Annotated in this window: 46 protein-coding genes; 21 read left to right on the top strand and 25 right to left on the bottom strand. The window is 34.0% G+C overall.

Features of this window, described 5'->3' with window-relative positions; genetic code table 11:
- Nucleotides 1-109 (top strand): T9SS type B sorting domain-containing protein (locus tag ACJJVI_RS03270; protein ID WP_405350296.1); only part of this gene is annotated, 109 nt, incomplete at its 5' end.
- Nucleotides 110-205: 96 nt separating this feature from the next.
- On the opposite strand, the gene ACJJVI_RS03265 is transcribed toward ACJJVI_RS03270, so the two are convergent.
- From ACJJVI_RS03265 to ACJJVI_RS03230, 8 genes are all read right to left on the bottom strand, one after another.
- Nucleotides 206-592, bottom strand: coding sequence for a DUF2809 domain-containing protein (locus tag ACJJVI_RS03265; protein ID WP_042249399.1), 387 nt, complete (start codon nucleotides 590-592; stop codon nucleotides 206-208).
- On the bottom strand, nucleotides 576-1,253 hold the full coding sequence (locus ACJJVI_RS03260; RefSeq protein ID WP_053233977.1) for a DUF1361 domain-containing protein: 678 nt from the start codon (nucleotides 1,251-1,253) through the stop codon (nucleotides 576-578). The genes ACJJVI_RS03265 and ACJJVI_RS03260 overlap by 17 nt, the downstream gene beginning before the upstream one ends.
- Complete coding sequence (locus ACJJVI_RS03255; RefSeq protein WP_042269763.1) at nucleotides 1,250-1,558, bottom strand: hypothetical protein; 309 nt, start codon at nucleotides 1,556-1,558, stop codon at nucleotides 1,250-1,252. Before ACJJVI_RS03255 ends, ACJJVI_RS03260 begins: the two co-directional genes overlap by 4 nt.
- Before the next feature lie 312 nt (nucleotides 1,559-1,870).
- Entirely contained in the window at nucleotides 1,871-3,286 is a 1,416-nt protein-coding gene (locus ACJJVI_RS03250) for a DUF4153 domain-containing protein (RefSeq protein WP_042269767.1), read from the bottom strand.
- Complete coding sequence (locus ACJJVI_RS03245; RefSeq protein WP_397300904.1) at nucleotides 3,283-3,795, bottom strand: hypothetical protein; 513 nt, start codon at nucleotides 3,793-3,795, stop codon at nucleotides 3,283-3,285. Before ACJJVI_RS03245 ends, ACJJVI_RS03250 begins: the two co-directional genes overlap by 4 nt.
- Nucleotides 3,796-3,894: 99 nt before the next feature.
- Nucleotides 3,895-4,185, bottom strand: a complete 291-nt coding sequence (locus ACJJVI_RS03240) for a transcriptional regulator (protein WP_036579481.1) — start codon at nucleotides 4,183-4,185, stop codon at nucleotides 3,895-3,897.
- A gap of 22 nt (nucleotides 4,186-4,207) precedes the next feature.
- Nucleotides 4,208-4,960 carry a hypothetical protein gene (locus ACJJVI_RS03235; RefSeq protein ID WP_042269770.1) on the bottom strand — a complete coding sequence of 251 codons (753 nt, stop codon included), beginning with the start codon at nucleotides 4,958-4,960 and terminating at the stop codon, nucleotides 4,208-4,210.
- Between the two features lie 99 nt (nucleotides 4,961-5,059).
- Nucleotides 5,060-5,695, bottom strand: a complete 636-nt coding sequence (locus tag ACJJVI_RS03230; protein WP_042249415.1) for a hypothetical protein — start codon at nucleotides 5,693-5,695, stop codon at nucleotides 5,060-5,062.
- A 135-nt stretch (nucleotides 5,696-5,830) separates the two neighbouring features.
- Between ACJJVI_RS03230 and ACJJVI_RS03225 the strand changes: the two genes are divergently transcribed.
- Together ACJJVI_RS03225 and ACJJVI_RS03220 are read left to right on the top strand one after the other, a co-directional pair.
- The gene (locus tag ACJJVI_RS03225; RefSeq protein WP_006795726.1) at nucleotides 5,831-6,199 is read left to right on the top strand and encodes a DUF1801 domain-containing protein; all 369 of its coding nucleotides are present in this window, start codon (nucleotides 5,831-5,833) and stop codon (nucleotides 6,197-6,199) included.
- Nucleotides 6,196-6,957: a glycoside hydrolase family 25 protein gene (locus ACJJVI_RS03220; protein ID WP_405350282.1), complete on the top strand. Its 762-nt coding sequence runs from the start codon at nucleotides 6,196-6,198 to the stop codon at nucleotides 6,955-6,957. Before ACJJVI_RS03225 ends, ACJJVI_RS03220 begins: the two co-directional genes overlap by 4 nt.
- A gap of 3 nt (nucleotides 6,958-6,960) precedes the next feature.
- Here the strand turns inward: ACJJVI_RS03220 and ACJJVI_RS03215 are convergent, their stop codons facing one another.
- The 10 genes from ACJJVI_RS03215 to ACJJVI_RS03170 form a co-directional block, all read right to left on the bottom strand.
- Nucleotides 6,961-8,130 (bottom strand): cytochrome-c peroxidase, encoded by a 1,170-nt coding sequence (locus ACJJVI_RS03215; protein WP_405350280.1) that lies wholly within the window; start codon nucleotides 8,128-8,130, stop codon nucleotides 6,961-6,963.
- A gap of 115 nt (nucleotides 8,131-8,245) precedes the next feature.
- Nucleotides 8,246-8,737, bottom strand: coding sequence for a GIN domain-containing protein (locus tag ACJJVI_RS03210; RefSeq protein WP_405350277.1), 492 nt, complete (start codon nucleotides 8,735-8,737; stop codon nucleotides 8,246-8,248).
- A gap of 169 nt (nucleotides 8,738-8,906) precedes the next feature.
- On the bottom strand, nucleotides 8,907-9,725 hold the full coding sequence (kdsA, locus tag ACJJVI_RS03205) for a 3-deoxy-8-phosphooctulonate synthase (protein WP_042296498.1): 819 nt from the start codon (nucleotides 9,723-9,725) through the stop codon (nucleotides 8,907-8,909).
- A 3-nt stretch (nucleotides 9,726-9,728) separates the two neighbouring features.
- Nucleotides 9,729-10,136 carry a rhodanese-like domain-containing protein gene (locus tag ACJJVI_RS03200; protein ID WP_405350274.1) on the bottom strand — a complete coding sequence of 136 codons (408 nt, stop codon included), beginning with the start codon at nucleotides 10,134-10,136 and terminating at the stop codon, nucleotides 9,729-9,731.
- Nucleotides 10,137-10,148: 12 nt separating this feature from the next.
- Nucleotides 10,149-10,457: a rhodanese-like domain-containing protein gene (locus ACJJVI_RS03195; RefSeq protein WP_042269777.1), complete on the bottom strand. Its 309-nt coding sequence runs from the start codon at nucleotides 10,455-10,457 to the stop codon at nucleotides 10,149-10,151.
- Between the two features lies 1 nt (nucleotide 10,458).
- Entirely contained in the window at nucleotides 10,459-11,871 is a 1,413-nt protein-coding gene (locus ACJJVI_RS03190) for an MBL fold metallo-hydrolase (protein WP_348022477.1), read from the bottom strand.
- Nucleotides 11,872-11,974: 103 nt separating this feature from the next.
- Entirely contained in the window at nucleotides 11,975-12,667 is a 693-nt protein-coding gene (locus ACJJVI_RS03185; RefSeq protein WP_317289941.1) for a thioredoxin family protein, read from the bottom strand.
- An 8-nt stretch (nucleotides 12,668-12,675) separates the two neighbouring features.
- Entirely contained in the window at nucleotides 12,676-13,158 is a 483-nt protein-coding gene (locus ACJJVI_RS03180; protein WP_348022476.1) for a TlpA disulfide reductase family protein, read from the bottom strand.
- A 106-nt stretch (nucleotides 13,159-13,264) separates the two neighbouring features.
- Entirely contained in the window at nucleotides 13,265-13,762 is a 498-nt protein-coding gene (locus tag ACJJVI_RS03175) for a YkgJ family cysteine cluster protein (RefSeq protein ID WP_042249429.1), read from the bottom strand.
- A complete protein-coding gene (locus ACJJVI_RS03170; RefSeq protein ID WP_036579510.1) occupies nucleotides 13,762-14,325 on the bottom strand; it encodes a DUF2059 domain-containing protein in 564 nt (187 codons plus the stop codon). The genes ACJJVI_RS03175 and ACJJVI_RS03170 overlap by 1 nt, the downstream gene beginning before the upstream one ends.
- Before the next feature lie 33 nt (nucleotides 14,326-14,358).
- On the opposite strand from ACJJVI_RS03170, the gene ACJJVI_RS03165 reads away from it, so the two are divergent.
- Entirely contained in the window at nucleotides 14,359-15,138 is a 780-nt protein-coding gene (locus ACJJVI_RS03165) for a membrane metalloprotease (RefSeq protein WP_348022475.1), read from the top strand.
- Between the two features lie 74 nt (nucleotides 15,139-15,212).
- Here ACJJVI_RS03165 and ACJJVI_RS03160 read toward each other — a convergent pair whose 3' ends face one another.
- Nucleotides 15,213-16,100: a bifunctional 5,10-methylenetetrahydrofolate dehydrogenase/5,10-methenyltetrahydrofolate cyclohydrolase gene (locus ACJJVI_RS03160; RefSeq protein ID WP_036579514.1), complete on the bottom strand. Its 888-nt coding sequence runs from the start codon at nucleotides 16,098-16,100 to the stop codon at nucleotides 15,213-15,215.
- A gap of 179 nt (nucleotides 16,101-16,279) precedes the next feature.
- Entirely contained in the window at nucleotides 16,280-17,608 is a 1,329-nt protein-coding gene (gene ffh, locus ACJJVI_RS03155; protein WP_036579517.1) for a signal recognition particle protein, read from the bottom strand.
- 191 nt (nucleotides 17,609-17,799) lie between these two features.
- Here ffh and ACJJVI_RS03150 point away from each other — a divergent pair, with 191 nt between their 5' ends.
- Nucleotides 17,800-19,164 (top strand): peptide-N-glycosidase F-related protein, encoded by a 1,365-nt coding sequence (locus ACJJVI_RS03150; protein ID WP_405350266.1) that lies wholly within the window; start codon nucleotides 17,800-17,802, stop codon nucleotides 19,162-19,164.
- Between the two features lie 76 nt (nucleotides 19,165-19,240).
- On the opposite strand, the gene ACJJVI_RS03145 is transcribed toward ACJJVI_RS03150, so the two are convergent.
- Nucleotides 19,241-19,672: a peptidylprolyl isomerase gene (locus ACJJVI_RS03145; RefSeq protein WP_036579519.1), complete on the bottom strand. Its 432-nt coding sequence runs from the start codon at nucleotides 19,670-19,672 to the stop codon at nucleotides 19,241-19,243.
- Nucleotides 19,673-19,974: 302 nt separating this feature from the next.
- Between ACJJVI_RS03145 and typA the strand changes: the two genes are divergently transcribed.
- Nucleotides 19,975-21,780, top strand: a complete 1,806-nt coding sequence (gene typA / locus ACJJVI_RS03140; RefSeq protein ID WP_036579522.1) for a translational GTPase TypA — start codon at nucleotides 19,975-19,977, stop codon at nucleotides 21,778-21,780.
- A 526-nt stretch (nucleotides 21,781-22,306) separates the two neighbouring features.
- On the opposite strand, the gene ACJJVI_RS03135 is transcribed toward typA, so the two are convergent.
- From ACJJVI_RS03135 to ACJJVI_RS03125, 3 genes are all read right to left on the bottom strand, one after another.
- The gene (locus ACJJVI_RS03135) at nucleotides 22,307-25,282 is read right to left on the bottom strand and encodes a T9SS type A sorting domain-containing protein (protein ID WP_405350263.1); all 2,976 of its coding nucleotides are present in this window, start codon (nucleotides 25,280-25,282) and stop codon (nucleotides 22,307-22,309) included.
- Nucleotides 25,283-25,498: 216 nt separating this feature from the next.
- The gene (locus ACJJVI_RS03130; protein WP_405350261.1) at nucleotides 25,499-28,153 is read right to left on the bottom strand and encodes a CHAT domain-containing protein; all 2,655 of its coding nucleotides are present in this window, start codon (nucleotides 28,151-28,153) and stop codon (nucleotides 25,499-25,501) included.
- Nucleotides 28,154-28,240: 87 nt separating this feature from the next.
- Nucleotides 28,241-28,618, bottom strand: coding sequence for a hypothetical protein (locus tag ACJJVI_RS03125; protein WP_405350258.1), 378 nt, complete (start codon nucleotides 28,616-28,618; stop codon nucleotides 28,241-28,243).
- Between the two features lie 106 nt (nucleotides 28,619-28,724).
- On the opposite strand from ACJJVI_RS03125, the gene ACJJVI_RS03120 reads away from it, so the two are divergent.
- The 5 genes from ACJJVI_RS03120 (at nucleotide 28,725) to ACJJVI_RS03100 (ending at nucleotide 33,853) form a co-directional block, all read left to right on the top strand.
- The gene (locus ACJJVI_RS03120) at nucleotides 28,725-29,288 is read left to right on the top strand and encodes an RNA polymerase sigma factor (protein ID WP_042249446.1); all 564 of its coding nucleotides are present in this window, start codon (nucleotides 28,725-28,727) and stop codon (nucleotides 29,286-29,288) included.
- Nucleotides 29,289-29,386: 98 nt separating this feature from the next.
- Nucleotides 29,387-30,085: a M48 family metallopeptidase gene (locus tag ACJJVI_RS03115; RefSeq protein WP_146128695.1), complete on the top strand. Its 699-nt coding sequence runs from the start codon at nucleotides 29,387-29,389 to the stop codon at nucleotides 30,083-30,085.
- 81 nt (nucleotides 30,086-30,166) lie between these two features.
- Entirely contained in the window at nucleotides 30,167-31,105 is a 939-nt protein-coding gene (locus ACJJVI_RS03110) for a hypothetical protein (RefSeq protein ID WP_042269786.1), read from the top strand.
- 358 nt (nucleotides 31,106-31,463) lie between these two features.
- Nucleotides 31,464-32,555: a DegT/DnrJ/EryC1/StrS family aminotransferase gene (locus ACJJVI_RS03105; RefSeq protein WP_405350253.1), complete on the top strand. Its 1,092-nt coding sequence runs from the start codon at nucleotides 31,464-31,466 to the stop codon at nucleotides 32,553-32,555.
- Nucleotides 32,555-33,853, top strand: coding sequence for an O-antigen translocase (locus ACJJVI_RS03100; protein WP_405350250.1), 1,299 nt, complete (start codon nucleotides 32,555-32,557; stop codon nucleotides 33,851-33,853). The genes ACJJVI_RS03105 and ACJJVI_RS03100 overlap by 1 nt, the downstream gene beginning before the upstream one ends.
- Here the strand turns inward: ACJJVI_RS03100 and ACJJVI_RS03095 are convergent.
- The gene (locus ACJJVI_RS03095) at nucleotides 33,837-34,220 is read right to left on the bottom strand and encodes a hypothetical protein (RefSeq protein ID WP_036579542.1); all 384 of its coding nucleotides are present in this window, start codon (nucleotides 34,218-34,220) and stop codon (nucleotides 33,837-33,839) included. The two genes, ACJJVI_RS03100 and ACJJVI_RS03095, sit on opposite strands and share 17 nt — an antisense overlap.
- A gap of 191 nt (nucleotides 34,221-34,411) precedes the next feature.
- Here ACJJVI_RS03095 and ACJJVI_RS03090 point away from each other — a divergent pair, with 191 nt between their 5' ends.
- The 10 genes from ACJJVI_RS03090 to ACJJVI_RS03045 all read left to right on the top strand — a co-directional run bounded on the left by ACJJVI_RS03090 (nucleotide 34,412) and on the right by ACJJVI_RS03045 (nucleotide 54,007).
- The gene (locus tag ACJJVI_RS03090; protein WP_042249463.1) at nucleotides 34,412-35,179 is read left to right on the top strand and encodes a 3'-5' exonuclease; all 768 of its coding nucleotides are present in this window, start codon (nucleotides 34,412-34,414) and stop codon (nucleotides 35,177-35,179) included.
- Nucleotides 35,180-35,308: 129 nt separating this feature from the next.
- Nucleotides 35,309-38,092 (top strand): helix-turn-helix transcriptional regulator, encoded by a 2,784-nt coding sequence (locus tag ACJJVI_RS03085; RefSeq protein WP_405350246.1) that lies wholly within the window; start codon nucleotides 35,309-35,311, stop codon nucleotides 38,090-38,092.
- Nucleotides 38,093-38,382: 290 nt separating this feature from the next.
- Entirely contained in the window at nucleotides 38,383-41,508 is a 3,126-nt protein-coding gene (locus ACJJVI_RS03080; protein ID WP_405350243.1) for a glycoside hydrolase family 2 TIM barrel-domain containing protein, read from the top strand.
- Nucleotides 41,509-41,521: 13 nt separating this feature from the next.
- On the top strand, nucleotides 41,522-43,441 hold the full coding sequence (locus tag ACJJVI_RS03075) for a glycosyl hydrolase family 16 (RefSeq protein ID WP_405350240.1): 1,920 nt from the start codon (nucleotides 41,522-41,524) through the stop codon (nucleotides 43,439-43,441).
- A 19-nt stretch (nucleotides 43,442-43,460) separates the two neighbouring features.
- Nucleotides 43,461-44,306 carry a family 16 glycosylhydrolase gene (locus ACJJVI_RS03070; protein ID WP_405350237.1) on the top strand — a complete coding sequence of 282 codons (846 nt, stop codon included), beginning with the start codon at nucleotides 43,461-43,463 and terminating at the stop codon, nucleotides 44,304-44,306.
- Nucleotides 44,307-44,425: 119 nt separating this feature from the next.
- Nucleotides 44,426-47,887: a hypothetical protein gene (locus ACJJVI_RS03065; RefSeq protein ID WP_405350234.1), complete on the top strand. Its 3,462-nt coding sequence runs from the start codon at nucleotides 44,426-44,428 to the stop codon at nucleotides 47,885-47,887.
- A gap of 72 nt (nucleotides 47,888-47,959) precedes the next feature.
- Nucleotides 47,960-49,243, top strand: coding sequence for a glycosyl hydrolase family 17 protein (locus ACJJVI_RS03060; protein WP_317289919.1), 1,284 nt, complete (start codon nucleotides 47,960-47,962; stop codon nucleotides 49,241-49,243).
- Nucleotides 49,236-50,744: a glycoside hydrolase family 30 protein gene (locus ACJJVI_RS03055; RefSeq protein ID WP_405350231.1), complete on the top strand. Its 1,509-nt coding sequence runs from the start codon at nucleotides 49,236-49,238 to the stop codon at nucleotides 50,742-50,744. Before ACJJVI_RS03060 ends, ACJJVI_RS03055 begins: the two co-directional genes overlap by 8 nt.
- Nucleotides 50,745-50,749: 5 nt before the next feature.
- Nucleotides 50,750-53,089 carry an MFS transporter gene (locus tag ACJJVI_RS03050; protein WP_405350228.1) on the top strand — a complete coding sequence of 780 codons (2,340 nt, stop codon included), beginning with the start codon at nucleotides 50,750-50,752 and terminating at the stop codon, nucleotides 53,087-53,089.
- 3 nt (nucleotides 53,090-53,092) lie between these two features.
- Nucleotides 53,093-54,007, top strand: a complete 915-nt coding sequence (locus ACJJVI_RS03045) for a glycosyl hydrolase family 17 protein (RefSeq protein ID WP_405350225.1) — start codon at nucleotides 53,093-53,095, stop codon at nucleotides 54,005-54,007.
- Nucleotides 54,008-54,236 lie beyond the last annotated feature (229 nt).

Raw genomic sequence — 54,236 nt, 5'->3', positions numbered from 1 at the left:
TTGGGATGGAACATATAATGGTAACCCAATGCCATCTAGTGACTACTGGTATTTAGTAGAACTAAGCGATGGACGTAGCTTTAAAGGACACTTTGCCCTGAAGAGATAACCCAATAATCTATATATATATATATATATATATATAAGCGAGCTTAGGCTCGCTTTTTTTATGAGTCTAATTTCTAATAACGCTTTCGCGAAAGCGTTATTGACTAATTTTCATAATTCTTTTATTCTTCTCAATTAGTAAAATGATTATAAACCCTATAGTATAACACACCATATCCCACCATGAGAAACTAGTACCTATGATAATTCTAGCCCATTTGTTGTCACTTAATCCTAGTAGGTCAACTACTTGTGCATATTGTGCTAACTCTACCATATAGCTAAAAATTAATGTGCCGATAGCTACTATTACCACTCGATATGATGTAATGGCCATTACTGCGCAATAAATCAATCCAACAACTAGCACATCTCCTAGAAATGGTCGTATGAAAGAATCATTAATATAAAGCGCTATAAAGACTTCTATTAAAAAGATAACTATCGCTAGAATAGCATAATGTCTTTTAGTACTTCGTCTCATGTTGAAGAAATAGTTTATAGAGGACCATTAAAAATAGACTCATAGGTATGATTTGTAACCAAGCTGTCTGGTGTGTTAACGGATGCATAAAAATAGATAAAGTGTCTGTAAAAAGCTTAGCTGGTTGCTGGATGATATCCCAACTATTCCACCTTAAATCACGACCTAAATATATGCCAATGGCGCTTAGAAATAGGATAAGATATGGCAGTACAGTTTTGTGTGCCTCTCTTTTAATAATATGCATAGAGCTTAAGCTGTTTATCATTTGATGTAAACTCATAAAGCCAGCCCAGCAACCGGTAATAGCAAAACTAGCGATAAGAATACTATCATATATAAGAAAAGCACCGCTTGCGTTTCTAATGTGTATTAAATCAGTAATGATGTAAGGAGCATTAGGTAAAATGAGCAGCCATATGGTAAAAATAGGTATGGTCAACCATTTATGAGTTCTTTTACAGTACGTACTAGCTATGCTTGTTTCTAACCATAAACTAATAACATAGGGTAGTATTGCTAGAAAAAGATTCCAGACTAGAAATAGCATATAAAAGTCGTGTGTGATTTTTATGCGCATGGCAAGAAGTACGACACTAGTTAAACTAAGCATTAATAAAATGCTTAGTTCTTTAAAGCGATTAATGATTAGTGTTTTCATATTGCAAATTCAACTATTATTATAAAGTAGAGAAAGGCTATAGGTATATTAGCTAGCATTACGCCTATCGTATAAGCAGTTTCTTTAAATGATGTTTTCTGGCTTAAAGCTGCTATCATAATCATTACGAGAACAATGATGTTGCACACCACAGCTATGACGATGTAACCTAGGCCTATCTCTATTAAATCACTTTGTTTAAATATTAAATACGATAGGAATGATAGAGTGCCTAAACAAAAACTGACGATAGCTGTCCAATGTGCAAATCGATTGACAGGAGTTAATTCTTTTAAAAAGTTCATGAATAAAAATTTTGGTTTAAAAAGTCGTTGAGAAATATGAGAAGAAACGCCATCGGTATATTAAGTAGTAGAATGTAAATGGTAAATAGAGTTTCAATCGTCCGATTCACATTTCTTAATAGTTGAATTAAAACAGCTATCATCATGATTCCATTGATGATTATACCAATAAATATTCCCAATAAAATAAAAGCGATAAAAAAGTCCAAATGGGTTAAGATATAACCAGTACCTATTACCATCATGTAAATAAAGGTTAGTAAGGCAGTCTTAATTCCATAAGAGTTTATTCTTTCACATAAGGCTAGCCTATTATGGATTGCTTTGAGCATCTTGATTATTTTCTTTCTTAATTTGATAAGCGATATAATTAAAATCTTGCCATTGACGATTTGTAAAATGTTCTTCCCAGTATCGTGCAGAACTATACCCTAAACTATTATTGAGCTGTTGTGCATCGTCATATAATCCATGCTTTTTAAGGATCAAAGCATTTTGTGGTAATAATCTTTCTAACTGTTTATGATCTACAAAATCATTATTGAGATTGTAATCTGTAACAATAGCAGACCAATTGAATAATGAAAATATGGAGATAATCACAAAGCTTACCGCTAGATTACGGCGCCATAAATACACAAAGTTTAGTTGGTGTTGTACCTTTAAAAAAGTAGTAAATAGTCCTATTAAACATAAGGTAAGATACACCACAACACCTATGCGCTTCATGGATAACCCATATTGATCTATGTATAAATAGGTCTTTGTAAATATGCTGGCGATTAATAGGGAATTAAGCCCTATCCATATAAAAGTGAGTGTTTTAAGAGTTCCGTTTTCTCTTATAAAGTTGATGCTTCCGCGAAAAAATATAGCAATAATCACCACGGCTAGAATGATGCTTACAATGCTGGCATAAACACCAGAGTGAACCGCATCGCTTAATTCTGATGCTGCAAAATCCTTGATATTTAAAATAAACATCAGCTCTGTAATCAATACAATGACCAGTAGGATATTAAGAGCACTAATGGAGAACGTACCTAGTTGTAATTCATTTTTAGCTTTTTCAATTTCTGGATTTTCTAGTTCTTTAGATTTTAAAAAGTTGTCAGTTTTGATATCATTTTCAGTTAAAGGATCAATCGCATTAGGCTGTGCAATATTCCCCATGATAAAACCGCCTAGTATAGCTGTGAAAAACCATAATCCATCTATAAAGCTGAGATCTATAAATGCAAGCCACTCTGCAAAAACTGGATTAGCAAGACTATATAGGTAAGAAAATAAAATAATCAATAGAATAGGAATGACGGTGATTTTAATAATCTGACTTACTGCATAAGTAGATGTAGGCTCTTCTTTAATTTTTTGGATATTGAAAATAAAGTCATGGAACATTCCAAAAAACAGATTGTATAATCCATTAAACCAGCTCGTGTAAATACTCGCTTGAGAGCTAGCAACCATTCCTATAAATAAAAACACAGATAAGAAGTAACACATTACAGCCATGCCAGATCCATGCATTATAATAGCAATGGAAGAGGCAATCATTCCAGCCGCACTGGCAATAATGGTAGGCTTAAGAAGTGATCTAGTATTCATTATAGCAAGTGCTATGATAAGAAATAGAGCATAAACTGCTGTGTTTAACCCTAGAAAGTGGTTGTAAAATAGAGTGGCAAATGTGATGCCGCCTAAGATAATGACGATGGTCTTTTTCATGATGAGATAGTATTATTATTAGTTTTAAAATTTGATATAGGTGATGACAGATGTTGGCTGAAATCAATATGATGTATAGCTTTAGAATATTGACCTTTTAAATATGCTCTAGTAAAGCTGTCATAACAGTCCAGATAAAGTAGTAGACCAATAAGCATGGCAAGAGCTACAAATGGACTACGCTTACCGTTGCCCCATAACCAAAACTGCATTGCGATTTCCTGTGCAGTGTCTACTTTATAACCCGTTAGAACATGAAAAACGTCATGATCCTCACAACGTGGTTGAGGTTCAAATTTGTGTTTTAATAAAAAGCAACCTAGATGAAATCCTAAACTATGCTTAGGGTAGGACAGTAGTTGAGTTGTCTGAAGATGCCATGATGTTCCCTTTTTAAAAAAGACATACATTTTGCTAGATATGGTAAATCCTAAACTCACTAAAAGTTCTCTTAGGTATTTTAAAGTACTTTGAATTTCAAAGTAAAAAGATAAAAAAATAGATTTCATAATATATAGGCTTAGAGCGAGCAATAAATTGACAGTGTGATTTTCATTTTTTTTATTCTTAGTTGTGTTACAGCATTGTTAGGATTTCAGGCTAGTATGTTATCCACCTAATAATTTTTCTAGGGCAGCGATATGTTTTTTAAACTCTAGTTTGCCTACATCAGTAGCGATATATTTAGTATTAGGCTTACGACCTATGAAACTTTTTTCTACTCTTATATATTCCTCTTTTTCAAGAGCTTTGGCATGACTAGCAAGGTTACCATCTGTAACATCTAACAACTCTTTAAGTTCTTTAAAATCGGCATGATCGTTCACCACTAGAACAGACATAATGCCTAGTCTAATGCGATGATCAAATGCTTTATTTAATTTATTAATAAGACTCATTGAGAGAGTTATCGGTTTTTAGTTATTGGTTCTGTTTGAATGCTGGTTCAGTGTCATAACGTATCGCTTGTTTGTCCTCTTTAATCAGGTCCACTACGTAATTAAGGTATTCATCATCATTTTCATACTTTCCATCTCCATTCAAATCTTTTACAGTTTGAAAATAAAGTTTATCGTTTGCGACGAGAAAGGAATAGGATAAATATTCTTCAAAGTCAACACTTAGTTTCTTGAATTTACTTCCATCTAAATTACTAATGAACAAAGCTGAAACGTCACGGTGATTTAATCTTTCATCTTTGTTTGTATCCAGATCGTGACCTTCGTAGAGTACAAATTCTACTCTAGGATTGTATTCTAGCTTGTTGTATATCTTGACGTTAGAAAAGTTAATTTCTTGATCAGTAATTTTAATAATTTCACCTGTTTTTATATTTTCAACTGCAAAACCAGCATACTGACCATTGAATCTATAATGAGAGTATTTACTATTACTATTCCCTGATTCGTAAGAGTTTTTACTTATTGAAAATCTTCGGCTATCATTTTTGGTTCGATTGCTTAATAACTTTGTAGGGTGATAAATGTATTGAGTACTATCGATATAAACGGGAAGACTTAAAACTTTAACCATCGTGGTATCTTCTTGTATCACAAAATCCTCTGCAACGGTATTCTCATCGATAACAACTTGTGGTTTGCTCTCGGTATTACATGAAGTTGCTATTTGAGTTAATGTAACTATTAGTAATGTAATTTTAAAAACTTTTTTCATAATTCTAAATGGAATTATATTTTAATGACTTTATTGTTTTGTAACCTGTTCTCGATTGTGCAGGATTAGACTGCGTTTTTTGCCTACTGCCCACTCAACCTATCGATCATATTTATAATACATCACAGCGCCATAAATGATGTGACACAATCCAAATCCAGCAGCCCAAAAGTACAATCCATAACCTATAAACTGTGTATTAATTAGACCCAGAATAGCACAACTTAATCCTAGATATTTAACAGTTCCTAAAGTATATTTTGCTGCATTCATACAGGCTATTCCATAAAAGACTAGCATGGCAGGTGCTACTAAAAATAACAATCCATATTGTAATAACGCCAGAGTAAATAAACCACCTATTGTTAGTGGTGCTAGAAAGTTAACTACCAGTCTTATAGATTGTTTATTCCATATTTTTTGTTTGTATTTGGCTGCTTTAATCTTAGTTAAGAAAAAGGCCGTTACAACAGCCATAAATAAAACAATACCGGCAATAACTAGTATTTGAAGTGATGGGTTACGTTCCCATGGTGTACTTAATAAACTGTCTAACGTATCTGTATAACCACGTTCACGTGCATCTTCTATCACAAAATAACCGACAATACTACCTATCAGCGCATAAATACCAGCCATGACACCACTCATACCAGAAAGCGATATAAAACGTGTCGACTTGTCCATGATGGATCTGATTTCTTTTAAGTCGTCTAGAACTTTATCTTTAGTCATAATAAAAGTACTTTGAAATACAAAGTAAATGTATTTTACTGAATTAATCATATTTTTTATTGATTATTTTATTAGAGTAGAGAAGTGGTGTTGATTACGCTTTCGCGAAAGCGTAAAAAGAAATAGCTTTATAGCATGAATCCAGCACACGATTATATTAACCGTTCTCCAGAGCCTTATCGCTCGATAATGCTGCATCTACAATTACTGGTAGAGTCGACTATTCCTGAGGCACAACTGAAATATAAATGGCATTTACCATTTTATTATCTTGACGATAAAACGATGTTTTGTTTCTTTAATTTCAGGAAAATATTTGTTGATCTAGGAATGTCCTATGGTAATGAATTGACTAATCAACATGGTAAGTTAATTGCCGGTGAAGGAAGAAAAATGTTGCGATCATTGCGATTTGAAACCTTAGAAGAAATCGATGATCAGATGGTTATTGAAACATTATTAGAACTCAAAGAGATACGTATTAACCATAAAAAGAAGAAATGAATTATAAAAAATGGTGGTTCATATTCTTAATGATTGGCATCATATCTATTCTATTATTCCAATATAAAAGGCCTATATATCGCTGGTATTATAATTTGAATAAGTACGATGCCTCAATGGTTTATAAGAGTGATCACATCAAAAAATATGCAATACATGGTATAGATGTTTCTCATCATCAAGGTGCTATTAAATGGAATAATGTTAAACATCCAGATAGTACAAAGCAAATTGATTTTGTTTTTATAAGAGCTGTTGTAGGAACCGAAAAGGATAAAAGGTTTAAAGAAAACTGGACTGGTGCGACAAAATCCCAAATTAAAAAAGGAGCTTATCATTATTACTGGAGTGATGTAAATAGTGCTAAGCAAGCTGCTGTTTTTAAAAATCAAGTGGTGTTAAATAAAGGTGATTTACCACCTGTATTAGATATCGAGGATATGTCTAATGTGCAGAATAAAGCTTCTTTAAGAAAAGGTCTTAAGAACTGGATTGCAATTATCGAGGATCATTATGGTGTGAAACCCATTATATATAGTGGTGAGGCTTTCTACAGAGATATCCTTAAACCAGATTCTTATTTTGAAGAATATCCTAGAGTGTGGATTGCAAATTACAATCGAGTTAATGCACCACGTATCTCGTGGGATTTCTGGCAGTACAGCGATCGTTTTCCAGTAGATGGCATTAAAACCTTAGTGGATGGAAATGTATTTCAAGGTTCACAACATGATTTTGAAGCCTTACTTGTTCCTTAAAATTTAATTTACAAAAGGATCACTCCATTTAGGATTAGTATAAATATCATTTCCAGTCAGCGTTTTAAGAAAATTAATGAGTGCTGTTTTATCGCTTTCTGATAGTTGTAATTGTTGACCTATTGGGCCATTAGGTCCAACGCTATCAAATAAAAGAGGATCTAACAATTGCTGATTAGTCATATCTATTGAGTTGTAATGCTCCACCATTTCTAGTAAGGTATTAAAGGATCCATTATGCATAAGTGGTCCATTGATAAAGCCTTCTGGGTTTTCAAGATCTCTTAAACTGGGCGACCTGGTATTATCGTGATCAAAAACGTTAGGATCTGCAATAGTCGCAATGACACCATTATTGTGAATGTTATTTTTTATTGCAAATTCTGGCGGCACATGGCAACTTACACAACCAGCGCCACCATTAACTGGTGTCGTCGTGAATAGAAATTTACCGCGATTTTCTGACATGTTATAATTAGGGAAAGCTGGTCCTGGATTTCCCGTTGCTAGTAATCCATCATCATATCTAGAATCAAATGATTGTATGCTCAAAACAAACTGGGATAAACACTCCTGTAATCGTTCTTCTGTTATTAACGGATCTCCATAAATATGATTGAATAATACTTGATAGTAATCTGTATCTGATAATTTAAGTAATAAATCGTTAAATGTAGGTGCGCCGTTCTCACCACTAAAACCCATTTCAGCATGGTCTTTTATGGGTTCTGTAACTTGGCTTTCTAGAGAGTTAACTCTTTCATTCCAGAAGAAGTTAGTTCCAGGTTGGAATCCGACATTAACTAATCTCATACTGTGGCGCGATGTCATCCCATTTACACCAGTGCTAGCTACATTAGTATCGCTAAACGCGTGTTCTTGCTGGTGACAGCTGGCACAAGAGATACTATTATTAGTAGATAGTTTTGTATCATAGAAAAGAATTCTACCTAATGTTGCCTTATCATTCTCTATGGCATTTCCTCGATTAGAAAATCTTATATAAGATGGAATGTTATTATTTTGATAGCTTTCCAGGTTATTTAAATCAATTTTACTTCCAAATACGTTAGACAATATTACCTGGTCTGTAGGAATATAATCATCTTTTTCGTTTTGACAAGAAACCATGATTACAAAAACAGAGAGTAGTAAGTAAAATTTGATCTTCATGATTTTTTCTTTATGACTACTAATGTATTACAAAGTTTAAAATAAATCGATTGAAAATAAAAAGCCCTTTCTTTTAAAGAAAGGGCTTTTAGTTAATAATTAGAGCAAATAAATGTTATCCATTTACTACAAGTAAGGATCCGTTAACGCTTTCTTTAACTTCTACTGCATTTTCATAAATGGCTTTACTGTTAGCATCTCTTGAAATTATAAAGTTTTTAATCTTAGCATCGCCAGTATCAACCGTATAAGAACCTTTCATGGATAAGTATAAATTATTCATAGAAGCAAACTTTGTTAAGGTTACATTACCGTTTCCATTTACAGCCATACCTTTAAGTTGGTTGGTGTAAATACGTATTTTTAATCCTGCTATAGAAGCTCCATTTTGTTTAATGGTTAAGGAACCATTATCTGATGAGATTGTAAAGTCTTTAAGTAGATCTTCATCCACATTAAACATCACTTGATCTTTTGGTGAGTAAACAATTTCAATTTGTGCGTCAGCTTCAATTTTAATTTTTGAAAAGGATTCTACTTCCATACTGGTCTGTGCAAATCCTATAAATGCCATAAAGAACGTTGCAATAAAAATGTAATTTTTCATAATGTAAAGTTTTAGTTGTTAGATGTATATAAAATAGGACTCCACATTTTTTGCATTGTTACAGAATGGGAAATGTTTAACATTATTGCTTCACAAATGATAATTAAGTAAACAAAAAAGCCTGCAAATAATTAATTTGCAGGCTTTTTTTATTATTTAAAATTTTGTTTTAAAAAGAATTAACGGTTTTTCTGATAGCTACCAGTCTAGTTAATAGACCTTCTAAATATTGAAGATCTAACATGTTGGCTCCATCACTTTTAGCATTTGCAGGATCAAAATGAGTTTCAATGAATAAACCATCTACATGGTTTACTATTCCTGCGCGTGCAATAGTTTCTATCATATCTGGTCGTCCACCAGTAACACCACTCGTTTGATTGGGCTGTTGTAAACTATGTGTCACATCTAATACCGTTGGAGCAAACTCGCGCATGGTCGGTATACCTCTAAAGTCTACAATCATATCTTGATAACCAAACATAGTTCCGCGATCTGTAATCCAAGCTTTATCGCTACCAGAATCTTTCACCTTTTGAACGGCATGTTTCATAGCTTCTGGTGACATAAATTGTCCCTTCTTAAGATTCACGACTTTACCAGTTTGTGCAGCAGCAACTACTAGATCTGTTTGCCTTACTAAAAAAGCCGGGATTTGTAGAATGTCTACATATTCTGCAGCCATAGCAGCATCAGAAACCTCATGGATATCTGTAACAGTAGGTACTTTAAAGGTTTCAGAAACCTTGCGCAATATCTTAAGCGCTTTCTCATCACCTATACCAGTAAAGCTATCTATACGGCTGCGATTAGCCTTCTTAAAACTTCCTTTAAATACATAAGGGATATTGAGCTTATCAGTGATTTTGACCACTTTTTCTGCGATGCGCAGTGCCATGTCTTCTCCTTCAATGGCACATGGGCCAGCAAGTAAAAAGAAATTGTCAGCATCTACATGCTTGATTTGTGGAATGTCAGATAATTGCATTTGTTATTCGTTAGTTTTTAAAACGATCTCTCTACCGCTAGTGGTCCATTTACTTAAACCACCATCGAGATCAAATATTTTAATAAATCCTTTATCTTCTAAAATCTTAGCACATTGAGCACTTTGTCGTCCACCGTTACAATAAACCAGAACAGGTTCTTTGTCATTAAGTCCGGCGATGATTTCATTTAGATTTTCACTGTCTACAGGAATGTTAATAGCGCCAGCGATATGACCAGCATCATACTCAACCTTACTACGTACATCAACTAATTGTGCTGATTGCGATTTTATGATATCTGCAGCCTCTTCAGAGCTTACTAGTTCAACCGTTCCAGCTTTAGCTTCAAAGCAGCTTTGAGTTAAAGCAATTGTACAGATTAAGCTTAATAAAAGAATTATTTTTTTCATTTCATATATAGGTTAAGCAACATCGCCATCCCACTCACTAAAACCGCCTAAAAGATTATAAGTTGTTTCAAAGCCCATTTGATTCATAATTTGACAAGCCTGACCACTGCGTCCACCGCTACGGCAGTAGATATAGTAATTTTTAGACTTATCCATTTCTTCAAGTGCTGCCATGAGTTCTTGTGGTTGGAAAATATCGTGGTGTAATGCATTAGGAATCATACCTTCTGCAACTTCATCTGCAGTTCGTACATCTATAATTACCGCATTATCATCTGATGCAGTAAGTTTCTTCCATTCTTGTTTTGTAATGTCTTTCATATTAAAGTGAACAACTTGTTGGTTCAGTAATTTTTTGAGTTCCTAAATTAGTCTTTTTTATGGCTCCAAAGCCACCTTCCACGTTTACCACATTTTTTATGCCATTTGCGGCCGCAATGCTAGCAAAAATCACAGAGCGATATCCACCACCACAATATACATGATATGTTTTGTTGGTATCTAGCAAATTAACGTCTGAATGAATATTGTCTAAGGTATATAGTGGGACACCTTCTACATGAGCAGTATTATATTCTCCTTGCTTACGAGCATCTATAGGATTTGAGATGTTATTAGATAAGCCATCAATAAATTGCTGGGCTGTAATATTTTCGATTTGCTGCGTCTCAAATCCAGCTTCCTTCCATGCATCTAAACCACCATCTAAATAACCTAGGGCATTATCATAACCAACGCGCGCAAGTCTGGTAACAGTTTCTTCTTCTCGTCCTTTAGGTGCAATAAAAATAATTTTCTGATCTATGTCTTCAATTAAAGCACCAATCCATGGGGCAAACTGTCCATCCAAACCTATAAACCAAGATCCTGGAATGCTAGATGCAGTATACTCTTGTGGCGATCTTACATCTAGAACTAAGTATTCATTATCATCGACAAGTGCCTTAAACGACACGGCATTCATAGGTGTATTTCCTCTAGCAATAATCTCATCGATACTAGAATTGACTCCTTTATTCATCCATACATTCTTTGGGAAATATGCTGGTGGTGGAGCAATACCAGTCGTTAATTCTTTAATAAAATCGTCTTTACTTAAATCTTTAGCAAGGGCATAATTTGTTTTCTTTTGATTACCTAGCGTATCAAAAGTTTCTTTACTCATACTTTTACCACAAGCACTTCCTGCACCATGCGCCGGATAAACAATAATATCATCAGGTAGCGGCATGATTTCAGTACGTAAAGAATCATAAAGATGACCAGCTAGATCTTCTGTGCTCAAATCTGATTTTGCAGCAAGATCTGGTCGCCCTACATCACCTATAAATAAGGTGTCACCAGTAAAAATAGCTTTAGCCGTTCCTTCTTCATCCTTTAATAAGTAACAAGAAGATTCCATGGTATGTCCAGGAGTGTGTAGAAGAGTAAAAGTAACATCACCTACTTTAAAGACTTCTCCGTGTTCCGCTTTCGCGAAAGCGTAACTAGTCTCGGCATTGGGTCCTAAAACAATCGTTGCACCAGTTTTATCTGCTAAATCTACATGACCAGAAACAAAGTCTGCATGAAAGTGCGTAAGAAACACGTATTTTATGGTCACGTTATCTTTTGCCGCACGATCGATGTATTGTTGTACTTCTCTTAATGGATCTATAATTACAGCCTCGCCAGCTGATGCAATGTAGTAAGCACCTTGAGCTAGACATTTAGTATAATGTTGTTCTAAAATCATGTTGGGTAATCTATTCTTTTTGCAAAAATACAATTTTGACAGTTTACCAAATAAGAAAACCCATGTATAAACACGGGTTCTGTATCAATAAAATTTATGGTGACTAACTTTTAATAGAACAGCCTATAGCCACGGTCTTAGTCATTTTGATTTCTTGACCATTGATTAAATCAGTGACGGCATTGCGCAAATAGTCATTTTTAATAGCCTTTGCATCTTTGTGATTATCGTCGATTGCGCCTATGTATTTTACAATGTTATCGGCACCTTCCTTTTGTAGTAAAAAGACATGAGGTGTTTTAGTTGCCCCATATTGAGGATATATTTTTTGACCAGCATCAAAAAGATACGGGAATGTGAAACCTTTTTCTCTAGCTCTTATTTTCATGTTGTCAAAACTGTCCTCTGGGTATGATTCTGGGTTATTAGGGTTAATAGCGATGACAGGATATCCTTGTCCTTTAAACTCTTTATCAAGTGCTATAATTCTATCTTCATAAGCTACTGAGTATGGGCAGTGATTGCAAGTGAAAATCACGATAAAACCTTCTGCATCATTGAAGTCTTTAAGTGAGACTATTTTTTCATCAATATTTTGCAGGTTAAAATCAGTCGCCTTATCACCGATGTCATAACCTTTTCTAACTGGTGCCTGATCTATCACATTAGATTTGTTAACAGCACTTTCTATTTCATTATCTTCCATGGATGTGGATCCAAAGTTAAGTACGCCACTAACCAAAATGCCCACTAGTGCCACGATGGCTACAACAGTTAATACTTTAAGTGTTTTCATTTTATTTATTATTTTTCTAATAGAGCAGCGACTTCAAAATCTAATTCTTTGAATTCAAAACTTTGGTTATAAAATTTGTGCTCTTTCTTATATTTTATTAATGTTACAGGTATAGCTCCATCCCAGTGTGGATCTACCATAGGTATATATTCTGCCGCATATGGGTAATCTAGTAATCTTACTTGAGATTGTATATTATGCTTTTCTAGGAATGGATTTACTTTAGATTCTAAATTTTCAACATCATCTAGTGATATTAAGATAACTTCTATTTGATCACCATAGGTAGCTTTTAATTTTTCAAAAGCTGGTAATTCATCAACACATGGCTTGCACCAGGTTGCCCAAAAATTAATGACTTGTATCTTATCAGGATAATTACTTGTTAAAGATGCAATATCTTCAATGCCAATAACTGCGGCTTTCTGCGGTTCGGGCTTGCTGCATGCAGTTATAATAAGCAATAATATAAATGGGACATATTTTTTCATCACTTCAAATATATATAAGGTGTATGAATTCTCGATTTATTTTAACTATGATTAGCATTTGCCTGTTAAAATCTGCCAACGTAATGTTACATAGAAAATAATAGCCTCAATTCATGGGAATTGAGGCTTTCATTTTTTCTACTATTTTATATGTTGCGGGACATATAGCAGTATTTTTTACTGTCAGATTACCTATTTGGTATATTTTACGTCGGTCTGTATGTGGATACTCACGACATGCTTTAGGCCGTACATCATAGATAGAACAGTAGTTATCTGCTCCTAGAAAATGGCAAGGCACCTGTTGCAATACGTAATCTTTATCTTCATCAATACGCAAAAATTGGTCGATAAAATCGCTAGGCTTCATTCTAAAATGCTTTGCTATTCTATCAATGTCTTTGTGTGTGAATAATGGACCAGTTGTTTTACAGCAGTTTGCGCATGATAGACAATCGACTTCTTCAAAAGTTTCATCATGCAGTTCTTGCATGCGATTATCTAAATTTTTGGGAGCCTTTTTTTTAAGCTTTTTGAAATAAGCTTGATTCTCCTTTTTCTTTTGAGCAGCAAGTTGTGGGAGCGATTTTAAAAAATCTTCCATTAATTACAACTTCCCATAGGCATTGAACTAGAATATCCCATTTCCTTTAATTCGCCTGTTACCTGACAAAAAAGCTCACGAGACCAGTAAACACTTGCTGTTTCTTTAGCTTTATTAATGCGGTCCATGCGACCGAATAGTTTAGTACCTGTATTTGATACCCTAAAAGCCTCATATGCAAGTTTGTCCTCTTCACTCATAGCGTTAGGATTAGACTTTAATTGCTTACCAGCTTTAGAAGTATAAAAGTTAATCAAATTGACTAAATCTTGTTTGTCATCAAAAATACTGCGATACTCACTAGCTAGAATTCCTTTAAGCTTTGCTACAGAAGCTGTTTTGTTTGCATCATACTTTTGCCAAACAGATGCAGGCACATCTTGAGTTTGATAAGCATCTTTAAACATTTGCATCATACCATCATAGGCTGCATTGTACTCAGTATCTATACCGCTTACTTCAAAATACTTCATCATTAAGGATTGGTAGGATTCTCCAGATTGCGCTTTCGCGAAAGCGGAAAAAACAAGAAGTGTTAGGAGCAATTTAATAGAATGTTTCATTATTTAATTTTAATTTGGGTGAAAATATACAATATGAAAAAGATATTTCAATTATTATGCCTTTTAATCATCCTTGCCGGTTTAAATGCGTGTAGTTCAGACAAAGATCAGGATAATAATGGAGATAGTAGTCAATTTTCTTACACGCTTAATACAGGTGCAAGTGCAAATGAACTATTAAGTGATACTCGATTTACAAAGATCGTTATTGAAGCAGTGTATGTTGATGGTTTTAGACCAGAACAAGCGTCGCTCAATAATTTATTGTCTTTTTTAAATAATCGATTACATAAACCTGGTGGAATCTCTATTGTAGAAAGAGAGATTCCTGCACAAAGTTTGGGGACTTATTCGATTGCAGAAGTACGTCAATTAGAAGATGATATAAGAACACAGTTTAGTTTAGATGACACTCTTACTATTTTTGTCTTATTTGCTGATCAATCAAGTGAAAATGACTCAGGTAATAGTGTGATTTTAGGTACAGCATACAGAAATACATCCTTAGTGATGTTTCAAAAAACTATTGAAGAGTTGAGCGGTGGCTTTAATGAGCCTAGTAGAGTCAATGTAGAAACAGCAGTATATGAACATGAGTTTGCCCACATCATGGGGTTAGTGAACATAGGTACTCCATTACAATCTGATCATGAAGACCAATCAAATAGCGCACATTGTGATGTCGATGGTTGTTTAATGAGTGCACAATTAGAAACTTTTAATCCATTAGATATGATGAATATCATGGGATCGGGAATAGCGCAATTAGATGCTCAATGTATCGCAGACTTGCAAGCAAATGGCGGGAAATAAATACTATTATTAATTATTAAAAATAAAGTCCTACATATTTACATATGTAGGACTTTTTAATTGGAGCTGGAAGCTTACCTGTTAGCAGCTCTGTGTCTTTCTCTTGCCAGTAATGTGTTTTTAAGTAGCATAGCAATAGTCATGGGTCCCACACCACCAGGTACAGGTGTTATGTGACTTGCTTTTTTAGAGACATTTTCATAGTCCACATCTCCAGTTATGTAGTAACCTCGTTCACGAGATTCATCGGGAACACGTGTGATACCTACATCAATAATGACTGCATCATCTTTTACCATTTCTGCTTTTAAAAATCCAGGTACGCCCAATGCGGTAATGATGATATCAGCTTGTGATGTGATTTGAGTAATATTTTTTGTGTGGCTGTGTGTTAATGTTACAGTTGAGTTACCAGGAAAACCTTTTCTTCCCATTAGTATACTCATAGGTCTACCTACGATATGAGAACGACCTATCACAACAGTGTGTTTTCCCTGTGTATCTACATTGTAACGGTCTAGTAATTCAAGAATTCCAAATGGTGTTGCTGGGATAAAGGTGCTCATGTCCAATGCCATTCTACCAAAGTTTGTAGGGTGGAAGCCATCTACATCCTTATCAGGATCTACAGCCATTAATACTTTTTGAGTATCAATTTGTTTTGGAAGAGGTAACTGAACTATAAAGCCATCAATATCTGGGTTGCTATTAAGTTTTTCTATTTCTTTAAGCAGTTCGGTTTCGCTAGTTGTATTAGGCATACGTACCATTGTGCTTTCAAATCCTACTCGTTCACATGCACGTACTTTAGAACCTACGTAGGTAAGACTGGCTCCATCATTTCCTACGATTACTGCAGCTAGATGAGGTACTTTCTCGCCATTATTCTTCATTTCTTGAACGATTTCTGTAATCTCGTTCTTGATATCATTACTTGTTTTTTTTCCGTCGAGAATAATCATAGTTATGTGTGCTGGTTTATGATGTTGTAAAATTCAATCATAAGAATCGAATTTTAAAATTTTAATCGATACACTTATTATCTACTTGTTAACGATAAGGATTGCGTAGGAATATTTGTGTCACAAAAAAAGTCCTAAGTGTGAACCTAGGACTTTCAAATATCTAAAATATAAAATGGTTATCTCATTTTTCCTAGAGCATTCATCATGGCTTTACCTTTACCGCCTTGCATCATTTTCATCATTTTGCTCATCTGGTCAAACTGCTTAAGCAGTTGGTTGACTTCAGTAACGGTAGTACCACTACCTTTTGCGATTCTTTTTTTACGAGATCCGTTAATCACTTGTGGACGTGTTCTTTCTTCTATAGTCATAGAATGAATTATAGCTTCTATACCTTTAAAAGCATCATCATCTATATCAACATCTTTAAGCATTTTTCCAGCACCTGGAATCATACCCATTAAATCTTTCATATTACCCATCTTCTTGATTTGCTGTATCTGTGATAAGAAATCATCAAAGCCAAATTGATTTTTAGCAATTTTTTTACTCAATTTACGAGCTTGCTCTTCATCAAACTGTTCTTGAGCGCGCTCTACAAGAGAAACAACATCACCCATTCCCAGAATACGATCAGCCATACGAGATGGGTAGAAAACATCAATAGCTTCCATCTTCTCACCAGTACCTATGAATTTAATAGGTTTATCAACAACAGATTTAATAGATAATGCAGCACCACCACGTGTGTCACCATCTAGTTTAGTAAGTATAACACCATCAAAGTTTAATCGTTCATTAAATGCTTTGGCAGTATTAACAGCATCCTGACCTGTCATAGAGTCAACTACAAAAAGTGTTTCTTGAGGTTTAACTGCAGCATGCACATTTGCAATCTCAGTCATCATTTGTTCATCAACCGCAAGACGACCTGCTGTATCAATGATAACCACATTAAAGCCATTCTGTTTGGCATGAGAAATAGCGGCTTCAGAAATCTTTACAGGATCTTTTTCCTCTCGATTAGAGTATACTTCAACACCGACACTTTCACCGACAACGTGTAATTGATCGATTGCCGCAGGACGATAAATATCACAAGCCACTAAAAGAGGTCTTTTACTCTTTTTAGTTTTTAAGAAGTTAGCAAGTTTACCTGAAAAAGTTGTTTTACCAGAACCTTGTAAACCTGACATTAAAATAACAGTAGGGTTACCGGTTAAGTTAAGTCCAGTAACATCACCACCCATTAACTCTGTAAGTTCATCTTTTACAATTTTAGTAAGAAGTTGACCTGGTTTAAGAGTTGTAAGTACGCCTTGACCTAATGCTTTTTCTTTAGCGCGAGAGGTAAATTCTTTGGCGATTTTATAGTTTACATCGGCATCCACAAGGGCGCGACGTATTTCTTTGAGAGTATCTGCAACGTTTACTTCGGTAATGCTTCCATGTCCTTTAAGGACGTGCATGGCTTTATCGAGTTTGTCAGTTAAATTATCAAACATATTATTGACTCATTTTTTGAAGTTTGCAAAGATACCATTTAGGCTCATTAAGTTCAAGTTATTGTAAAGCTTTTGTTCTCAATGTTCTACCTTATTAAATATGATTTGTTCATTTTTAATTAAATAAGAAAACTTACTTTGAGTACTCCTAAAAATTTATTTTAAATTGCACTAAACATAAACTTTACGACATGAATAAACTTTTAAAATTTATTAAATACCTCACTGTTTTTTTATTTGCTTTAATTTTTATTCAATGTAGTTCTGAAGAAAATGATGATACAGGTTCAAGTGGTTCTGGAAATACGCCATCATTAACAGCCTCATTGAGTAGTCTGTCTTTTGAAGATACTCAAGTAGGTCAAAATTCACAATTGAAGTCTTTTACTTTAAGCCATACAAATTTAAGTAGTGACATCAATCTTACAACGACTAGTCCATTTGAATTGTCGGTGGACGGTTCTACATTTTCTACTCAATTAAGCTTGCCTGTCCTTACTACTTCAAGTTTGATTTTTGTTAGATTCATTCCAGATGCCATAAATACGTTTCAAGAAAATATCGTTATTCAAACTACCGACATAGCAGACGATATCGTAATAATACTTAATGGGTCAGGTACAGCAGTGATACATAACTATCTAACCTTTAATAGAACTAGAGTCGCCTTTGGTGGTGGATTTAATCAAACATCTGTTCAGACATTTAATCTCCATAATGACCTAAGTAATATAGAGGCAATAAAAATGTATGTAAAACTTACCTGTCCATCAGGAGGATGTGATGAGTGGGATGTTTTTGCAAATGTAAAAGTAACGGATCCTTTGTCTGGAGAGCGTTATGAAATGGCTAGATTTATAACACCATACTGGAATGATAACAGTCAGTTGCCTAGAGGATTTGAATTTGATGTCACTGATTTTAAATCAATGTTAACCGGTAACGTTGAATTGAGAATAAGAACTGAGTGCTGGAATGCAAAAGGCTATGAGGTTAGTGTGGACTTTGATTATATAGAGGGAACACCAGATTATCAATATTATGGGATCACTAGAGTTCTTAATTATGATAATGGCTCACAAGCAGGTGTGCCATATGGTGTCGCACATGCCTTTGATCTTACACGTTCGATTAACATTCCTTCAAATGCCCAGAGTACACATTTGCGTACTATCATATCTGGATGGGGACAAGCAGCATCTGGTGATCCAGATGGTCGTACTTGTGCTGAATGGTGCTATAGAACGCATAGTGTGAGTATTAACGGCGCAAATATGTTTCAGCATAATCTGGGTCCTCTGGGATGTGCTTCTAATCCAGTTAGCAATCAAGCACCTGGAAACTGGACTCCAGATCGAGCTGGATGGTGTCCGGGAATGGAAGTACCTACGAGAATAGACTCATTTACATCCAGTATGGCAGGTACAACTTTTACCTTTGAATATGGTTTTGAAAACTGGACTAATACGACTACAGATAATTCTTTTTATCCGGTGTCATCATTTGTTGTCGTGAAAAGTGATACTCCTATATCCCGCGCAGTTGTGGTAGATTAAGTATTTCTTTAAATATAATGATAAAAAAAGCCTGTCGATATTTATCGACAGGCTTTTTTAAATGTTGTAGAGAACCTTAGTTGATTCCTACTAATTCTAATTCAAAAACAAGGTCCTGACCAGCTAGTGGATGGTTAGCATCAACTACTATGTGATCTTCCTGTACCTCTGCAACGCGCAATTGTCTTTCTGTCCCATCAGGGTTTTGAGAAATCAATCCCATTCCTACTTCAGGTTGTACTTCTTGTGGTAATTGTGTTCTATCTACTTTATGAAAAAGTTCTTCCATTACCTCACCATAAGCTTCTTCCTTAGGGATTTCAATAGTTTTCTTTTCATTTACCTTCATGTCTATAAGGCCGTTTTCAAAACCTGGGATCAACATTCCTTGACCTAGTTGAGCTTCTAATGGCTCTCTGTCTGCAGATGTATCAAAGACCTGTCCTGTTGCTTTTAATTTACCTGTGTAATGCACCTTTACAGTGTCATTTGCTTTAACTTGACTCATAAAAATTGATATTTTTCTATCAGCGGCAAAGGTATGATTTACAAATACCTAACAAAATGAAACGTCACTTTATTACTAATGATTAAGAAAGACTTAACGATTAGGAGTAAAATATATTTATAGGATGGATGAATTAATAAACGGTTATGGTTTTATGATTCGCTTTCGCGAAAGCAAAATATCAATTAGATTTAAGGCTATTGAAAATCAAGTATTTGAAAGAAGCTGTGCAAATATTTCAATAAACCGCTAAAAACCAATAAATAAGCCTATTTTTGCAGCCGCTAACAAGCGTTATTTTTATGAAAGACATTAGAAACATTGCGATTATTGCTCACGTAGACCACGGTAAGACTACGTTAGTAGACAAGATTTTACACCATTGTGAAATTTTCCGTGAGAACGAGACAACAGGAGAGTTAATCCTTGATAACAATGACATTGAACGTGAACGTGGGATTACAATCCTTGCAAAGAACGTTTCTGTTATGTATAAAGGGACTAAGATTAATATCATTGATACACCTGGTCACGCCGATTTTGGTGGTGAAGTAGAACGTGTATTGAATATGGCAGATGGTGTTCTACTTTTAGTAGATGCATTTGAAGGACCAATGCCACAAACTCGTTTTGTATTACAAAAAGCAATAGACCTAGGTCTTAAGCCTTGTGTAGTTGTAAATAAAGTTGATAAAGAGAATTGTACACCAGATGAAGTACATGAATCTGTATTTGATTTAATGTTTGAACTAGGTGCAGAAGAATGGCAGTTAGATTTCCCTACCGTTTATGGTAGTGCAAAAAATAACTGGATGTCTGAGGACTGGCAAAATGAAACAACTAATATTGAACCATTATTAGATATGGTTATCGAGCATGTTCCTGCTCCAAAGGTTGAAGAAGGAACGACTCAACTATTAATTACTTCATTAGATTTCTCTAATTATACAGGTCGTATTGCAATAGGTCGTATTAAAAGAGGTTCTATTAAAGAAGGTCAAAACGTGACGCTATGTAAGCGTGACGGTTCTATGACTAAGACTAAGGTTAAAGAGGTTTATGTCTTTGATGGTATGGGTAAAGCCAAAGCTCAAGAAGTAATGGCTGGTGATATTTGTGCAATTGTAGGTTTAGAAGGTTTTGAAATAGGTGATAGTGTTGCTGATTTTGAAAACCCAGAAGCAATGGAAACGATTGCAATTGATGAACCGACAATGAGTATGTTATTTACTATCAACGATTCTCCTTTCTTTGGTAAAGACGGTAAGTTTGTAACGTCTCGCCACATAAATGATCGTTTAACTAAGGAACTAGAAAAGAATCTTGCTTTACAAGTACATGATACGGGTAGTGCAGATAAGTTTATGGTTTTCGGTCGTGGTGTATTACACCTTTCTGTATTAATTGAAACGATGCGTCGTGAAGGTTATGAATTACAAATAGGTCAACCACAAGTTATCATCAAAGAAATAGACGGTGTTAAATGTGAGCCTATTGAAGAGTTAACTATTGATTTACCAGAAGCGGTAAGTGGTAAAGCTGTTGAGATGGTTACCTTAAGAAAAGGTGAAATGACTAGTATGGCACCAAAAGGTGAGCGTATGGTTTGTGAATTTAAAATCCCTTCTCGTGGTATTATTGGTTTACGTAATCAATTGATTACTGCTACTGCTGGTGAGGCTATTATGAATCACCGTTTTGTAGGTTTTGAACCTTATAAAGGTGAGATAGCAGGTCGTATTAACGGATCTATGATTTCTATGGAGACTGGTACATCTATTCCTTATTCAATGGATAAGTTACAAGATCGTGGTAAATTCTTTATTCATCCAGGTGAAGAGATTTATGGAGGTCAGGTAGTAGGTGAGAACTCTAGACCAGATGATCTAGCTATTAACCTTACTAAAACTAAGAAGCTTTCTAACGTGCGTAGTGCTGGTAACGATGATAAGGTAAAGATTGCGCCGCCAATTAAATTTACTCTTGAAGAAGCGCTTGAATATATCCAAAAGGACGAGTATGTTGAAGTAACTCCTAATCATTTGAGAATACGTAAGATATATCTTGATGAAAATGAGCGTAAACGTAAAGCAAAAGAACTTTCATAATCAATATTGATTAAGAGTAATATTAAAAAAGCAGATTCTTAAGAATCTGCTTTTTTTGTGCCTTGTTATGAAATTTATAAATTTACCGCATTAAAAAAGGCAGGAAAATATTCCTGCCTTCTTTTAAAAAATGGTCTCCCCAATTAATAGTAGAACCTAATAATCACCATCTTCTAATTTTTACTTTTGATTAATCTATCATAAGATTAGTAATCAATTATAATATCTAGGTTTGAATAACCAGTCCTGCTTATAGGGATAGACAGTGTCTTTATTAAAAATTAAATTTTATAAAGAAATTGACTGGTTTATTATTCTTACTCTTTTTATTAATGTTTTAAAACAACAGTTTAACTGTCTTTTCATAGTAGTGTTCCTCATTAGTAGATTTTGTTACCCAACAATTTTAATTTTTTTTCAATTTTTTATTTAATTCATTATTAACGTCTATTTTTTTAAAAAAAAAGCAGAGAATTGATCTCTGCTTTCTGCTGTTGAGTTCATATTACATAGAGTAAAATTCTTTTTACTTAATGATTAATTTCTCGACTTTTTTGCCTTTTGAAGTCTGAAAACTCACAAAGTATACTCCTTTTTTTAAGATGTCTTTACCATCCCAGGTTTTTTTATAAATCGATTCTTTATAATCAGGGATATCAATTATCTCTACTTCAATACCGTTTAGGTTGTAAATAATAATCTTATGAAGTTTGATATCACTAGATTCAAATGTGAATGTGGTTACACCATTACTAGGATTTGGTGAGATTTTGGTATTTCCTATATTTTCATTTTTAGGTACTATACCTATACCTCTACAAGTTTGACATACTTTGGCAGTCCAGATTGGTTCTCTGAAATCTGGACATATAGTTCCTACACGATAACTTAAGCAATATGCAGTTGCCGGTATTAATATTTGTAAACTAGTTCCAGTAACGTTAACTCTAGTAGTTGTTGGACGTTGATTGCTAGGACAACATTCTGGATCATTATAAGTGTATTCTACCACATAATCATTGAACAATGGTGATCCTGTCCATGATATAACACCTCTATCACAATTAAAATCAGTACTAGTTGGAGCGGCACACAACGGTATAATAATAGAATTACAAGATACACATTCTTTAGCTGTCCATTTAGGTAATCTAGAATCTGCACATAAAGTGCCGATTGAATAGCTGAAACATCCAGATCTATTGATAGGAATTGACAATGTTGTAGTTCCAGGTCCTACTTCAAAGCGTTGACTAGTAGGTAGAGTAGTGGATCTAGGGCAGCAGTCAGGATCATTATAATTAACTTCTATAACATAACCTAATGCACCAGGTACAGTAGCCCATTCTAGCATGTTTGTCTTACAATTATATTCATGCTTCTCTGTAGCAGTACAGTTGACTGTGGTATCATTAAAAAAATCACAATCTATTTCACCTGCAATACTCGAGCTGCCTCGACTTGCACAATTTCTACAAATGTCTTGAACAAAACATACTTGACCGCAATCTGTTTCTACTTTATGAAGAACAAAGTAATAAACACCATCAGATATAGAGCTATAACTATAGTTAAGACCAGTTTGAGAATCGACTAATGTATATGGACCACCCGTTGAATTAGGGCTTGAATATAGTTCCCAACTATGAGTGATCCCAGGATGATTGTTATATGGGTTAAGAACATTTGTAGTTATCGTACCATTGAAATCGACAGCTACCTGAAAATCACCAGTTAGATTACTGGTCTGACCTGGACCGTTTGCCCAAAATTGTAAAGCAAGACAACAATCTTGATTTGATCGATAATCTAGCTCTTCACCACGTCTACTTCCATTGTTATAATATAATACTTTGCTTTCGCAAACATTTGCACATTCATTGGATTTCATAACGTGAATAACCGTATAATACAATCCTGGCTGCGCGTTAGAGATTAAATTGATATTTGCTGGTCCATTATCTTGCACACTATAAATTGGTGTGTATGGTCCACCAGAACTATTAGGACTGGATAGCACATACCATTCATGGGTTGGATTAAAAGCGCTATAATCTGTGAAACTTGAAATAGCTAATAAACCACTTGTATCTATAAATGCATCAAAGGATGCATCAGTAGGGCAACAATTTGGATTGTTAAAAATATAATCATTATTCTGACCTGGATTAGTTTGCGAATCAGTTGCCGGTTGTGTTCCTGAACCTATATTGAAAAGAATATTGGCTTGGAAATCATAACCGCCAGATTGACCTGTCATATCAGAGCTATTTACAGTAAAACAAAAGTTTCCTGCTCCAATTATGGAAGTTGATAAGGTATTAATCACATTTCCATTTTGTAGAATATCTAACTCAATAGAATTGACTGATCCATTGCTGCCATTAAGATTAGGTAATGTATATGTTCCACAAACTTGTAATGGTGTGTCCTGACATGGATCCATAGGTGTTAATTGAATAGCTCCTTGACCATTACCGTTACAGCTTACTGAACAGATATCATCTATATAAGCATATCCAAAGTGAGCTGTTTGACCACAATCTGAGACAATAAACTCTAGAGTAATAACATCACCAACTTTACCATTCACAGTTAAAGAACCACAAGTCCAGTCTTGCCATACTACTTGATTAGTTGCACAACCTGGATAGTCTGCAAAACTATTTATAAATGGATTAACTGTAGGATCTGGATTAGAAACGATACAAAAACGGTCTAAAGTGTTACTACTGGCATCTAGTGCTTTAGCCATAAAAAATGGATTTTCATTAGGATGATTAGGATAATCTGCCACTAATGCATAACTAAAATTTATTTCTTGAATACCATCATCTTGTAAAGTAATGGACTTGATTAATTTATTAATACCACCATTAGGGTTTCCAGTACTAGTGTTACAAATCAATGGAGCATTAATGCGCACAGCATGGTTTCCATTATTAACCATCTGTAAAGAACCGCCACCATAAGCAACAATAGGGTCTAGACCTATATTAGTAATGTCAAAATGATTTGCGTTACCAAAGGCCTCTGGATTGAATATAATATTTGAAGCTCCTACTAAGGGTATGGCATCACATTCTCCTAAATTATATATACCGGTTTCACCAGCAAGTGAGGTGTCAAAAGTTCCAGATTCAAAATCGCCGTTTGTGCAAATAGGAGCGGCAATAGCTTTAAAAATAATAGTAGCTTCTGGATTATTTGTAAAATAAAGACTGCGCAAATAATCTTTTTTATAAATCGTCAGTAACTCTTCAAAAGGAATAGCTGTTAGCTCTTGAATGGTATGCTCATCTGCGGTTCTAAGCTTTTCTATGTAATTATACAGATGCTTTTCTGGTACGACATTATCGATGTTTTCTTGAATGAATGAAGCTATTTTTTTTTCAACTTTTAGCTGTTCTTGATAGCGGTCTTTCTCATTTATTTTTTGTGCATTTAGAAACATACAGCTACTCATAATTAATATGAGCACTATTGAATATAGTTTTTTCATGATAATTGATTTGGTTAGTTCCTACTCTGTTAAATGGGTTTTCAGAAAGTCTCCCAGAATGCATTCAATAGGTTGTTCTTTTAAAGAATCCTTTGTTACCCAGAACAGAGATTCTGAATAAATTTATTAGACAAGTGGTCGTGAAATTGTGAAATGAAGTTGTTATTACGCTTTCGCGAAAGCGTAATGTGTAGGAAATAACGTGAATAATATTAATTATCCTTTACGGGACTTTAAAAAGAAGAAAATCAGAAGAATAAGAATAAAAATTGCTGCAATCCAAAAATATACATTATAGTTATCTAAAGAAATAGGTTGATTATCTCCCATGGCTTTTAATGAAGCCCAATAATATGGAGAAGCGTCTGACAGACTATGCTCTCTGAGGTATTTAAGTTTTGCATTGTGTAGGGCAGTAGAGACTCCTTGATTTTCTTCAATATTTTTGTAAAAATCCTCCACAATATAGGAAGTTGACTTATCACTGGTCTTCCATAAAGAGGCTACTACAGCTTGAGATCCTGTATAGAAAAAACCTCTTGCCAGTGTCAAAGTGCCTTCACCTTGGATAATTTCTCCGATTGAAGTATCGCAAGCGCTTAAGAAAACAAGTTGAGCATTATTCTGTAAAGAATAAAGTTCTTTCATACCCATTTTACTATCATAAAAAGCTATAAATGGGTTCTCCCCAGAGCTAGCGTGTGTTGCTAAATGGATAATTTTGTATCCATTTATGCGGTTCTTAAATGTGCTCTTAGTTGCTTTATTATTGATATAATTATCTCCTTTTATAAACTGATTTATCGAATTTATTTCTTCATTTGTATTGTAAAGTTTGGGGAGTCCTATGGCATCAAATGTAGTAGGTGAGAAGCTTATTAGATTTTTTTTGGCCATTCTATTAATAGCGGCATTACTTTTAGAAAAAGATAAGGAGTAAGCATAGTTAATTTGACTTTCATTAATTAGATACGTATGCTTTTTAATATCTGTGATTAATGCGTCGAAGGGTATATTCTGTAATTGGCCATCTGCAATAATTGTCGTTTTCTTAGATTTTATTTGGTCTTGAATTTCTTTTGGGAATAGTCTGTTATATATTGAATTAGCTTTCAGAGCATAATTTTCTATATCACTTTCGGTACTGAATGGCTGAGAGAGGAGTCTTAAGTATTGGGCTATTTCTATGCTTAATTTCCCTGCATTTTCAAGTTCAAATATCTGAGCATCTGAAGATGTTATTAATAAGCACATGAGGTGATCTTTAAATAGCACTTCCTTATTCCAGACATAAGAAATGACGATTTCGTTACTACTCAAGCTTTTCTGTACGTCTGATAGATTGGTTAATTGGTTAAGATAAGTTTTGCCTACACCTTCAGAATAATTTTTATTTATAGAATCGTCATATTTTTTTATTTCAAGACGTTGATTAAGGATTGCTTTATTATAAAATTTTATCGAGTTAGAGTCCTTTTTTTCCTCAAGTTTTTTTTCATATTCTAATAGCTTGTCGTTCAAAAATCTTTTTCTGTTTTTTACAGATGAAGGTATGTCAATAGAGTTTTGTATTATATTTTCTGTAAGTAGAACGGCTTTATTTTTCTCGCTGTATACAAATGCTAATGTTGGATTGTCAAGAATAAAGGAACAATAAACTGCATGATGATATACTTTTGAGGCTTCTTTGCGCCAGTACATTTTTGAGCTTTCTTCACTATTTGAATCTTGGATGTAATCTATAAGAGAGTCGGCGGTTTGTAAATTTTTAAAGGCTTCAACTACATAAGTATTCTTTTTAGAGTCTTCATATTGCTGTAATAGTATCTCTGCTTTTCTTGAAAGAGAATTGATAACACCGATTGGGTCTATAGCATCTTTGAAATCAACTAGTGAAGGCTCATTAATTTTTATTTTATCATTAATAAAATTTACCTGTATGGCTTTATCTATAAAAATTAATGCATTTTTTCTATTTCCATTTTTCAATTCTAGATCTGCGATGTTTTTAAACACTCGGTCCTTAGATTCTATTGATAAAGTATAATCTAGACTTTTATTGAGATAATATTTTGCACTATCGATACCTTGCTTAATGTAAAGGTTACCTAAATTACCATATCCTATACCTATAGATGTTGAATCTATGTTTTTTATGGAGTGATTTAATAATTTTTGATAATATTTTTTAGCTTGATTAAAGTCATATGACTTTTCGTTATTGTAATAATTTGCTAGATTATTGTAGAGGATAGATAACCTTCGGTCGTTCAGTTGATTCTTCCTGTTTATCTCTAGAACTTTATTTAAAATTTTAAGTTCTTTTTCTTGAGACTCATCAGTATTTAAAGTGTGATATACTTTTGCTAGATTGAGATATTGGGATGCTAAAAAACCTGAAGCATTATAGTTTTCTAAATCAGAGATAGCTTTTAGAAAGTAAACTTCTGCTTGATAATAGTCTCCTAGTTTGTAATAGCAATCTCCTAGTTTACCATAAGATTGAATAGTTCTATAGGAATTAGGTTCTACCGAAATTATTTTACTATAACACTGTATCGCTATTTCAAGTTGAGCGGTTTGCTCATAGAAATAACCTAGTTGGTAAAGGGCTTTAGTATATTTTTCATTTATAATTTGAGCCTCTTCAAAAGATTTTACCTCTATAAGCGCATATTTAATTGCTGCTTCATAGTCTCTAAGTCTAAAGTATTTTACAGAAAAATCATGAGACATTTCTGAAAATACTGTCTGGTCTGTAGTAATGCTTAATATGCTATCTAGTTGAGGTTGTAACGCTTCAACACCTTTGTTTTTTTCAAATGAATCAAATAGATCGTAAAAAGTTTGGCTACTTGCAGTATTGCCCAAGCAAAGTACAAGTAGCCAAAATATGATGCAGTTAAAACTAGATTTCAAAATCTTTATATTGTGAAACCTAATTTACACATTTATAATTTAAAAGGGTTCAAAGCTTGCAATGTCTATTACAGTTTCATCTTCTATCCATAAAACAGGATCAGTTGTTTCTGATTCAGATTGTTGCAATGATAGTTCCCATATCTCACCACTGTGAATGTTTTCATCAATAGTGAAGGAGTGTAGTATAAGGTAAGGATTAGAGTATTTTAACTCTTCTCTTAAATGAGTTTGTTGATCTTTTGTTGCGTTTGGTTCCCAGGTTACGTATAGTTTTAACTTAGCTGTATTACTTTTTAATTGTAGACTAGAATTCTGTAAAGTTAAATCATCTTCTTCAAGAGAATTAACACTACAAGAAGTGATAGTTAACGAGATAATTGAGCACAAAAGTAATTTTAAAAATAAATTTTTCATAAAAGTAGGGTTTTATAATTTAGGATGTTACCCTACTGTTACAAAGAGTTGTTTTTTGTTACCCTTAAAATTAAACTCTTTATGATTTACTTATATATTTGTTCAAATGGCAGATGATTTAAAATACTTAAGAGCCTTATTAACGAGTGACTCTGCTGTGATTTCAGAACTCTATAAGGATACCTTGCCTAAGGTGAAAAAATTTGTGGTTCAAAATAAAGGTTCCGTTGAAGATGCCGAGGATATTTTCCAAAAGGCATTAGTTCAAATAGCCGTTAGATATAAAAAGAATCCGTTTTCAATTAAATCTAGTTTCAAGGCTTTTTTATTTACTGCATGTAAGAATTTGTGGAGAAGAGAGCTAAATAAATCTTCACATTGGGTAACAAAAGATATAGAGGAGGAACAGTTCTATATAAAAAATGAAGATGCACATGTTTTATTAGAACAAGAACGATTAGAATTATTTCAAGCAGCCTTGGATCTGAGTTCAGATAACTGCAAGTCTATTCTTGAAATGTTTTTTAATGATGTATCCTATGCTGATATGGTAAAAGATTTGGCATATAGTTCTGAAACAGTCGCAAGACAACGTGTCTTTAAATGTAAAAAGAAACTGATAGAGCTTATCAAAGACAGCCCTAGATTTAATGCCCTAAGAGAATTATGATCACGCCAGACAACCTTTTACTTGAAAAGTACTTTAAAAATTCCTTAACTCATGAGGAACATGCTCAATTTGAAATAAGGAAGAAAGATTCAAAATTTGTGGAACAATTAATAATTGAACAACAATTGCATGATACATTCCATAAGGCAGGTTGGAGCTTTGCTAATAATGTAGATAAAACTGTTATATCTGAATATCAAGAATTATTTAATGATGAAGACATTGTTAACCTTAAAGCTACATTAAAGAATATCGATCATTCTAGTGAACCTATAAAGTCGAGGTATGATTTCAGGTGGAAACATCTTATATATGCTGCTGCTGCATCGGTCGTTATCATTATAAGTGTATCTCAATTCAATGGGACTAATTCGACTCCAGATCATGTTTATGCTACCTATTTAGATAAAAACCAGCTTACATATTCAATAGTGAGAGATGGTGATAGTCAGAGTGCGCTTGATGAGGCTACTGCATTATTCATAGATGAAAAATATAAAGAGGCTATGCCTATTATTGAAAATTCAATTATTACATCACAAGAAAACTTACCAGCCTTCTATCTTTTAAAGGGAATATCTTTGATGGAAATGGGGTCTTATGACGATGCCATCATCGCATATGATCAATTGATATCTAGTGATTTCCTTGATGCAGAGAAGGGATATTGGTATAAAGGGCTCCTATATCTTAAAAAAGGCGACGAAAAGAAAGCTCTCATGATATTTAATAAAATAAGAAAGGAACATTTATACAATGCTGGTAAAGCGACTGAAATTATCGAGTTGCTTAATTAACTTTTTTAATGTGATACTACCTTTCATATTACTTAAAATGGAATGATTATTCTGCTATCTTAGCACACTGAATATTTTCCATTGAATATTACCATTCAAAAATACTATCCAAAAAACGCCATTACATGGAATGCTTTCATAAAGCAGTCTTGTAATGGCACTTTTTTATTAGATAGAAATTTCATGAATTATCATCAGGATCGTTTTGAAGATGCAAGCCTGATGGTATACTATAATGATAAACTGGTGGCTTGTGTACCAGGGAATAGTGTTGGAGACCAATTTTATAGCCATCAAGGTTTAACTTATGGAGGTGTTTTTATGAAGTTAGAAACCTCTAATGAGTTAATGATTGCTATTTTAACTGAGATTATTTTTTATCTCAAAACTCATTACTTATCCGTTGAAATAAGATGGCAACCAGCTATCTATAACAGGCATCATTTGCATACTATAAAACAGTTTGAATTTCTAGATTTTAATACATACCAGGCTTTGCATAACTTGCATCTAAACTTGAGGAATGAATTTAATATTTCTTCAAAAAAAACAAGTGGATATCGTAATGGAAAATTTGATGAGTTGAGATTAGTAATTAATAATGATTTCAAAATATTCTGGGATGATATTCTGGAGCCTCAATTAAAAGCTAGACATCAAACTAGTCCAGTTCATAGCCTAGCTGAGATAGAATTATTAGCTTCCAGATTTCCTGATCAGATTAAACAGTTTTTGGTCTATGAAAGTGATAATTTATTAGCAGGTGTAACTTTTTTTATAAAAGGAACTATCGTAAAATCACAATATGCAGCCGCTACTTTAGACGGCATGAAAAAAAGTGCATTGGACTTTTTATATATTGAAGCTAGTAAAAAATTCAAAGACCTAAACTATAACTACATAGATTATGGACATGTGAATGAAAGTGATGGATCTGTAAATAGAGGTTTACAACGATTTAAAGAGGAACTAGGAGCCATTAATCAACCTGTGTTTAGGTCAAGATGGAGTAAAATTTAAGTATGAAATACAGTAAACGTTCCTTGCATTTTGCATGGATTTCAATTGTTCTATTAACTATTTTTTTAATCTTATCTCAATTAGATCGTAACGCCAGTACACAGTTTGATATGGTGATTGCTTACTTAATAACCTTTCAATATATCAGTATTCTAATAGGTTTTACATGTGCCATTTTGAGTTTAAGAGAGGAGAAAACAAAAATGCAAAAGTTGTCTTTTTGGATTAATGTGTTTCTGTTTATTGGCTTGGCGTTTTTTTTTATATTCAACTATTTTACTAATTCGCAGTAAGGATTTCATTATCAAATACTTTATTATTTTTAAAAACGTTTAAAAAAACACCAGTCATAGAAAATTTGAAAATATCTTACTTGCCATTACGAGAGCTTAATGCCCGTTTTCATCATAAAGATCAGCAATCATTTGCGTCTGTTTATGAATCAGGTAGATATATAGGTGGTCCTTACGTAGAACAATTTGAAAGGCAATTTGCGGTTTATTGCGGTGTGGATAAGGTTGTAAGCACAGGAAACGGTCTAGATGCACTAACCTTAATATTATTGGCCGAAAAAGAATTAGGGAACCTTTCAGAAAATGCTAAAATTCTTCTTCCAGCTCATACTTACATTGCAACTTTTTTAAGTATCATCCATGCTGGAATGCAGCCTGTTCCTGTAGATGTTTCTGATATATTATTAACTGTCGATGATTTAAAATCACAAATTGATAAAGTGGATGCGATTATTACCGTTGACTTATATGGTAAGTTGGTTAGCGATGAAGTTTATGCTTTTGCGGCAGCGCAACAAAAGCCAGTCTATTGTGACAGCGCACAATCGCATGGTGCCATTAATAGCGATGGTAAGCGATCAGGAAGTCTAGCTAGGGCAAGTGCCTTCTCCTTCTATCCCACAAAAAATTTAGGTGCATTAGGTGATGGTGGTGCTATCACTACAGATGATCATGTACTAGCAGCTATGGCTCGTAAACTAGCTAACTATGGTCGTGATAACCGATTTCAGAATTCTGTAAAGGGAATTAATAGTAGGTTAGATCCATTGCAAGCGGCCTTTTTAAGTAATAGATTAGCATTGCTTGATGAAGATAATTTGCAACGATCAAAAGTCGCTCAATATTATTTTGATCATTTCAAAAATGATCACGTAGTGACTGCTAACGTTAACTTTTTAAAGCATAACTCTTGGCATGTTTTTCCTGTTTTTGTGACAGATCGAGATCACTTTCAAGATTATATGATGGAAAACGGTATTGAAACTAATGTGCATTATCCTTTACCACCACATCAACAAGAGGCCTTTAAAGAGTTGAATGATTTAAGTTTTCCGCAAACAGAAAATTTACACCTGACAGAGGTAAGCCTACCTTGTCATCCATTACTATCTCCATCAGAAATTAAAAAAGTAGTTCAAGTTGTAAATAGCTATTAATGAGATCTCTCTTAAGTTTTTTTACTAAAAATGTACTGCTTAAAGTTGCAAGTTTTAATGGTGTATTCATTCTTATTAGAATAGGTATAGGAGCAATAATGTCTCGTATCATTGCAGACTATGCTGGTGCTGCTGGAATGGCGATTATGGGTAATCTTCGCAATTTTACTCAAGGTATACAGACTTTTGCCGTTTTGGGGTTTGAACATGGATTAGTATCATATGCAGCGGCTTATCGTAAAGACTTCACTGAATTAAAAAAACATTACAAAACTGCATGGTCTTTATCTATCATATCTAGTTTAATACTAGCGATATTAATTTTTATAGCGGCACCATGGTTAGATGATTATCTAATCGCTACCGATATATCCTTTACAACCGTTTTTAGATTATTTGCTGTTTCCTTGCCGTTTTATGTCGTTTTTATTTTTATTACTTCACTATTACAAGGATTTGAATTTTTTAAAAGGTATATCACTTTACAGATAGTTATAAGTTTAGTGATTTTTATAATATCAGCTTATTTGATTTATACTTTTAATCTGACTGGTGCTTTGTATAGTATTGTGATAGTCCCTTTTATACAATGTGTAGTTGCCTTTTTTTTTCTTAAAAGTACTATTCAACATCAAGTTCCTTTATTTGAATTGATAGGTTTTCAATGGAGTCAAGAAATTGCTAAAAAGCTCTTTTCATACAGTGCCATGGCTTTAGTTAGTGCCTTTTTATTGCCTTTGGTTGCCATACTAGTACGTAATGAAGTGCGCACGCAAGTAGGTGATGCAGCGGCTGGATGGTGGGAAGGAATGATTAGAGTATCTAATTACTACATACTTTTTGCGACTAGTTTAATAAGTATGTATGTACTACCTAAACTAAGTAAAAATAAAAGTTCATCCCATTTTAGAACAACGATATCACATTTTTATAAAACTATTTTGCCTTTCCTGCTATTAGGTTTAATAGCAGTATATATTTCTAGGGACTATATCATCCTCTATTTATTTAATGCTGATTTTGAAGGAATGGAGCCACTGTTTAAATGGCAATTAATAGGCGATTTTATTAAAATAGTCACTACTGTACTAGCTTTTCAATTTATTGCGCGCAACGATATAAAAAGATATCTAGTGGCAGAAATAGTAAGCGTTTTAAGCTTTTATATTTTCAGCATGATTTTATTACCACTATATAGTATAGAAGGAATAGTCATGGCACATGTTGCAAATTATATCGTTTACTTTATAGTAATCGTGATACTATTAAAAAAAGAATTATTTAATTCTGCTTCTTAGGATCAATGCGCATTACATCCTTAACAATAGTATCTGTTTTGCGCAATTCAATATTATTTTCCTTTTTTGTCACTACAGCAATATAAGTATGTGTGGTATCCTTACCCTTTAAAGGAATCAATGTTATAAGTGCTTTTTTAGTTTTTGCAGGAATTGTCTCGATCATAGGTCGATCTGCACTACGACGGAAACCTGTGCTATTGACTTTAAAAAATAAATCAAGATCATTGTCGGTTACATTTTCAGCATAATAGGTAATCTTTTTATGACCTTTTTCTATGGTGATGTTTATACCTTCTGGTTGCTGCTGTAAAGGGATCGCTATTATCAATAGAAATAACGCAGTAAGTAATTTAAGTCCGTTCATGTTCTTGTTTTATTGCAACTTGATATTTGCTACAAATTGTTTTTATTAAATTCTTTTACAAATTCCATGCCTTGACATAGGTAGCTGCTATCTTTGTAAAAATAATAAAGTTTAAACATATCAATAAATGTTTGGATTCCGCTTTCGCGAAAGCGTGTAACTCACAACATTGATCTTCTAAAATATATCACATGCAACTCAATTTACGTAGACCTATTTGTTTTTTTGATTTAGAAACCACAGGAGTTAATATTTCAAAAGATCGAATTGTTGAGATTGCTATACATAAAGTATTGCCTGATGGTACTGAGAAAACATATTCTTATAGAGTGAACCCGACGGTTCCTATTCCTGCAGCGACCACAGCTGTACACGGAATTACTGACGAGATGGTAAAAGATGAACGTACTTTTAAGGAGTTAGCTCATGAAATTCACAATATTATTAAAGATTCTGACTTAGCTGGTTTTAATTCAAACCGATTTGATATTCCCTTACTGGCAGAAGAGATGCTGCGTGCTGATGTAGATTTTGACATGGGTAATCGTAATGCTATTGATGTACAAAATATTTTTCATAAAATGGAGCAACGTACACTTGTCGCTGCGTATAAATTTTATTGTGATAAGGATCTTACAAATGCGCATAGTGCAGAGGCTGATACTATCGCTACATATGAAGTGCTCAAAGGTCAATTAGATCGTTATCCAGACCTTGAAAACGACATGAATTCTCTTGCTGATTTTTCTACGCGTCGTAAGCCGGTCGATTTTGCAGGAATGCTTGCTTTTAATGATAAAGGAGAAGAGTGTTTCAATTTTGGGAAACACAAAGGGAAGAGAATTGTCGATGTGTTAGAGAAAGAACCAGGTTATTACAGCTGGATTCAGAACGCAGACTTTCCTTTATACACAAAAAAAGTTCTTACCGCTATAAAGTTGAGAGGATTTAATAAGTAGTATTGTATAGGTTGTTTTTTTATTTTTAAATCTTTACTTATTGGTTTAAAGTGCCTTACGTTTTATAGTGTCTAGCACTGTAGCTTGTGTGTTGAGTTATTTTAGTTACATTTGAGAAAACTGTAACTGTTGAAAGCAATATACTTCTTACTATTATTATCCCTGTTTTATATAAATGGTGCGGCTCAAGAGTTGCCTCCTTTAAATAATTATGAGCCTTCACAATATGGCGCAGGTAACCAAAATTGGATGTTGTCGGAGTCAGAAAATAATTATATTTATATTGCTAACAACAAAGGATTATTAGAATATAATGGTGCTCAATGGCGTCTCTACAAAACGCCTAATGAGAGTATTATGAGATCTGTAAAGGTAGCAGGCGATCGCATTTATACTGGATGCTACATGGATTTTGGCTACTGGCAAAAAGATGATCGTGGTGTTTTAAAGTACACATCTATTATTGAATCTTCCGTCATCGATGTTGAAGAAGATGAGCAGTTCTGGAATATTATCGTAAATGAAGATTATGTTTTATTTCAATCCTTATCTCATATCTATTCGTACGATATAAGTAGTGGTAAAGTCTCTCTTTTAGTATCTAATGATAATATCAATAAATTTTTTAAAGTAAATGGGACTTATTATTACCATTCTTTGGGAGAAGGATTATTCACTATTTCTAATCAGAGACCTTTACCTATAAGTCAAAGTGATTTTTTTAAAGAAGAGACCGTTATTCTATTATTTGAACATGAATCTAAAGTTCATTTTTTAACTGAAAATGCAGACTTATATAGATTAGAAAATAAAGAACCAGTGTTGGTTGCTCAATCTGATTTAAATTTTGACCTTACTGTGTATAACGCGCTTTTTTTAAGTGACGGTAGTCTGATGTTAGGCACTATTTCTAATGGAGTTGTTTCCATGAATCTTGATGGTAGCACCAATTATGTTATCAATCAAAGTGATGGTTTAATTAATAATACATGTCTTACCATTTTTGAAGATTCTAAAAAAAATGTTTGGTTAGGTCTAGATAATGGAATTAGTTCTGTAAACGTAGATTCAGCTTATAGTATTTATCATGATAGAGATGGAGAATTAGGTACGGTTTATACTTCTTACAAATCGGGTAATATTCTTTATGTAGGTACTAATCAAGGTTTGTTTTATAAAAATGATGATTCTTTAGATTTTACCTTTATTGATGGCACGCAAGGGCAGGTGTGGTCTATTACTAGTATTAATGGGCAATTATATTGTAACCATCATTCGGGAATATTTATTGTTGAAAATGATAGGGCAGAGCGCATACCAGGTACTATTGGTACATGGCAGACCCATAGAATCAGTGATGACTCTAACTTGCTTCTTGCAGGAACTTATAATGGCTTATACTTTTTAACCAAAAAAGGTGATAATTGGGAAGTAAGAAATAAGATAAAAGGATTTAATATCAGTTCAAAGGATGTGGTAGTTGATAAGGTCAAGAATATTTATGTAAATCATGAATATAAAGGTGTTTTTAAATTGTCCCTAAATGATTCCTTAACTTCCGTTCAAAGAATTGATACAGTAGAGGTTTTGGGTAAAGGTATTGGTTCTGATATGATAATGTTTAAGGATAATATCATCTATGCCAGACGAGACTCGGTTTATACAAAACCTTATAATGAAAAGACTTTCACCCTAAATGAGGAGTTAAGTCAACTGGTAAGAAAAGATGTTTATACCTCAGGTACTTTAGTCATAAGCAATGGGTATCTATGGCTGTTCAATAAAGATCACCTTTCAAAAATTAGTATTGAGGATATTGATGGTACCTATTCTGTAGAAAAAGTATTTTTAAGTAAAGAATTGAGAAACGAGAAAGTAGGGTATGAAAACTTAACGGTCTTAGGGTCTAATGAATATTTGATTGGGTCATCTTATGGATATACCACCTTAAATCAGAATAAAAAAACAGTTACAACAAATGAATTATACATTAATGAGGTTAAATCTTTTAAGGATGGAGAGTTTATATTGTTTGGGTTAACAGACATACCTACTATACCGTATAAGGATAACTTTCTGCAAATTCATTATAGCTCGCCTTCATACAACTCGTTAAATACTGTATTATATCAATATAGAGTATTAGAACTTAATGAATCATGGAGTGAATGGGTTGAAAATACTTCAATCGAATTAAAAAACCTTTCATATGGGGATTATAATTTTGAGGTGAGATCTAGAATTAACGAAACTTTATCCACTAATACAGAAACCTATAGCTTTACTATTGCTAGACCTTATTATTTGACTAATACCGCAATTGCGATTTATATTCTTCTTTTGATTGCTTTAATAATATTATTAAACGGATTTTATATTTGGTATTTTAAAAGACAAAAAGAGAGAGCTCTTTTGAAACAGCAAAAAGAATTAGAGCTTAGGAACCTTACTAATGAGAAGAATTTAATTGAACTACGTAATGCCAAATTAAGAGGAGATATTGAGCATCGAAATAAAGAACTTGCCATTTCTACTATGGCAATGATAAAGAAAAATGAAACTCTGAATGAATTAAAAGAAGAGCTAAATAATCTTCCTAAAACTGTAGAGTCAAAGTCCTTAAAAAAGATGCTAGATAAAAACCTGAATAGTAAACAAGACTGGTTAACTTTTGAGGAAGCTTTTAATAATGCCGACAAAGATTTTTTCAAAAAAATTAAAGAATTGCATCCATCACTTACATCTGGTGATCTTAGATTATGTGTTTATCTTAGGTTAAATCTCTCATCGAAAGAAATTGCTCCATTATTAAATATTTCTCCTAGGAGTGTTGAGATAAAACGATATCGTTTGCGTAAAAAATTAGATCTGTCTCGAGAGGATAGTCTTACGAGTTACATTGTTGAGATATAAGATTTAAAGATTCAAATACTTAATAACTCAACATTAGTACAACATATTTGAAATTATAAATATTTATACTGACTAAATATTGTGTAAGTCAATCTTTTTCAGTCTTTTAAGGGTGTTTCTGTTAAATGTTATGTAATGATATGTTTTTTTATAAAATGTATGCTTTTTGTTGTAGTTAAAATTTTTTTTATCTGAAATAACAAAGATACTTTTAGCATGTATAAATTTTAAGTTTTCACGTTTTTGTTGAATTACGAAATCGATTTCTGAAAGCCTCCAAATTATTTAATATGAAAAATATCTATTTAAGCATCGCATGGTTGCTTTTTGGATTTTTGGCGTTCGCACAAAATCCTGAAATTTCATTAAAATCTAATGAAAATGGTCATGTACTTTTAGTAGAGAATGAACCCTTTATTATCAATGGGATGAATTGGGATTATTTTCCTATTGGCACCAATTTTAATTACAGCTTATGGAAGCAATCGGATGATGTTATTAAAGCAGCTTTGGACGCAGAAATGGGACTGCTTCAAAATATGGGAGTTAACACTATTAGACAATATACAGGAGTTCCATCTAAATGGATTACTTATATATATGACAATTACGGAATTTACACTATGCTTAATCATTCTTTCGGTAGATATGGTTTAAATGTAAATGGATCTTGGGTTGCAAATACAGAGTATAGTGATGAAGCAACAAGAAAGCTATTGCTTTTAGAAGCTACAGATATGGTTCGCTCTTATAAGGATACTAGAGGTATTTTGATGTTCCTATTAGGTAATGAAAATAATTATGGTCTTTTTTGGGATGGTGCAGAAACAGAAGATATTCCGTTAGAGGATAGAAAATCTACTCAACGTGCAAGGTCGTTGTATAAAATATTCAATGAAGCTGTAGTTCAAATGAAAGCTATTGACAGTAATCATCCTATGGCAATTTGTAATGGTGATTTGTTATTTATAGATATTATTGCTGAAGAGTGCAAGGACATTGATATATTAGGTACTAACATGTACCGTGGTAAGACTTTTACAGATGCGTTTCAGACGGTGAAAGAGAAACTTAATAAGCCTTTAATGTTTACTGAGTTTGGAGCTGACGCTTTTAATGCGATAGAAAATCAAGAAGATCAAAAATCTCAGGCCTATTACATGCTTAATAATTGGAAGGATATTTATAAGAATGTCGCTGGTATGGGTATGTCAGGTAATTCAATAGGTGGTTTTACATTTCAATTTAGTGATGGCTGGTGGAAGTTTGGCCAGACTAAAAACCTAGACGTGCACGACAATAATGCATCGTGGTCAAACGGAGGATATGATCTTGATTTAGTACCTGGAGAGAATAATATGAATGAGGAATGGTTTGGTATTTGCGCTAAGGGACCTACAAATCCTCGTGGGCTTTACACATTATATCCTCGAGCAGCTTACTATACGCTTAAAGAGGTGCATAAGTTAAATCCATATGGCTCCAATATTGATTTGAATTTTGTAGATAACTATTTTAAGAATATTAATCTAATGGATGCCGTACTACGAGCGCGCGGTGATAAAGCGGCAATGAGTGGTGGTGGAAACAGTGAAAAAATACGTATCAGTAATCTAAGCGCAAAATTTACAACGTTTAGCACAGGTGGTTCTTTGATTACAACTCCAGAAGTTGCCGACCCGAATTCTGATGCTGTTCCTGATGAACAAGGTTTTGATCACATGCAGTCCTATTTTATAGGAGTTGAAGGAAATCCTGCTGCAAATATGAGAGCAGAGGTTAATGTCAATATATTAGGTAATGTTGCTGAGAATCCGATTAATGAAATCTTTTATGAAAATAGAGGTAGACAAATAACCGTTGATTCACAGGATGGAGCAATTGACCTTATTGATCAAAATAGAGTACAAATTTATAATGCAAGCTATGAATGGAATGCAAAAGATTTTGACGCAAGAGGTTTTTATAGAACAGGACATTATCATTGGGGTTATGAAGGAGATTTTTTTGGACTTTATCCAGAGGCAAATTATGGACCTAATTTAGATATTTACAATGGAGAGACTCTTGGAATGGAAGTGGATGGAAAAAGAGCACTTAAAGGTTTCAAAGCAGCTTTTGGTCCTCAACTTTGGTGGGGTGCAAATCCTGCAATTCTTTTAAAATATAGTCGTCAAGTTGGTAAATATAATCTAACAGGAATCTACCACGAGGATCTTGATAATTTAGGTGGAGCAGTAAGTTCTATCGCTATTCCGCAGCCTAAGACGAGAAGAGTTACCTTTCATGCCGCTCGTAAATTTGGAGATATTGGTCTAGAAGTAGGAGGTATTTGGGGTGGATCACCGCTTAATGGACGAGAGTTTCAAGTGGCTGAAGGGACATCTGGAAATTATACGGTATTAACTGACAAGATTCAAGCTTCTGATAATTTTGGTGGTAAGATTAAAATGACTTACCAAAGTGGTAGAGTTAATGCATATGCACAAGCTGGAGCATTTGGCTTAGTTGCTAGTAATGGAGGTGATTATACACAAACGTTTACTGGATGGAGATTAAAAGAGTCTGGAGGAGGAAATCAGACTAACGTTTTAGCTGGTTTCACTTACTCTGTTGGTGACTTTCAAATAGCACCTAACTTTTTATGGCAAAAACCAATAGTAGGTCCTATGCCTAACGATGTGGGAGCTCCTGGAAGACTTAGAAATATAATTCAAGATCCTTTTTCAGTAAGAAGCAACAGAGAAACTACTGCAGGTGAAATTTTATTAAGTTATGACCCAACACCAGCAACATGGATGTATGAATGGGACAACGATAGGTCTGAAGACGCAAAATTTGCAATGAACATTGGTTTTGTCTATCGCAAGCACCCAACAGCGCAAGATGCAGCAATTGGGTTCTCAGATACACGAGATTTTTTAATCTTTCCTAACTCTGCACCTGCAGAAGATTTATGGGAAGCACATTCAAGAGTTGTCTCTAAGCTAACACCAGAATTAGGATTAATTGCAAATATGTATTACGGTACCGCGCAAGCAAATGGTAGTGATGAAAGATTAATTAAACGAGGTGGTGGTGATGTAAGGTTCATTTATAAAAAAGTGAAAGTTACAGGAGCAGTAAAAGTTAATGATTGGGGTCCTTTTGATTATCATAGAGATTTCAATCTTACCTATCCACTGCAAATGTCTTTAGATATCTCTACATCTCTCGGTAAACCAGATTGGTTCATCTTACCAGATACCAGAATTGGTATCATGGGTACTTGGAGATCTTTAAATGAATTTTCACCTAGATATAGTCCTAATCAAGCAGAACCTTTTGCTGACCAACCAATAATAAGTCCAATTGGATTCCCTAATGGATCTGAATGGGAAATAAGAACTTATGTTCATATTAACATAGGTAAATAAAAAGATAATAGAAATGAAAAATTCAAAAATTAATTTTTTAAAAGTTTCTTTATTACTAGCGGTAATCTCATTAACCATTAGTTGTGAAAGAGATTTATCAGACGATGTAGCTGCTGCTACTTTTTCTAAGACAGGAGAAATTTTTACTGATACACCTATCGGATTGGGTAGTGATTTTTATTTCCCATACTCGGATTCAAAATTTACTGCCTTTTCTGTTGATAACAATGAAGGTTATCAAAGTGCAGCGTCTATAAGAATTGATGTGCCTAACGATAATGATCCAGAAGGAGCTTATGCGGGTGGAATTTTTAGAATTGATGGAGCGGGAAGAGATTTGACGGAATACGATGCTCTAACTTTCTGGGCCAAAGCATCGCAAGGTGTAACGATTGGCGAATTAGGTTTTGGAGAGGATTTTTTAGAGAACCGATTTGTTGCAACTAGAACCGATATTAGTATCGGTACTAATTGGAGTAAATATATTGTACCTATTCCAGATCCTTCAAAATTAACTCAAGAACGTGGTATGTTAAGATATGCTGCAGGAACTCAAGGAACTGGTGGGGCTGGATATACTTTATGGATTGATGAACTGAAATTTGAAAAGTTAGGTACTATAGCTCAACCTAGGCCTTCCATCGTAAACGGACAAGACGTTACCGCAAGCTCATTTACAGGTGTAACAACTCCAGTAACTGATTTAATGCAAACCTTTAATATAGCTTCTGCTGGTGATGTGTCAGTAGTGACAGCACCTGCTTATTTTGAGTTCAACTCGTCAGATACTAATGTTGCAACGGTTGATGCTTCTGGTATTATAAGTGTAATAACATCCGGTACTAGTGAGATTACGGCTACTCTAGGTGAAAATGATGCGTCTGGTTCCATAACAATTAATTCTTTAGGTAATTTTATTCTAGCACCTACACCTACAAGAAGTCCTGCTAATGTGATTTCAATTTTTAGCGATACTTATACTAATGTGCCTGTAGATTTTTATAATGGCTTTTGGGAACCATTTCAAACTACCTTATCGGCTGATTTTGTAGTTAATGGTGATAATATTTTAAACTACACAAACTTCAATTTTGTGGGGAATCAATTTGCAAACCCAACAGTTGATGCTACTGAAAAGTCCAACTTACATTTAAATATGTACATACCTGGTAGTGTTCCAGCAGGTCTCGATTTCTTAATATCTATAGTTGATTTTGGTCCTGATCAGGTTGATGGTGGTGGAGACGATACACGCCAACAAGTATTTTTTAATAGCTCTGATTTTACTGCAGATACTTGGTCAACACTTGAAATTCCAATTACTCTTACTCAAAGAAATAACATCGGACTTATTATATACGAGACCGTTAATTTTTCTGTACTACCTAACTTTTATTTAGACAATATCTATTTCTATGGAGAACCTACATCACCTACCACGGCGGCGGCAATTCCATCAGATGCCGCATCTAATGTGATTTCACTCTACAGTGATGCTTATACAGATGTAGCCGTGGATACTTTTAGAACGCCATGGTCATCAACACCTACGGTACTCACTGATGAAGTAGTTGCAGGTGATAATATAAAGAAATATACTTCATTAGGATTTGCTGGTATTGAAACTATTTCAAGTACTGTAGACGCCAGTGCCATGACACATTTAAGAATAGACACTTGGTCTGCAAACTATTCATCTTTTGCTATTAAATTGGTTGACTTAGGAGCAGATAATACGATAGGTACACCAGATGATTCTGAACATGAGATTACCATTTCTAATCCAGCAACAGGACAATGGGTGAGCCATGATATACCACTGACAGACTTTACCGGATTATTAAACACTTCAAATATAGGTCAGTATATAATTGTAGCTCAGCCTTTTGAAAGTGCAGATGTTTATATCGATAATTTATACTTCCGTAATTAATAGGAGAAAGACAAGAATTATGAAATTAATAAAAAATCACACCATGTATAAACTATCTGTTCTATCCATAGCTGTAAGTTTTGTACTATTAGGCAATAGCTGTTCAATAGATGAAAAGCAAACAGTGACTACGTTAAAAAACTTAGTCCTTTCAGATGAGTTTGATGTAGATGGAGCTCCAGACCCAACTTTATGGGGATTTGATATCGGTAATGGTGCAGACCAAGGTATACCAGGATGGGGAAATAACGAATTACAATATTATACCGATCGTACAGAAAACGTAAACGTTGAAAATGGTATGCTAAAAATAACAGCTCTTCAAGAGAATTTTCAAGGTGCTGGATTTACATCTGCTAGAATGCTAACCAAAGGAAAGTATCAAAGAAAATTTGGTCGTTTTGAAGCTAGGATTAAACTACCATGGGGACAAGGTATCTGGCCTGCCTTTTGGATGTTAGGAGATGATGCAAACGGGACGCAAATATGGCCTCAAATAGGGGAAATTGATATCATGGAATACCGTGGTCAGGATCCTACAATTGTTTTGGGTAGTGTACATGGACCAGGCTATTCTGGTGGTAATGCTGTTACTAAATCCTATGATCTCGTAAATGATCGATTTGATACAGACTTTCACATTTTTGGTATAGAATGGGGACCAGATTACATTAATTATTATGTCGATGATGTGCTGTACAATCAGATTACGCCAGATGATGTGAATGGAGAATGGGTTTTTAATGATAACGACTTCTACATTATTATGAATCTTGCAGTAGGTGGTTCTTTTGTAGGAGCTCCAACTCAACAAACGGTTTTTCCTCAAACTATGTATGTGGATTATATACGCATCTACGAGTAAATAATAACATATTGATTTAAGATTTTGCATGACGCTTTCGCGAAAGCGGAATCATCAATAGCATCTTTTATTTTAATCAATTTCAAATTCTAATAGCAGTTTTACTATAATTTAAAATAATGACCAATAAAGAAATATATCTAGGAAATCTAAAAGCCACTTCTCAAAATAATGAAGTAAAAGGTGAGCTAGTCGATTTTCAAAATGAGAAATATTATAAAATAAGTAATCATGATGCGATGCGACCATTTTTTATGAGCATCGTAAGCGATTCAAATCACTGGATGTTTATCTCTAGCAATGGTGGTCTTACCGCAGGTCGTAAAAACAGTGACGCTGCATTATTCCCATACTATACCGATGATAAAATTACAGAGTCTAATGATATAACAGGAAGTAAAACGATTATTAGACTTCATAAAGAAGATCGCGATTTACTATGGGAACCTTTCTCAAATAGATATACTGGGATTTATAAAACCTCGCGTAATTTATATAAAAATGTATATGGTAATAAGTTGGTTTTTGAAGAAATCAACCATGATTTGAACATAACCTATCGATACTCATGGAACTCCAGTGATATCTATGGTTTTGTGAAAAAGTCTGAGATCATTAATGGTAGTTCAGATAAAGTGAAAATGACTGTTCTAGATGGTTTGCAAAACTTACTTCCTGCAACAGTAGGAGAGGATTTACAAAAAGCATCTAGTAATTTAGTTGATGCTTATAAACGTTCTGAACTTAAAGAGGAAACAGGAGTTGGTATTATTGCACTTAGTGCTGTGATTGTAGATAAAGCAGAACCTAGTGAGGCACTTAAGGCAAATATTGTGTGGTCTTTAAATGTAGATAATCCTACTTATTTATTATCCAGTCTTCAACTAGATAGTTTTAGAAAAGGTTTCAATGTTCTTGGAGAGACTGATATAAAGGCAGAGAAAGGCGCTTATTTCACAATTTCAGAAATGGAAATTTCTGGAAACAGTAGTAAGGAATGGTATTACATGGCAGACGTTAATAAGAATATTGTCTCTATTAATGATATTTCAAAACAGATTGAGACAGATGCAAATCTCATCAACAAGATTAAAGAAAACATAGAATTAGGTTCGCAAAAACTTATCAATCTTATAGCAGCGTCAGACGGATTGCAATTAACTGCAGATCCATTGACTAATAACCGACACTTTGCAAACACGATGTTTAATATCATGCGAGGTGGGATTTTTGATAACAACTACGCTATTGAAAAAGATGATTTTGAAGAATATTTAAAAGCAGCAAATAGAAAGGTTTATAATGACTGTATAGACTTGCTTAAAGAGCTGCCAGATACATTTAATCACGATCTTATAACAAAGATTGCTTATTCAAGTAATCATGCAGATTTTAAAAGGTTAGTTATAGAATATCTGCCACTTAAATTTAGTAGGAGACATGGTGATCCTAGTCGCCCATGGAATAAGTTTTCAATCAATACTCGTAGTGAAGTAGATGGGTCAAAAATCTTGGACTATGAAGGTAACTGGCGTGATATTTTCCAGAACTGGGAAGCATTGGCACATTCCTATCCAGAGTTTATAGATGGAATGATTCATAAGTTCTTAAATGCAACCACGTTTGATGGTTATAACCCATATAGAGTTACTAAAGGAGGATTTGATTGGGAAGTTATAGAAGAAGATGATCCATGGTCTTATATTGGATATTGGGGTGATCACCAGATCATTTATTTACTTAAGTTCTTAGAGTTTATTAAAGATTACTATCCTGGTAAGTTGGATAGCTTCTTAAATGAAGATCTATTTGTATATGCAAACGTTCCTTATAAAATTAAGGAGTATGCAGATATCTTAAAGAACCCTAAAGACACCATAGACTTCGATTATCGTTTACAAGAAGTCATAGAAGAAAGAAGAGAAGAAGTAGGAGCAGATGGTGCGTTATTAAGAGACACATCAGGTCATGTTTATAGAGTAAATCTAGTTGAAAAATTACTAGCAACGGTTCTTGCCAAAGTTTCTAATCTTATCCCTGAAGCTGGTATATGGTTAAACACTCAACGTCCAGAATGGAACGATGCAAATAATGCGCTGGTAGGAAACGGAGTTTCCATGGTAACATTATATTACCTAAGACGTTTCTTAAACTACTTTAATGACTTCATTAAAAATGCTGATTTTGAAACTACTGCAGTTTCTCAGGAGCTAGAAGTATTTTTTGCAGGTGTAAGCAAGACCTTAAAGAATCATCATGGATTACTTGATGGCGTTATGAATGATACACAACGTAGAGCTGTTCTAGATGGTGTTTCCCAACCAGCAAGTAACTATAGAACTGGAATTTACAATAACAACTTCTCAGGTGATAAAAAAGAAGTTTCAAAAAGTAGTTTACTAGAATTCATAGAAACTACTTTAAAATACTTAGACCACAGTATAGACGCAAATAAACGTGCAGATGGCATGTACCATGCCTATAATCTTATGACCATAGAAGATAATGGAGACGTAAGTGTTTCTTACTTATCTGAAATGTTAGAAGGTCAGGTAGCGGTATTAAGTTCTGGTTACTTAAACTCTAAACAGGCACTTGAGGTAATGGATGGATTAAAATCCAGCGCACTATTTAGAGAAGACCAGTACAGCTATATCTTGTACCCTAATAAAGATTTACCTGGATTTGAGGAGAAGAATATAATACCTCAAGAACTGGTTGCAAAGTCACAATTACTGCAGCAGCTTCTTAAAAACGGTAATCAACAAATAGTAGTTCAAGATAATACTGGAGACTATCACTTCAATGCTAACTTTAATAACGTAAACAGTCTTAAAAAAGCACTGAAGAATTTATCTAATGGCGATTATAAAGACTTAGTTCAAACCGAACAAAGACAACTAGAGAAAACTTTTGAAGCGGTTTTTAATCATAAAGCCTTTACCGGTAGGTCGGGTACATTCTTCGGCTATGAAGGATTAGGTTCTATATACTGGCATATGGTTTCTAAACTATTGCTTGCAGTACAAGAGTGCTGTTTAAAAGCAGTTAATGAAGGTGCTAACGATAAGATCATCGGGAAAATGTTTGATCACTATTTTGAGATTCAAGCAGGAATCGGAGCTCATAAATCACCAGAATTGTATGGTGCGGTACCTACAGATCCATATTCACATACGCCAGGTACAAAAGGGGCTCAACAACCAGGAATGACTGGGCAGGTTAAGGAAGATATCTTGAGCCGTTTTGGCGAGCTAGGTCTGGTGGTTACTAATGGTATGCTTTCTTTTAAACCTAGCATGTTGCGCAAACTAGAGTTTTTAAAAACTAATCAAGACTTTAAATATGTAGATGTAAATCAAAAGAAGCAATCTATAAAAGTCAATACAGGATCACTGGCATTTACATATTGTCAGGTGCCAGTTATCTATACCCAAAGCATTGCTGAAAATATCCTAGTTATGTTCACTGATGGTGATCAAATAACTTTTGATGGACTGAGCCTAGATAGAAAAACAAGTGAAATGTTATTTCAACGCGCACATAAAATTAAGGTTATAAAAGTAAATCTGAATAAGTAAAAAATAAGATGGATGATTAGTTATCACTTTCGCGAAAGCGATAACTAATCATCTTAATAATTAAAACTAGTTATGAAGTTTCATATCACATCTTTATTTATCATGTTGTTGGTTTTTATGACAGCATGCAAAGATGTTAATGAAAATAAACCTCTAGTAACAGAAGCAAATACAATGACAGCAAGTGCTATCTTATCTAATCCAGATTATCTAGCGATCTCATACGGTGGTTACCGCAGTACTTCTAGAGATGTACAGCCATCCATGATGCAAATCAAGAATGATATGAAGATTCTTGCAGCTATGAATGTAAAAATCCTGCGTACTTATAACATGCAATTACCTATGGCTACAAACGTGGTTAAAGCGATTGACGAGTTAAAAAGAGAGCAACCAGATTTTGAAATGTATGTCATGCTGGGTGCATGGATAGATTGTAAAAATGCTTGGACGGCAACAGAGCCAGATCACAATATAGAAAGTGAAAATAATGCTGCAGAGATTGATCGTGCAGTACAATTAGCGCAACAGTATCCAGATATAATTAAAATTATAGCAGTAGGAAATGAGGCAATGGTAAAATGGGCGACAAGTTATTATGTGCAACCTGCCGTGATTCTTAAATGGGTAAATCATCTTCAAAACCTTAAGAAAAAAGGAGAACTTTCTAAGGATTTATGGATTACTAGCTCTGACAACTTTGCTTCATGGGGTGGTGGAGAGGACGTATATCATACGGCAGAATTAAATCAATTAATTAAAGCCGTAGATTATATCTCGATGCATACTTACCCTATGCATGACACTCATTATAATCCAGTTTTTTGGGGCAACTCTCCTGAAGAAAATACACTTTCTAAAGGACAAAAAGTAGAGAAGTCGATAGAGAGGTCATTAGCTTATGCGATTGATCAATATGATCGTGTATATGAATATATGAAGTCTATAGGTGTTGATAAGCCAATTCACATAGGTGAAACCGGATGGGCAACATATTCTAGTGGATTATATGGTAACAATGGATCAAAAGCCACTGATGAGTACAAGTCTGGACTGTACTATCAATCAATCCGAGAATGGACCAGAAAGAATAAAATCGCCTGCTTTTACTTTGAGGCTTTTGATGAGCAATGGAAGGATGCTGCAAATCCTCAAGGCTCAGAGAATCATTTTGGACTATTTACTATTAATGGAAAAGTTAAATATGGTCTTTGGGATCTAGTGGATGAAAATGTATTTGAAGGTCTGACTAGAAATGGTTACTCCATTTCTAAAACTTATGATGGTAATAAATCACAACTTATGAAAGCTGTCCAATTACCACCAGTAAAATCAAATTTTAAAGGATATGAATAGATGTAAAAACATAGCATCCTCTTTATTAGTAGCTGCTATAATCTGTACGACTATGAGCTGTAAAGAAGAACAAGGTACACTTAATGTTGAGGTCTATGAGACATCTGCAACAGGTAATAATTTAACTCGTGTTACACCTTTTGAAATAAAGGACAGTACCACTGTTATAACTATAAATGAAAATATTACTTACCAGAAGATTACTGGTTTTGGTGGTGCATTTACAGAAAGTTCTGCCTATTTACTAAATCGATTAAGTAAAAAAAATAAAGACTCTATAATTGACGCCTATTTTTCAAATAGAGGTGCAAATTACTCACTAACACGCACGCATATGAATAGTTGTGATTTCTCATTATCACAATATTCTTATTCGCCTGTTGTCGATGATATGGAGTTAGAGCACTTCACTATACAAGAAGATCGCGATGACTTAATTCCAATGATTAAGGATGCCATGGCAGCTTCTGATGATGGATTTAAAATATTTGCATCACCATGGACTGCAGCGCCGTGGATGAAAGATAACAACCATTGGGTTGGTGGTAAATTATTGCCTAAGTATTATGATACATGGGCTTTATTCTTTTCAAAATATATTGATGCTTACGAGGCTGAAGGTATTCCGATATGGGGCTTTACAGTAGAAAATGAACCACATGGGAATGGCAATAATTGGGAAAGTATGCATTACACACCACAAGAAATGACTGACTTTGTCCAGCATCATTTAGGTCCTAAACTTGAAAAAGATGGCTATGGTGATAAAATTATTTTAGGATATGACCAGAATAGAGCTGGAATAAAGGAATGGGTAGACGTTATGTATAAGGATGAGGCTTCATCAAAATATTATGATGGTACAGCCATTCATTGGTATGAAAGTACCTATGATTATTTTCCAGAAGATTTGCAATATGCACATAACAAAGCGCCAAATAAATATCTGATTGAGACTGAAGGTTGCGTGGATTCACAAGTTCCAGAATGGAGAAATGATCAGTGGTATTGGTCTAAAGAATCTACGGATTGGGGCTGGGATTGGGCAAGAGAAGAAGATAAACATTTACATCCTAAATATGCTCCAGTAAATCGTTATGCCCGTGATATCATAGGTTGTTTGAATAATTGGGTAGACGGTTGGGTAGATTGGAATATGGTTTTAGATCGTCAAGGTGGACCTAACTGGTTCAAAAACTGGTGTGTAGCACCTGTAATTGTAGATCCAGAAAATGATGAGGTTTATTTTACACCTCTTTATTACACAATGGCACATTTTAGTAAGTACATACGTCCAGGAGCTGTAGTAATTGATGTTCAAAATACAGATAAAGACCTTATGGTTACCGCTGCAAAAAATCCAGATGGTACGATTGCTTTTGTGATTTTTAATGAGGGAATGAAAAATAAAAACTATGAATTACGCTTCCGCGAAAGCGTGGTTAATATCAACTTAGGTCCACAAAGCTTACAAACTGTCATTATACCAACTAAAAACTAATTCATATGTCTACTACTATAAATAAAGTTCCATTTGGTCAAAAATTAGCCTTTGGAGTAGGGATGTTTGCTAATCAAATGTTTCCGGCAATTTTGGGGATTTTTATGGTGGTACTGGTTGAAGACTTAAAATTTACTGGATTGATGTGGGGAATGATATATTTATTTCCACGACTTTTAGATGCTATTACCGATCCTATAATGGGTTTTATATCTGATAATACAAAATCTAGATGGGGAAGACGACGTGTCTATGTTTTAATTGGGTCAATTATAATGGGTGTTGCTTATATTTTTATGTGGCAACTATTTAAAGAAAATTCTTTAGAATATAACTTTTGGTATTTCTTTTTCTGGTCAATTATATTCTACTTAGGTCTTACTTTTTTTAGTGTGCCATATGTAGCAATGGGTTACGAAATGAGTGATGATTTTCATGAACGTACTAACATCATGGCTGTTGCCCAATGGATAGGGCAATGGGCTTGGGTTATTGCTCCATTGTTTTGGTTAATAATGTACGATCCTGAATGGTTCCCATCTGCCGACGTTGCAGCACGTGAACTGGCAATTTGGGTGGCTATTCCTTGTGCTATTTGTGCAATGATTCCTGCTCTTTTTATTAAAAGTGAATCGACACTCAATGAAGATTATGAGCCGTTAAATTTATCAAATATCGGTGGTAGCTTAACAAAAATAAGAGACAGTTTTAAAGAAGCCTTCAAGATTAAAGAATTTAGAAAGTTATGTTTATCGACGTTTTTTATATTTAATGCTTTCAATACGGTTGCGTCACTTACGTTTTTTGTTATCGTTTACAAACTGTTCAATGGTGACGCAGGAGCATCAGGTGTTTGGGTTTCATTATTTGGCTGCTTAGGTGCTTTAGGTACTACTTTTATTGTGATTCCTATTGTAACAGCGCTTTCTAAAAAATTAGGTAAGAAGAAAGCTTTTATGATTTGTCAGAGCATATCGATTTTAGGGTACCTAATGCTTTACTTCTTGTTTATTCCTGGTAAACCGTGGTTGTATATATTAGCATTACCGTTTTTCTCATTTGGTATAGGTAGTTTATTTACCATTATGATGTCTATGACCGCCGACGTGATAGATATAGATGAACTTAATACGGGAAAAAGAAGAGAAGGAACCTTTGGAGCAATTTACTGGTGGATGGTAAAAGTTGGGTATGCAATAGCTGGAGCATTAAGTGGCGGAATTATTTGGTTAGTAGGCTTTGATTCTGATCTGGCAACCATAGAACAGCAAGGTGCAGTTGATGGATTACATGCATTTTTCTGTTTTTTCCCTATGCTAGGAACCTTGGCTGCCATGTTTATAATGCGCAATTATGATGTGACTGAAAAAAGAGCTAGTGAAATTAGATCACAATTAGATAAACGTAAGAGTCTTAATAATGGGGTAAATACTTCTTTTTATGGTTTAAATAAGTTAGAATCTTTAATGTCTTTAAAAGGTAAAAGCTCTTATTTAACTGATGTTAAAGATGATATTTCTCTAGACGAATTGAAATCAGCTTTCCAAAAATCTCTAAGCTCAAAGCTTCATGGTATATGTTTTAGTCCTTATAGAGAAGGACAAAATGTAAACCAGCGGTTAAGTGGCACTCAAATCGATGAGCGAATGGAAGTTATAGCTCCATACACTTCTTGGATACGTTCATTTTCTAGTAGAAATGGAAATGAGTTAATTCCTCTTTCTGCTCGTTCAAAAGGTCTTAAATCAATGATAGGAGCATGGGTTAGTGGCAACGAGGCTCAAAATAATTTAGAAATCGAGAGTTTAATAGACCTAGCTAAAAAAGGTCAAGTTGACATTGCGGTGGTAGGTAATGAGGTACTTCTGAGAGATGAATTACCCATGGAAGTCATAATTGATTATCTTAAACGAGTTAAAAAAGCTCTTCCTAATACTCCTGTAGGGTATGTTGATGCTTATTATCAATTTGTGGATCACCCAGAACTTATAGAGATATGCGATGTCTTATTGATCAATTGTTATCCATTCTGGGAAGGTTGTGCAATAGGGAAATCTACTGCTTATCTTAATGAGATGTATGAAATGGTGAAACAAGTGGCCGGAGAAAAACCAATTATTATTACAGAAACAGGTTGGCCTAATGAAGGATCAGAAAATCTAGAAGCAGTTCCATCTATGATTAATGCAATGAAGTATTTTGTAAATGTTACTAACTGGTCTAAAGATAAAGGAGTAGAAATGTTTTACTTCTCATCGTTTGATGAATCATGGAAAGTTCATCAGGAAGGTGATGTAGGAGCAAGATGGGGAATATGGGATAAGGACGAAAACTTTAAATATTAAACAATGTCATTTAGAAAAGATCAATTTTTTAAAGAAAATGGAGTCAGTAATATTCATGTTAGTGGTATTGAACTTTCTAATTATTCTGACTCCGAGTTGAGAAAGTTATGGCGTGATACGCTTCATGAAGGAATACACGGTTTATGTTTCAGTATGTATGAGGATGGGCAAGAACCAGGAGATAAAATAACCAAAGAACAAGTAGAAAGAAGGATCGAAATTATTAAACCTTATACCAAATGGGTGAGATCATTTTCATGTATTGAAGGAAACGAATTTGTCCCTGAAATGGCACATAAACATGGTTTGAAGACGATGGTTGGAGCATGGCTAAGTGATGATTTAGATAAAAATGAGGAAGAAATTAAGGCTCTAATTAAGTTAACAAAAGAAGGACTTGTAGATATCGCTGCGGTTGGTAATGAGGTGCTTTATCGTAATGACTTGACTCTTGAACAGCTTATAGCTTATATGCAAAGGGTAAAAGCAGCTGCTCCTCATACTATTGTCGGTTATGTAGATGCCTATTATGAGTTTTCCGTTCATCCAGAGCTAATTGAAAATTCTGATGTGATACTTTCTAATTGCTATCCATATTGGGAAGGTACATCAATTGGGTATGCAAACAGTCATATGAAAGCTATGTTTGATCAGACTTTAATTGCTGCAGCTAGACATGGTAAGAAAGTTATTATCACAGAAACTGGATGGCCTAGTCGTGGAGAAAGTTTGAAGATTGCAGATGCCTCTGAGGTAAATGCAATGAAATACTTTATTGATACACAAAGATGGTCTAAAGCTAATAGTATTGAATTATTTTATTTTTCATCTTTTGATGAGTCCTGGAAAAAAGATGACGAAGGTGAGGTAGGAGCTTTTTGGGGGATCTGGGATAAGAATGAATCAATGAAATTCTGATATGAAAATGAATGTTAAGCATTTAGTCAAGATTTCTACAACGTTTTCGATTACTACACTTCTGTAATTTCACTACAACATTACCACAACATTGATTTATATTTTAGTTTTCAATTATTTCGATAATTGAATAGATTGAATTCTTATTGACTGATTTTGTGAAACTTATATGATAATTATAAGTTATTGTTTATAATTATGTTCATGTTGAGATGATGTAGCGCTAATT

It is taken from the genome of Nonlabens sp. Asnod3-H03 (assembly GCF_045063665.1).
GTDB classification, from domain to species: domain Bacteria; phylum Bacteroidota; class Bacteroidia; order Flavobacteriales; family Flavobacteriaceae; genus Nonlabens; species Nonlabens ulvanivorans.
The sequence above is the reverse complement of the archived record's forward strand: the minus strand, read 5'-3'. Positions and strand labels throughout refer to the sequence as shown.

Bases quoted from the DNA above. Each gene is read 5' to 3' on its own strand.
- ACJJVI_RS03265 (WP_042249399.1), bottom strand. From the start codon at position 592: ATGAGACGAAGTACTAAAAGACATTATGCTATTCTAGCGATAGTTATC.
- ACJJVI_RS03260 (WP_053233977.1), bottom strand. From the start codon at position 1,253: ATGAAAACACTAATCATTAATCGCTTTAAAGAACTAAGCATTTTATTA.
- ACJJVI_RS03255 (WP_042269763.1), bottom strand. From the start codon at position 1,558: ATGAACTTTTTAAAAGAATTAACTCCTGTCAATCGATTTGCACATTGG.
- ACJJVI_RS03250 (WP_042269767.1), bottom strand. From the start codon at position 3,286: ATGAAAAAGACCATCGTCATTATCTTAGGCGGCATCACATTTGCCACT.
- ACJJVI_RS03245 (WP_397300904.1), bottom strand. From the start codon at position 3,795: ATGAAATCTATTTTTTTATCTTTTTACTTTGAAATTCAAAGTACTTTA.
- ACJJVI_RS03240 (WP_036579481.1), bottom strand. From the start codon at position 4,185: ATGAGTCTTATTAATAAATTAAATAAAGCATTTGATCATCGCATTAGA.
- ACJJVI_RS03235 (WP_042269770.1), bottom strand. From the start codon at position 4,960: ATGAAAAAAGTTTTTAAAATTACATTACTAATAGTTACATTAACTCAA.
- ACJJVI_RS03230 (WP_042249415.1), bottom strand. From the start codon at position 5,695: ATGACTAAAGATAAAGTTCTAGACGACTTAAAAGAAATCAGATCCATC.
- ACJJVI_RS03225 (WP_006795726.1), top strand. From the start codon at position 5,831: ATGAATCCAGCACACGATTATATTAACCGTTCTCCAGAGCCTTATCGC.
- ACJJVI_RS03220 (WP_405350282.1), top strand. From the start codon at position 6,196: ATGAATTATAAAAAATGGTGGTTCATATTCTTAATGATTGGCATCATA.
- ACJJVI_RS03215 (WP_405350280.1), bottom strand. From the start codon at position 8,130: ATGAAGATCAAATTTTACTTACTACTCTCTGTTTTTGTAATCATGGTT.
- ACJJVI_RS03210 (WP_405350277.1), bottom strand. From the start codon at position 8,737: ATGAAAAATTACATTTTTATTGCAACGTTCTTTATGGCATTTATAGGA.
- kdsA (WP_042296498.1), bottom strand. From the start codon at position 9,725: ATGCAATTATCTGACATTCCACAAATCAAGCATGTAGATGCTGACAAT.
- ACJJVI_RS03200 (WP_405350274.1), bottom strand. From the start codon at position 10,136: ATGAAAAAAATAATTCTTTTATTAAGCTTAATCTGTACAATTGCTTTA.
- ACJJVI_RS03195 (WP_042269777.1), bottom strand. From the start codon at position 10,457: ATGAAAGACATTACAAAACAAGAATGGAAGAAACTTACTGCATCAGAT.
- ACJJVI_RS03190 (WP_348022477.1), bottom strand. From the start codon at position 11,871: ATGATTTTAGAACAACATTATACTAAATGTCTAGCTCAAGGTGCTTAC.
- ACJJVI_RS03185 (WP_317289941.1), bottom strand. From the start codon at position 12,667: ATGAAAACACTTAAAGTATTAACTGTTGTAGCCATCGTGGCACTAGTG.
- ACJJVI_RS03180 (WP_348022476.1), bottom strand. From the start codon at position 13,158: ATGAAAAAATATGTCCCATTTATATTATTGCTTATTATAACTGCATGC.
- ACJJVI_RS03175 (WP_042249429.1), bottom strand. From the start codon at position 13,762: ATGGAAGATTTTTTAAAATCGCTCCCACAACTTGCTGCTCAAAAGAAA.
- ACJJVI_RS03170 (WP_036579510.1), bottom strand. From the start codon at position 14,325: ATGAAACATTCTATTAAATTGCTCCTAACACTTCTTGTTTTTTCCGCT.
- ACJJVI_RS03165 (WP_348022475.1), top strand. From the start codon at position 14,359: ATGAAAAAGATATTTCAATTATTATGCCTTTTAATCATCCTTGCCGGT.
- ACJJVI_RS03160 (WP_036579514.1), bottom strand. From the start codon at position 16,100: ATGATTATTCTCGACGGAAAAAAAACAAGTAATGATATCAAGAACGAG.
- ffh (WP_036579517.1), bottom strand. From the start codon at position 17,608: ATGTTTGATAATTTAACTGACAAACTCGATAAAGCCATGCACGTCCTT.
- ACJJVI_RS03150 (WP_405350266.1), top strand. From the start codon at position 17,800: ATGAATAAACTTTTAAAATTTATTAAATACCTCACTGTTTTTTTATTT.
- ACJJVI_RS03145 (WP_036579519.1), bottom strand. From the start codon at position 19,672: ATGAGTCAAGTTAAAGCAAATGACACTGTAAAGGTGCATTACACAGGT.
- typA (WP_036579522.1), top strand. From the start codon at position 19,975: ATGAAAGACATTAGAAACATTGCGATTATTGCTCACGTAGACCACGGT.
- ACJJVI_RS03135 (WP_405350263.1), bottom strand. From the start codon at position 25,282: ATGAAAAAACTATATTCAATAGTGCTCATATTAATTATGAGTAGCTGT.
- ACJJVI_RS03125 (WP_405350258.1), bottom strand. From the start codon at position 28,618: ATGAAAAATTTATTTTTAAAATTACTTTTGTGCTCAATTATCTCGTTA.
- ACJJVI_RS03120 (WP_042249446.1), top strand. From the start codon at position 28,725: ATGGCAGATGATTTAAAATACTTAAGAGCCTTATTAACGAGTGACTCT.
- ACJJVI_RS03100 (WP_405350250.1), top strand. From the start codon at position 32,555: ATGAGATCTCTCTTAAGTTTTTTTACTAAAAATGTACTGCTTAAAGTT.
- ACJJVI_RS03095 (WP_036579542.1), bottom strand. From the start codon at position 34,220: ATGAACGGACTTAAATTACTTACTGCGTTATTTCTATTGATAATAGCG.
- ACJJVI_RS03090 (WP_042249463.1), top strand. From the start codon at position 34,412: ATGCAACTCAATTTACGTAGACCTATTTGTTTTTTTGATTTAGAAACC.
- ACJJVI_RS03080 (WP_405350243.1), top strand. From the start codon at position 38,383: ATGAAAAATATCTATTTAAGCATCGCATGGTTGCTTTTTGGATTTTTG.
- ACJJVI_RS03075 (WP_405350240.1), top strand. From the start codon at position 41,522: ATGAAAAATTCAAAAATTAATTTTTTAAAAGTTTCTTTATTACTAGCG.
- ACJJVI_RS03070 (WP_405350237.1), top strand. From the start codon at position 43,461: ATGAAATTAATAAAAAATCACACCATGTATAAACTATCTGTTCTATCC.
- ACJJVI_RS03065 (WP_405350234.1), top strand. From the start codon at position 44,426: ATGACCAATAAAGAAATATATCTAGGAAATCTAAAAGCCACTTCTCAA.
- ACJJVI_RS03060 (WP_317289919.1), top strand. From the start codon at position 47,960: ATGAAGTTTCATATCACATCTTTATTTATCATGTTGTTGGTTTTTATG.
- ACJJVI_RS03055 (WP_405350231.1), top strand. From the start codon at position 49,236: ATGAATAGATGTAAAAACATAGCATCCTCTTTATTAGTAGCTGCTATA.
- ACJJVI_RS03050 (WP_405350228.1), top strand. From the start codon at position 50,750: ATGTCTACTACTATAAATAAAGTTCCATTTGGTCAAAAATTAGCCTTT.
- ACJJVI_RS03045 (WP_405350225.1), top strand. From the start codon at position 53,093: ATGTCATTTAGAAAAGATCAATTTTTTAAAGAAAATGGAGTCAGTAAT.